Annotated in this window: 61 protein-coding genes and 2 other annotated features (1 of these 63 running past the window's edge); of the genes, 44 read left to right on the top strand and 17 right to left on the bottom strand. The window is 37.6% G+C overall.

Annotation, left to right across the window (positions count from 1 at the left end; all coding sequences use genetic code 11):
* From JF53_RS07530 to JF53_RS07580, 11 genes are all read left to right on the top strand, one after another.
* On the top strand, positions 1 to 531 hold a 531-nt coding region (locus tag JF53_RS07530; RefSeq protein WP_047982126.1), incomplete at its 5' end, for an IS3 family transposase.
* A 260-nt stretch (positions 532 to 791) separates the two neighbouring features.
* Complete coding sequence (locus JF53_RS07535) at positions 792 to 1430, top strand: class I SAM-dependent DNA methyltransferase (protein WP_047982536.1); 639 nt, start codon at positions 792 to 794, stop codon at positions 1428 to 1430.
* Between the two features lie 21 nt (positions 1431 to 1451).
* Positions 1452 to 1910 carry an S-ribosylhomocysteine lyase gene (locus JF53_RS07540; protein ID WP_047982535.1) on the top strand — a complete coding sequence of 153 codons (459 nt, stop codon included), beginning with the start codon at positions 1452 to 1454 and terminating at the stop codon, positions 1908 to 1910.
* Between the two features lie 88 nt (positions 1911 to 1998).
* Positions 1999 to 2934 carry a PLP-dependent cysteine synthase family protein gene (locus JF53_RS07545; RefSeq protein ID WP_047982534.1) on the top strand — a complete coding sequence of 312 codons (936 nt, stop codon included), beginning with the start codon at positions 1999 to 2001 and terminating at the stop codon, positions 2932 to 2934.
* A gap of 1 nt (position 2935) precedes the next feature.
* Positions 2936 to 4069 carry a bifunctional cystathionine gamma-lyase/homocysteine desulfhydrase gene (locus JF53_RS07550; protein ID WP_047982533.1) on the top strand — a complete coding sequence of 378 codons (1134 nt, stop codon included), beginning with the start codon at positions 2936 to 2938 and terminating at the stop codon, positions 4067 to 4069.
* A gap of 337 nt (positions 4070 to 4406) precedes the next feature.
* On the top strand, positions 4407 to 5774 hold the full coding sequence (locus tag JF53_RS07555) for a dipeptidase (RefSeq protein ID WP_047982532.1): 1368 nt from the start codon (positions 4407 to 4409) through the stop codon (positions 5772 to 5774).
* Between the two features lie 39 nt (positions 5775 to 5813).
* Positions 5814 to 6797 (top strand): phosphotransferase enzyme family protein, encoded by a 984-nt coding sequence (locus JF53_RS07560; RefSeq protein WP_047982531.1) that lies wholly within the window; start codon positions 5814 to 5816, stop codon positions 6795 to 6797.
* An 18-nt stretch (positions 6798 to 6815) separates the two neighbouring features.
* Positions 6816 to 7574 (top strand): (S)-benzoin forming benzil reductase, encoded by a 759-nt coding sequence (locus JF53_RS07565; RefSeq protein ID WP_047982530.1) that lies wholly within the window; start codon positions 6816 to 6818, stop codon positions 7572 to 7574.
* A gap of 243 nt (positions 7575 to 7817) precedes the next feature.
* Complete coding sequence (map, locus tag JF53_RS07570; protein WP_047982529.1) at positions 7818 to 8570, top strand: type I methionyl aminopeptidase; 753 nt, start codon at positions 7818 to 7820, stop codon at positions 8568 to 8570.
* 125 nt (positions 8571 to 8695) lie between these two features.
* Complete coding sequence (locus tag JF53_RS07575; RefSeq protein WP_047982528.1) at positions 8696 to 9424, top strand: AzlC family ABC transporter permease; 729 nt, start codon at positions 8696 to 8698, stop codon at positions 9422 to 9424.
* Positions 9421 to 9720, top strand: coding sequence for an AzlD domain-containing protein (locus tag JF53_RS07580; RefSeq protein ID WP_047982527.1), 300 nt, complete (start codon positions 9421 to 9423; stop codon positions 9718 to 9720). The genes JF53_RS07575 and JF53_RS07580 overlap by 4 nt, the downstream gene beginning before the upstream one ends.
* A gap of 92 nt (positions 9721 to 9812) precedes the next feature.
* On the opposite strand, the gene JF53_RS07585 is transcribed toward JF53_RS07580, so the two are convergent.
* The gene (locus JF53_RS07585; protein WP_047982526.1) at positions 9813 to 10682 is read right to left on the bottom strand and encodes a cation diffusion facilitator family transporter; all 870 of its coding nucleotides are present in this window, start codon (positions 10680 to 10682) and stop codon (positions 9813 to 9815) included.
* A gap of 303 nt (positions 10683 to 10985) precedes the next feature.
* Here JF53_RS07585 and JF53_RS07590 point away from each other — a divergent pair, with 303 nt between their 5' ends.
* The 3 genes from JF53_RS07590 to JF53_RS07600 all read left to right on the top strand — a co-directional run bounded on the left by JF53_RS07590 (position 10986) and on the right by JF53_RS07600 (position 14114).
* Positions 10986 to 11219, top strand: a complete 234-nt coding sequence (locus JF53_RS07590) for a hypothetical protein (protein ID WP_047982525.1) — start codon at positions 10986 to 10988, stop codon at positions 11217 to 11219.
* A gap of 85 nt (positions 11220 to 11304) precedes the next feature.
* A complete protein-coding gene (locus tag JF53_RS07595) occupies positions 11305 to 12765 on the top strand; it encodes a methyl-accepting chemotaxis protein (protein ID WP_047982524.1) in 1461 nt (486 codons plus the stop codon).
* A gap of 71 nt (positions 12766 to 12836) precedes the next feature.
* Positions 12837 to 14114 carry an MFS transporter gene (locus JF53_RS07600; RefSeq protein WP_047982523.1) on the top strand — a complete coding sequence of 426 codons (1278 nt, stop codon included), beginning with the start codon at positions 12837 to 12839 and terminating at the stop codon, positions 14112 to 14114.
* Between the two features lie 104 nt (positions 14115 to 14218).
* Here JF53_RS07600 and JF53_RS07605 read toward each other — a convergent pair whose 3' ends face one another.
* Entirely contained in the window at positions 14219 to 15130 is a 912-nt protein-coding gene (locus JF53_RS07605; protein ID WP_047982522.1) for a zinc dependent phospholipase C family protein, read from the bottom strand.
* Positions 15131 to 15361: 231 nt separating this feature from the next.
* Between JF53_RS07605 and fumC the strand changes: the two genes are divergently transcribed.
* Together fumC and JF53_RS07615 are read left to right on the top strand one after the other, a co-directional pair.
* Entirely contained in the window at positions 15362 to 16747 is a 1386-nt protein-coding gene (gene fumC, locus JF53_RS07610; protein WP_047982521.1) for a class II fumarate hydratase, read from the top strand.
* 145 nt (positions 16748 to 16892) lie between these two features.
* The gene (locus JF53_RS07615; RefSeq protein ID WP_047982520.1) at positions 16893 to 17093 is read left to right on the top strand and encodes an alpha/beta-type small acid-soluble spore protein; all 201 of its coding nucleotides are present in this window, start codon (positions 16893 to 16895) and stop codon (positions 17091 to 17093) included.
* A 237-nt stretch (positions 17094 to 17330) separates the two neighbouring features.
* Here JF53_RS07615 and JF53_RS07620 read toward each other — a convergent pair whose 3' ends face one another.
* Together JF53_RS07620 and JF53_RS07625 are read right to left on the bottom strand one after the other, a co-directional pair.
* Positions 17331 to 18428 carry an ABC transporter ATP-binding protein gene (locus JF53_RS07620; RefSeq protein ID WP_047982519.1) on the bottom strand — a complete coding sequence of 366 codons (1098 nt, stop codon included), beginning with the start codon at positions 18426 to 18428 and terminating at the stop codon, positions 17331 to 17333.
* 127 nt (positions 18429 to 18555) lie between these two features.
* On the bottom strand, positions 18556 to 19434 hold the full coding sequence (locus JF53_RS07625; protein WP_047982518.1) for a PucR family transcriptional regulator: 879 nt from the start codon (positions 19432 to 19434) through the stop codon (positions 18556 to 18558).
* A gap of 156 nt (positions 19435 to 19590) precedes the next feature.
* Here JF53_RS07625 and JF53_RS07630 point away from each other — a divergent pair, with 156 nt between their 5' ends.
* From JF53_RS07630 to nhaC, 3 genes are all read left to right on the top strand, one after another.
* Positions 19591 to 19941, top strand: coding sequence for a YlbF family regulator (locus JF53_RS07630; protein ID WP_047982517.1), 351 nt, complete (start codon positions 19591 to 19593; stop codon positions 19939 to 19941).
* 153 nt (positions 19942 to 20094) lie between these two features.
* Entirely contained in the window at positions 20095 to 20868 is a 774-nt protein-coding gene (locus JF53_RS07635; protein WP_047982516.1) for an enoyl-CoA hydratase-related protein, read from the top strand.
* 79 nt (positions 20869 to 20947) lie between these two features.
* Positions 20948 to 21141 (top strand) — a binding site (T-box leader).
* A 60-nt stretch (positions 21142 to 21201) separates the two neighbouring features.
* Positions 21202 to 21395, top strand: a binding site (T-box leader).
* A gap of 45 nt (positions 21396 to 21440) precedes the next feature.
* The gene (gene nhaC, locus JF53_RS07640) at positions 21441 to 22841 is read left to right on the top strand and encodes a Na+/H+ antiporter NhaC (protein ID WP_047982515.1); all 1401 of its coding nucleotides are present in this window, start codon (positions 21441 to 21443) and stop codon (positions 22839 to 22841) included.
* Between the two features lie 230 nt (positions 22842 to 23071).
* Here nhaC and JF53_RS07645 read toward each other — a convergent pair whose 3' ends face one another.
* The gene (locus JF53_RS07645; RefSeq protein ID WP_047982514.1) at positions 23072 to 23257 is read right to left on the bottom strand and encodes a YhzD family protein; all 186 of its coding nucleotides are present in this window, start codon (positions 23255 to 23257) and stop codon (positions 23072 to 23074) included.
* A gap of 137 nt (positions 23258 to 23394) precedes the next feature.
* Here JF53_RS07645 and JF53_RS07650 point away from each other — a divergent pair, with 137 nt between their 5' ends.
* From JF53_RS07650 to JF53_RS07670, 5 genes are all read left to right on the top strand, one after another.
* On the top strand, positions 23395 to 24621 hold the full coding sequence (locus tag JF53_RS07650; RefSeq protein ID WP_047982513.1) for a metallophosphoesterase family protein: 1227 nt from the start codon (positions 23395 to 23397) through the stop codon (positions 24619 to 24621).
* Positions 24622 to 24630: 9 nt separating this feature from the next.
* On the top strand, positions 24631 to 27606 hold the full coding sequence (locus JF53_RS07655) for an ATP-binding protein (RefSeq protein ID WP_047982512.1): 2976 nt from the start codon (positions 24631 to 24633) through the stop codon (positions 27604 to 27606).
* Positions 27607 to 27703: 97 nt separating this feature from the next.
* Positions 27704 to 28252: a GbsR/MarR family transcriptional regulator gene (locus JF53_RS07660; RefSeq protein ID WP_053072027.1), complete on the top strand. Its 549-nt coding sequence runs from the start codon at positions 27704 to 27706 to the stop codon at positions 28250 to 28252.
* Between the two features lie 93 nt (positions 28253 to 28345).
* Positions 28346 to 29290 carry a 3'-5' exoribonuclease YhaM gene (yhaM, locus tag JF53_RS07665; RefSeq protein WP_047982510.1) on the top strand — a complete coding sequence of 315 codons (945 nt, stop codon included), beginning with the start codon at positions 28346 to 28348 and terminating at the stop codon, positions 29288 to 29290.
* 72 nt (positions 29291 to 29362) lie between these two features.
* Positions 29363 to 29560: a sporulation YhaL family protein gene (locus tag JF53_RS07670; RefSeq protein WP_053072025.1), complete on the top strand. Its 198-nt coding sequence runs from the start codon at positions 29363 to 29365 to the stop codon at positions 29558 to 29560.
* A 46-nt stretch (positions 29561 to 29606) separates the two neighbouring features.
* Here JF53_RS07670 and JF53_RS07675 read toward each other — a convergent pair whose 3' ends face one another.
* From JF53_RS07675 to JF53_RS07685, 3 genes are all read right to left on the bottom strand, one after another.
* Positions 29607 to 30470: a peptidylprolyl isomerase gene (locus tag JF53_RS07675; protein WP_047982509.1), complete on the bottom strand. Its 864-nt coding sequence runs from the start codon at positions 30468 to 30470 to the stop codon at positions 29607 to 29609.
* 112 nt (positions 30471 to 30582) lie between these two features.
* Positions 30583 to 30768 carry a hypothetical protein gene (locus JF53_RS07680; RefSeq protein WP_047982508.1) on the bottom strand — a complete coding sequence of 62 codons (186 nt, stop codon included), beginning with the start codon at positions 30766 to 30768 and terminating at the stop codon, positions 30583 to 30585.
* Between the two features lie 164 nt (positions 30769 to 30932).
* Positions 30933 to 31472, bottom strand: a complete 540-nt coding sequence (locus tag JF53_RS07685; RefSeq protein WP_047982507.1) for a DUF3267 domain-containing protein — start codon at positions 31470 to 31472, stop codon at positions 30933 to 30935.
* A gap of 219 nt (positions 31473 to 31691) precedes the next feature.
* On the opposite strand from JF53_RS07685, the gene JF53_RS07690 reads away from it, so the two are divergent.
* Positions 31692 to 32030 carry a DUF1878 family protein gene (locus tag JF53_RS07690; RefSeq protein WP_047982506.1) on the top strand — a complete coding sequence of 113 codons (339 nt, stop codon included), beginning with the start codon at positions 31692 to 31694 and terminating at the stop codon, positions 32028 to 32030.
* A 70-nt stretch (positions 32031 to 32100) separates the two neighbouring features.
* Here the strand turns inward: JF53_RS07690 and JF53_RS07695 are convergent, their stop codons facing one another.
* Positions 32101 to 32583, bottom strand: coding sequence for a GbsR/MarR family transcriptional regulator (locus tag JF53_RS07695; RefSeq protein WP_047982505.1), 483 nt, complete (start codon positions 32581 to 32583; stop codon positions 32101 to 32103).
* Between the two features lie 304 nt (positions 32584 to 32887).
* Here JF53_RS07695 and JF53_RS07700 point away from each other — a divergent pair, with 304 nt between their 5' ends.
* The 3 genes from JF53_RS07700 to JF53_RS07710 all read left to right on the top strand — a co-directional run bounded on the left by JF53_RS07700 (position 32888) and on the right by JF53_RS07710 (position 35898).
* Positions 32888 to 34084, top strand: coding sequence for a quaternary amine ABC transporter ATP-binding protein (locus tag JF53_RS07700; protein WP_047982504.1), 1197 nt, complete (start codon positions 32888 to 32890; stop codon positions 34082 to 34084).
* Positions 34077 to 34931 (top strand): ABC transporter permease, encoded by an 855-nt coding sequence (locus JF53_RS07705; protein WP_047982503.1) that lies wholly within the window; start codon positions 34077 to 34079, stop codon positions 34929 to 34931. The genes JF53_RS07700 and JF53_RS07705 overlap by 8 nt, the downstream gene beginning before the upstream one ends.
* Before the next feature lie 73 nt (positions 34932 to 35004).
* Positions 35005 to 35898 (top strand): glycine betaine ABC transporter substrate-binding protein, encoded by an 894-nt coding sequence (locus JF53_RS07710; protein ID WP_047982502.1) that lies wholly within the window; start codon positions 35005 to 35007, stop codon positions 35896 to 35898.
* Between the two features lie 660 nt (positions 35899 to 36558).
* On the opposite strand, the gene JF53_RS07720 is transcribed toward JF53_RS07710, so the two are convergent.
* The 3 genes from JF53_RS07720 to JF53_RS07730 form a co-directional block, all read right to left on the bottom strand.
* Entirely contained in the window at positions 36559 to 36930 is a 372-nt protein-coding gene (locus JF53_RS07720; RefSeq protein WP_047982500.1) for a YtxH domain-containing protein, read from the bottom strand.
* 159 nt (positions 36931 to 37089) lie between these two features.
* Positions 37090 to 37608 carry a tryptophan transporter gene (locus JF53_RS07725; protein WP_047982499.1) on the bottom strand — a complete coding sequence of 173 codons (519 nt, stop codon included), beginning with the start codon at positions 37606 to 37608 and terminating at the stop codon, positions 37090 to 37092.
* A gap of 148 nt (positions 37609 to 37756) precedes the next feature.
* A complete protein-coding gene (locus JF53_RS07730) occupies positions 37757 to 38188 on the bottom strand; it encodes an HIT family protein (protein WP_047982498.1) in 432 nt (143 codons plus the stop codon).
* 574 nt (positions 38189 to 38762) lie between these two features.
* Here JF53_RS07730 and JF53_RS07735 point away from each other — a divergent pair.
* On the top strand, positions 38763 to 39506 hold the full coding sequence (locus tag JF53_RS07735; RefSeq protein WP_047982497.1) for an ABC transporter ATP-binding protein: 744 nt from the start codon (positions 38763 to 38765) through the stop codon (positions 39504 to 39506).
* Complete coding sequence (locus JF53_RS07740) at positions 39499 to 40713, top strand: ABC transporter permease (RefSeq protein ID WP_047982496.1); 1215 nt, start codon at positions 39499 to 39501, stop codon at positions 40711 to 40713. The genes JF53_RS07735 and JF53_RS07740 overlap by 8 nt, the downstream gene beginning before the upstream one ends.
* A gap of 120 nt (positions 40714 to 40833) precedes the next feature.
* On the opposite strand, the gene JF53_RS07745 is transcribed toward JF53_RS07740, so the two are convergent.
* Positions 40834 to 41382 carry a hypothetical protein gene (locus tag JF53_RS07745; RefSeq protein ID WP_047982495.1) on the bottom strand — a complete coding sequence of 183 codons (549 nt, stop codon included), beginning with the start codon at positions 41380 to 41382 and terminating at the stop codon, positions 40834 to 40836.
* A gap of 105 nt (positions 41383 to 41487) precedes the next feature.
* Complete coding sequence (locus tag JF53_RS07750) at positions 41488 to 42660, bottom strand: M20 metallopeptidase family protein (protein WP_047982494.1); 1173 nt, start codon at positions 42658 to 42660, stop codon at positions 41488 to 41490.
* 136 nt (positions 42661 to 42796) lie between these two features.
* Here JF53_RS07750 and JF53_RS07755 point away from each other — a divergent pair, with 136 nt between their 5' ends.
* The 7 genes from JF53_RS07755 to JF53_RS07785 all read left to right on the top strand — a co-directional run bounded on the left by JF53_RS07755 (position 42797) and on the right by JF53_RS07785 (position 48260).
* A complete protein-coding gene (locus tag JF53_RS07755) occupies positions 42797 to 43438 on the top strand; it encodes a phosphatase PAP2 family protein (protein ID WP_047982574.1) in 642 nt (213 codons plus the stop codon).
* A 93-nt stretch (positions 43439 to 43531) separates the two neighbouring features.
* Positions 43532 to 44770 carry an MFS transporter gene (locus JF53_RS07760; protein ID WP_047982493.1) on the top strand — a complete coding sequence of 413 codons (1239 nt, stop codon included), beginning with the start codon at positions 43532 to 43534 and terminating at the stop codon, positions 44768 to 44770.
* Positions 44771 to 44785: 15 nt separating this feature from the next.
* The gene (liaF, locus tag JF53_RS07765; RefSeq protein WP_047982492.1) at positions 44786 to 45538 is read left to right on the top strand and encodes a cell wall-active antibiotics response protein LiaF; all 753 of its coding nucleotides are present in this window, start codon (positions 44786 to 44788) and stop codon (positions 45536 to 45538) included.
* A 12-nt stretch (positions 45539 to 45550) separates the two neighbouring features.
* Positions 45551 to 46588 (top strand): sensor histidine kinase, encoded by a 1038-nt coding sequence (locus JF53_RS07770; RefSeq protein WP_047982491.1) that lies wholly within the window; start codon positions 45551 to 45553, stop codon positions 46586 to 46588.
* A gap of 45 nt (positions 46589 to 46633) precedes the next feature.
* A complete protein-coding gene (locus JF53_RS07775; RefSeq protein WP_047982490.1) occupies positions 46634 to 47272 on the top strand; it encodes a response regulator in 639 nt (212 codons plus the stop codon).
* A gap of 78 nt (positions 47273 to 47350) precedes the next feature.
* Complete coding sequence (locus tag JF53_RS07780) at positions 47351 to 47770, top strand: disulfide oxidoreductase (RefSeq protein ID WP_047982489.1); 420 nt, start codon at positions 47351 to 47353, stop codon at positions 47768 to 47770.
* A gap of 10 nt (positions 47771 to 47780) precedes the next feature.
* A complete protein-coding gene (locus JF53_RS07785) occupies positions 47781 to 48260 on the top strand; it encodes a thioredoxin family protein (RefSeq protein ID WP_047982488.1) in 480 nt (159 codons plus the stop codon).
* Positions 48261 to 48319: 59 nt separating this feature from the next.
* Here JF53_RS07785 and JF53_RS07790 read toward each other — a convergent pair whose 3' ends face one another.
* Positions 48320 to 48808, bottom strand: coding sequence for an antibiotic biosynthesis monooxygenase family protein (locus tag JF53_RS07790; protein ID WP_047982487.1), 489 nt, complete (start codon positions 48806 to 48808; stop codon positions 48320 to 48322).
* A 510-nt stretch (positions 48809 to 49318) separates the two neighbouring features.
* Here JF53_RS07790 and hemE point away from each other — a divergent pair.
* From hemE to hemY, 3 genes are read left to right on the top strand one after another with little or no spacing between them, the layout of a single operon-like run.
* Positions 49319 to 50347, top strand: a complete 1029-nt coding sequence (gene hemE, locus JF53_RS07795) for a uroporphyrinogen decarboxylase (protein WP_047982486.1) — start codon at positions 49319 to 49321, stop codon at positions 50345 to 50347.
* A gap of 38 nt (positions 50348 to 50385) precedes the next feature.
* Positions 50386 to 51321, top strand: a complete 936-nt coding sequence (gene hemH / locus JF53_RS07800) for a ferrochelatase (protein ID WP_047982485.1) — start codon at positions 50386 to 50388, stop codon at positions 51319 to 51321.
* The gene (hemY, locus tag JF53_RS07805; RefSeq protein ID WP_047982484.1) at positions 51322 to 52725 is read left to right on the top strand and encodes a protoporphyrinogen oxidase; all 1404 of its coding nucleotides are present in this window, start codon (positions 51322 to 51324) and stop codon (positions 52723 to 52725) included.
* A gap of 210 nt (positions 52726 to 52935) precedes the next feature.
* Here hemY and pepF read toward each other — a convergent pair whose 3' ends face one another.
* Both pepF and yhfH read right to left on the bottom strand, forming a co-directional pair.
* Positions 52936 to 54750, bottom strand: coding sequence for an oligoendopeptidase F (gene pepF, locus JF53_RS07810; RefSeq protein WP_047982483.1), 1815 nt, complete (start codon positions 54748 to 54750; stop codon positions 52936 to 52938).
* Positions 54751 to 54950: 200 nt separating this feature from the next.
* A complete protein-coding gene (gene yhfH / locus JF53_RS17065) occupies positions 54951 to 55082 on the bottom strand; it encodes a protein YhfH (RefSeq protein ID WP_064965379.1) in 132 nt (43 codons plus the stop codon).
* Positions 55083 to 55180: 98 nt separating this feature from the next.
* Between yhfH and JF53_RS07815 the strand changes: the two genes are divergently transcribed.
* From JF53_RS07815 to JF53_RS07825, 4 genes are all read left to right on the top strand, one after another.
* Positions 55181 to 55912, top strand: a complete 732-nt coding sequence (locus JF53_RS07815) for an MBL fold metallo-hydrolase (RefSeq protein ID WP_047982573.1) — start codon at positions 55181 to 55183, stop codon at positions 55910 to 55912.
* Positions 55913 to 55986: 74 nt separating this feature from the next.
* A complete protein-coding gene (locus tag JF53_RS07820; RefSeq protein WP_047982482.1) occupies positions 55987 to 56982 on the top strand; it encodes a lipoate--protein ligase in 996 nt (331 codons plus the stop codon).
* A 146-nt stretch (positions 56983 to 57128) separates the two neighbouring features.
* Positions 57129 to 57281 carry a hypothetical protein gene (locus JF53_RS17440; RefSeq protein ID WP_157052478.1) on the top strand — a complete coding sequence of 51 codons (153 nt, stop codon included), beginning with the start codon at positions 57129 to 57131 and terminating at the stop codon, positions 57279 to 57281.
* Positions 57282 to 57402: 121 nt separating this feature from the next.
* Positions 57403 to 57671, top strand: the 5' portion of a protein-coding gene (locus JF53_RS07825; RefSeq protein ID WP_053072023.1) for a competence protein ComK. Its footprint extends 253 nt past the window's final position; 269 of the gene's 522 nt are visible here — the first part of the coding sequence; the start codon lies at positions 57403 to 57405; the stop codon falls past the right edge of the window.

The raw sequence follows: 57671 nt of genomic DNA on the forward strand, positions 1-57671 counted from the left end.
ACCTATAAGCCACATAAACCGCAACATATAGCTGAAAATGTTTTAAATAGAAAATTCCAAGCCGACTATAACGCGATGGAAGTATTATTAACAGATGTCACTGAATTCAAGTACGGAGTTCATTCGAAAGCATATTTAAGTGCCATCTTGGATTATGGTGAAAATAAAATTGTAGCCTATAAATTATCACGACATAATAACAATGCCTTAGTACGTGATACGGTCACTCAGATTAAAGATACGATTATTCCAATGAAGACATTATTTCATAGTGATCGTGGCTTTCAATACACCTCCCATGGATTTAAAAACTTTGTGGAAGAACACAAAATTATCCAGAGCATGTCACGTGTTGGTAGATGTATTGATAACGGTCCAATGGAGAATTTTTGGGGGATCATCAAGGAAGAGATGTATCGATTAACCACTTATAACACATTTGAAGAATTAGAAAAAGATATTGAGGCTTATATTGAATTTTATAATACAAAGCGCGTGACGTTGAAGATGGGGCTAAGAATTCCAGCATAAGAAAAGCCATGCATGGAATTCATACATGGCACAAAAAATTTGTTTTTTTACCTGTCTACTTGACAGGGGGCAGTTCATAGAGTGGCTCACTATTTTTCCCTAAATAGTGAGCCACTGTTCGGATGTGTATCTAGCTCAAAACACTTATGCCCCAGTCCTTCTTTTTGATAAAGCATTCAACTTATGGTAGTCTATTACATATAATTCATATAAAACATAGTGGATTACTGTGAATTTATTTTATACTGGAGTTGAATTATATGGGGAGAGAGTTTCTCGAAATATTTGAGGAGTGGGCTGATGACTATGACAATAGTGTTATGGGGCATGATCCACAATATAAAGAAGTGTTTCAGAATTATGATATAATTTTGAAAGAAGTTACCGAAAGTGCTGCAGGAAACATACTAGAATTTGGTGTTGGCACCGGTAATTTGACAGCGAAATTACTTGCTGCAGGTCATATGGTTTTTGGTGTTGAACCTTCGGCCGCCATGCGTGAGATTGCTGTGGAAAAACTTCCAATGGTACAAATTGTGGATGGAGACTTTTTAAATTTTCCAAAGCCACCTTTTACAATTGATACGATAGTTAGCACCTATGCATTTCATCATTTAACTGACACGGAGAAACAAACTGCGGTAAAGGGCTTTGCTGAGACACTGTTACCAAATGGGAAGGTAGTTTTTGCTGATACGATGTTCCTAACTGCAGAACGAAAGCAGGCTAAAATAGCAGAAGCATACAAGCTTGGGTATCAAGACTTAGCAGAAGATTTGGAGCGGGAGTACTATCCAATTATCCCAATAATCGAGGAAATTTTTACCGATCACAATTTTGACATTTCGTTTAAACAAATGAATGATTTCGTTTGGTTAATCATAGCAACATATAAATAGAACAGTGAGGAGAGAATACGAATGAAGAAAATGAATGTAGAAAGCTTTAACCTAGACCATACGAAAGTAAAGGCACCTTATGTTCGGTTAGTAGGTGTAACAGAGGGAGCAAATGGCGATAAAGTGTATAAATATGATATTCGCTTTAAACAGCCTAATAAAGAGCATATGGAAATGCCAGGATTGCATTCGTTAGAGCATTTAATGGCCGAAAATATTCGTAATCATATGGATAATGTATTAGATATAGGTCCAATGGGCTGTCAAACTGGTTTCTATTTAGCGATTCTTAATAATGATTCATATGATGAAGTGCTGGATGTATTAGAAAAAACTCTTGAAGATGTCTTGCATGCTGAGGAAGTACCTGCATGTAATGAGGTTCAATGTGGCTGGGCAGCGAACCATAGTCTAGAAGGAGCACAGGAAATCGCTAAAGAAATGCTAGCCAAAAAAAATGAATGGCATGAGGTATTTTAACAAAGAAAAATTCAATGTTGTATAAGCTCTTGGCGCGAGCGAATTTCTAATCGGGCGCCTTGCGCTTTTCTTAACGAGGTGAAGTAAAATGGCGATTTATCATTCGCTTAATGAATTGATTGGCCAAACACCATTGCTTAAACTAACGAACTTCGCTATTCCAACTGGAGTTTCTATATATGCAAAGCTGGAATTTTTCAATCCCGGGGGGAGTGTTAAGGATCGTTTAGGTGTTGCGTTAATCGAGAATGCCTTGGAAACGGGTATGATTACTCCAGGGGGGACGATTATTGAGCCAACAGCTGGTAATACGGGAATTGGTCTTGCGTTAGCAGCCAGAGAAAGAAATATCAATGTTATTTTTTGTGTGCCAGAACATTTCAGTATCGAAAAACAGACCATTATGCAAGCACTTGGAGCGAAAATTGTCCACACCCCTCGTGAAGATGGGATGACAGGTGCTATCAAAAAAACGAATGAACTGTTAGCCAAAATACCAAATAGCTTCTCACCGCAGCAATTCGATAATGCCGCCAATCCAGCTACTTATTACAAGACACTCGCACCAGAAATCTGGGAGGATTTACAGGGGGAAGTGGACATTTTTGTAGCAGGAGCAGGTACTGGTGGAACATTCATGGGATGTGCTAGCTTTTTGAAGGAGAAAAATGAGGCGATAAAAACGGTCATTGTTGAACCAGAAGGATCTATTATTGCTGGTGGCAATCCTGGTTCTCATCGAACAGAAGGGATTGGCATGGAATTTTTCCCTCCTTTTATCGATACGTCTTATTTCGACCAAATTTATACGGTATCTGATGAGGATGCTTTTCGAATGGTGGAGTCCTTAGCTAAAAATGAAGGACTATTAGTTGGGAGTTCGTCAGGTGCAGCGATGGTTGCGGCGGTAAAAGAAGCACAGAAGGCAAAGGCAGGAACTAAGATTGTTACGATTTTTCCAGATAGTAGTGATCGCTATTTAAGTAAAAATATCTATCCACAGGTGATAAGTACGGAGGTATAATATGCGTTCAAAGACAAAGATGATTCATGGTGGAATTACACGAGACGAACAAACTGGTGCTGTATCAGTACCAATTTATCAAGTAAGCACCTATAAACAGGATGGTGTTGGAAATTTCCGTGGCTACGAATATTCACGTACAGGTAATCCAACACGCCATGCGTTAGAAACGGTAATAGCTGATTTAGAGAACGGGAGTCGCGGCTTTGCGTTTGGATCTGGGATGGCGGCGATCTCGACGGTAATGATGTTATTGGATGCAGGAGACCATGTGGTTTTAACAGATGATGTCTATGGTGGTTCTTATCGATTAATGACAAAGGTACTGAATCGATTTAACTTAGACCATACATTTGTTGATACGAGTAACATTGCAACAGTTGAGCATGCAATTAAACCAAATACGAAGGCATTATACGTTGAAACGCCAACAAATCCATTATTAAAAATTACCGATATAAAGAAGATGTCGGAAATCGCCCAAAAACATAACCTATTACTTATTGTAGATAATACGTTTGCTACACCATACTGGCAACAGCCGCTTGACTTAGGTGCAGACATTGTTTTGCACAGTGCAACGAAATATATCGGTGGGCATAGTGATGTTGTGGCAGGGTTAGTTGCTGTGAAATCAGACGAACTAGCAGACCGTATTCATTTTCTGCAAAACTCTGTAGGAGCAGTGTTAGGGCCACAGGATTCATGGTTATTAATGCGCGGGATTAAAACGTTAGCACTTAGAATGGAAGCGACAGAATCTAATACACAAAAAATAGTGGAATTTTTACAGGGACATGAAAAAGTGACAACTGTATTTTACCCAGGATTACCAGCGCATCCAGGACATGAAATTGCCAAAAGCCAGTCTGGTGGATTTGGTGGTATGATTTCCTTTGACGTTGGAAGTGGTGAACGTGCTGAAGAAGTATTAAAACGTGTTAATTATTTCACCCTTGCGGAAAGTTTAGGAGCTGTTGAAAGTCTTATTTCACTACCAGCTAAAATGACGCATGCTTCCATCCCTGCTGAACGAAGAGCAGAGTTAGGTATAACAGACGGATTAATCCGTATTTCAGTTGGAATTGAAGATAGTGAGGATTTAATAGAAGATTTAGCACAAGCATTGCGCTAGAAGAATGAAGAAGAGCCGGGAACATAAGTAAAATGGAAAGATGAAAGGAAGAACAATACACTGATTCAGCGTAGGGAAAATACGTATACTCCTGCGCGAGGAGGCTCAGAGCCCCTCGCGGAAAGCGACGTATACTCCCGGAGCGGGTATCGTGCGCCAACGTTCGGACTTATCTAACCATAAACACATATGTCCCTGGCTCTTTTGTCTTTAGGGGAAATTAAAGGAAAGTCGACAGCTTCCAACAAAAACAATCCACCTCCATTAAAATATTCATTTCGCTCCATTTAATTTATGTTAAAATAAACACCATAAACTAAAGAAGAGGTGTGCATGTATGAGTGAAAAAGCATTAGCCTATTTAACGGAAAACCGAGAACGTCTTTTACAGAAAATGTATGACTTTTTAGCAATTCCAAGTGTGAGCACAGATAGTGTACATAAAGAAGATGTAAGAAAAGCAGCAAACTTTTTACAAACCTATTTAACTGAAATTGGTTTTGAAAATAGCCAACAAATTGAAACACAAAAACATCCGATTGTCTATGCTGAATATACTCAAGCGGGTCCTAATGCACCGACAGTATTATTATATGGTCACTATGATGTACAACCAGTAGATCCGATTGAATTATGGGATAGCGATCCATTTAAACCTGAGGTTCGTGATGGAAGACTTTATGCACGTGGTTCAAGTGATGATAAAGGGCAGGTATTCATGCATTTAGCAGTATTTGAAGCCATTATGAAGACTGAAGGGAAACTACCTGTTAACGTAAAGGTTTGTCTAGAAGGTGAAGAAGAAATCGGAAGTGAAAATCTATATGGAATGCTTCAAGAGAAAAAAGAGCTCTTCCAAGCAGATTTTGCCGTTATTTCAGATTCTGGAATGGTTGCTAACAATCAGCCGACCATCCTTTATGGATTGAAGGGATTCACTGGAATAGAAATTTCTGTTACTGGTCCTGATCACGATTTGCATTCAGGAATGTATGGTGGGGCCGTACGTAACCCAATCATGGCATTATCACATATTTTAGCTTCGATGAAGAATGAAGATGAAGTGGTTTCAGTCAATGGATTCTATAATGGAGTAGAAGATTTGACCGAGGAAGAGCGTCGTTTAATTGCGCAGGTTCCTAGTGAGGATTTTATGAAAGCTACTGGAATTACGGAAACTGTTTCTGAAAAGGGGTATACACCAAAGGAACATACGATGGCAAGACCAACTTTTGAAATTAATGGAATATATGGTGGCTACCAAGGTGAAGGAACGAAGACCATCATTCCAACTTCTGCAACTGCAAAAATTACGTGTCGATTAGTACCAGGACAGGATCCGGAAAAGATTCAACAATTATTAATCGATCATATCAACAAAGTAGCACCAAAAGGAGTAACTGTCACCGTTAAAAAGGAGAAACTTTCCGCAAAGGCCTATAAAGTGGAACCCAATCATCCATTAATTCAAAAAGCTGCTGATAGTTACACGAAGGCATTTGGAAAAGAAACGGTTTACGTGCGAATGGGAGGATCTATCCCGGTGGTGGAATGGATTGAAGATATCTACAATATCCCAATTGTCTTATTAGGTTTTGGAACACCTGATGACCGTCTTCATTCCCCAAATGAGAGCTTTCCATTAGATAGTTATGACAAAGGGATGGAAACACTAGTCTATTATTGGTATGAAATAACGAATTAGCTTGGCGGGATGAGATTTTAAATATAGGGGGAGCCTTAGATGGAAAAGTCGGTAGCGGAGGTTTATCATTCTGGAATTCTGAATCGATTTCTACATGCATATGGATTAGATGAAGCGTATAAATTACTAGGTGACTTTGAAAACTATGTATATGAAGTATTGCGTAATGATACACCATATATTTTACGGGTCACACATAGCTCACATCGCACGGAAGAAGAAATCATGGGAGAGATTGACTGGGTTAACTATTTATATGCAAATGGAGCAAATGTTTCTGTTACTTTTCCATCTATTAATAACCAGTTAATTGAGAAGCAAATAGCGGAGGATGGTACCATTTTTTATGCGTGTCTCTTTTCGAAGGTAGTTGGAAAACAAGTTAAATCAACTGATACCATATATGAAAAACGTCTATTCCAAAGCTGGGGAAAAGAAATTGGCAAGTTACATCGTTTAACGAGTCAGTATAAACCGAAGCGGATGACGCGTAAACAATGGTATGAAGATGATTTATTTGCTATTGATCAATACATTCCAGCGGAGGAAACGCTCGTTATTACTCGTACAATGGAAATAATCGAACATGTAAAGAATTTGCCTAAAAAGCACTATGGACTCATCCACAATGATGTGCATAGTGGGAACTTTTTCTACGATGGAAAGGAAATCTATATTTTTGATTTTGATGATGCTTGCTATTTTTGGCATGTTTCAGATATAGCCATTCCACTTTACTATAGCTGTTATTCGCTATTTCCTGATGAATCCAATGAACAAGCAAAACAAGAGTTTGCGAACCGCTTTTTAACCGCATTCATGGAAGGTTATCGTACGGAAATAGAACCACCAGAGGGATGGGAGACGTTAATACCACTTTTTCTGAAGGTTAGAGACATCTTGCTGTATACAGCCCTTAATAAAAAAATAGCGCCACAGGATCGTAGTGACGTATTAAAGCGCAGAATGCAACAAATGAAGGACCGTATCGAACAACAGAAAGCAATAGTTGGGAATGAATAACATGTGGGGGTGTTCAGCATGAAAATTGCGCTTATTACTGGAGTATCAAAAGGGCTAGGAGAATCTATTGCGAAGGCATTTCTCGAATCTGGGATTAAGGTGCTTGGAATATCGCGAAACGAGAATAAGCGTCTCCGTAAAATCGCTGACAAAAACAATGTAAGTTATCAGCATTATTCCTGTGATCTCGCAAATATGTCAGGTTTAGAAGCTACTATTGAGCAACTAAAACAAGATATGGATAGCCACCGTCCTTCTTTATTGTACTTGATTAATAATGCGGCTATTGTTGAACCGATTAATCAGGTTCACCAGCTGGATAACGAGGCGCTCCTTTATCATTTTCAATTAAATACTGTTGCACCAATTATTTTAATGAATCAGATGCTACATTTTACGACTATCATTGATGCTAATTTTATCGGAGTAAATATTACATCTGGTGCAGCAGATCGTCCTATCTATGGCTGGGGTGCCTATTGCAGTTCGAAAGCAAGCATTAATATGTATACAAGAACAGCTGCTTTAGAGCAAGAGGAACAAAAGACCGGCCAAAAGATTATTGCATTTAACCCTGGTATAATGAACACCAATATGCAACAGTTAATTCGTTCAAGCTCCAAAGAAGCGTTTCGTGAAGTTGACAAGTTCAAAGCATATAAGGAGAAGAACCAATTGCGTGATACCGATACAGTTGGTGGTATTTTGATTGATATTTTGAATGACGAGGCGAGTATTGAGAACGGTAAAATTTATCAGGTAAATGAATATTTTTAGGATAGAATAGAAGGGGTATAAGGATGTAATCCCTTCTATTCTTTTGTTGTTAAAAGCTTGTTCCATACTCGGTGCTATGAACGGAATATACCAGGCACATCAAGCATAGGTTACCTAGCAGGTTGCCTATCAGGTAGGGTACAAATTACTGAAAGTATCAACGAATTATGGTACACTTAGGAAACGTAAAATATACTATAGTAGTTACAGCCTGAAGCTGATGAATAGAAAGGACGAAGAAATATGATTACTAGAAAGAGTACGCGTGAAATAGAACAAATGCAAAAGGCAGGAGACTTACTTGTTCAAGTTCACAAAGAAATTGCTAAGTTAATTAAACCAGGTATTACGACACTTGAAATTGATGCTTTTGTTGATAAGCTCTTGGAAGAACATGGTGCAATTCCTGAACAAAAAGGATACAATGGGTTCCCATATGCGACATGTGCTTCGATAAATGATGAGATTTGCCACGGCTTTCCTCGTGCAGAAGCATTAAAGGATGGCGATATCGTTACCATTGATATGGTTGTGAATTTAGATGGTGGATTGGCAGATTCAGCTTGGACATATGCAGTTGGGAATGTAGATGAAAAAGGTCTTCGATTAATGGATGTTACAAAAAAATCCTTATATAAAGGGATCGAGCAGGCACGAGCGGGTAACCGAATTGGAGATATCGGTCATGCGATTCAGGTATATGCGGAAGCAGAAGGATTTTCTGTGGTACGTGATTTCACAGGTCATGGAATTGGACCAACAATTCACGAGGACCCACTTATCCCACATTATGGCCTACCGAATAAAGGACTAAGACTGAAGCCAGGAATGGTAATAACCATTGAGCCGATGCTTAATGAAGGTGATTGGCCAAGTCAAGTTGATAGTAATAACTGGACTGCTAGAACCGTAGATGGTGGACGATCTGCACAATATGAACATACGATTGTGATTACAGAAGGCGATCCAATTATTTTGACTGAGCAAGACCGATAATAAAATATCATAGGACCTGTATCGAATGATACCGGTTCTTTTTTTATGGCTTTTGCCCGTACCGTACTTTTTCTATTACAAAAAATCAGTTATAATTATGAGAACTTTAAGTGGGGGAGAAATAGATGGAGACAGTAGAACAAAGCATAAAAAAAACTCCAACGTCTTTCGTTATGATTAAACGTGGGTTGGCAGTTGGTTTTCCTATCATGATTGGGTATATTCCTATCGCGATTACTTATGGTGTGTTAGCGAAGCAATCTGGAATGACGCTGATGGAAATAACATGGATGAGTATATTAGTGTTTGCGGGAGCAAGTCAATTTATGGGGGCAAATATGATTGCACTAGGGGCAGGAGCAGTAGAAATTATTATTGCAACCTTTGTTCTTAACTTTCGGCATTTTGTTATGAGTTTATCCTTCATGAATCGAATGCGTCCAGTTTCAATGAAGTGGAAGGTACCACTTGCATTTGGTTTGACTGATGAGACGTTTGCGGTGTCATCATTACATACGAAAGAAGCGAAAGAGGAGAAAGGCTATCTATTCTATTCGGCTATTACACTGACAGCATATTTATCTTGGGTAATCGGATCATTGTTTGGTGGGTTGTTAGGGGAAGTAATTCCAGAGACGTTGAGTCAAAGCATGGGAATTGCCCTTTATGCTATGTTTATTGGCTTATTGGTTCCTTCTGTCAAAAAGGAATTCCGTGTCGGGTTAATTGCAATAATTGCGATGCTGGTTAATGTGATTTGTTTGCAATTTATGAGTAGTGGTTGGGCTATTGTTTTTGGTACGGTTATTGGTGGCTTAAGTGGTGTCTATTTCTTGAAGGAGGCGAGTGAATGATTTTGTTCATAATAATTGGTATGTCACTCGTTACGATGATACCAAGAATTATTCCTGCTTTCGTTGTTGATAAATTGCAGTTTAAGGACTGGATAAATCGTTGGTTGAATGCGATTCCTTATGCAGCATTAGGAGCACTTATTTTTCCAGGAGTACTAACAGTAAATGCTGATAACCCCTACATTGGATTAGCTGGTGGAATTATTGCCATTTTGTTAGCTTATATCGGATTAAATGTAATTTTCGTCGTTATTGGTGCCATCATATCTGTTTTTTTAATGACTACTTTAATCTAGTTGGTGAAAGAACAATTCTATAAAGGTAGCTAGGAGATACGTAGAAGGTTTGGATTTAATCGTCCCAACTACACGTATACCCTAGCTTTTTCTTAATCTAAATATGGCTCAATATGAATATGGGTATGTAAAATCCCATGCTTGTTCGCTAATACCTGTTCTATTTTCACGGTGATATCGTGACTTTGCTGGACATTTAAGTACGGATCTACTTTAATCGTTACATCAAGAATCGGCTGATTACCGAGTGAACGCCCCTTAATGTCTACCACCTTTTTAACCTCTGAAAATCTAGATATCGTTTTATTAATCTCCTGTAATCGATCCTCATCGAAGGCATCGGTTAATGTCAGTGTGGAATCTTTAAAAATATCCCAAGCAGTTTTACAGATGATGAGTCCCACTAGGAATCCAGCTAATGGATCTAACCAAGATATCCCAAACTGGGCACCGATAATTCCAATAAAAGCACCGATACTAACGAGCGCATCGGAACGATTATCTTGTGCTGCGGCATGCAGGGCACTGCTGTTTATCCGTTTTGCTAAGCGAAGATTATAGCGATAAACAATATACATGATGATAGCTGCCCCGACGGCTGTCCAAGCAGTAAGTAGGTCCGGCTGCTCTAACTCGCTAATAAACAGCTTTTGTATTGTATTAAAAATGACCTGTAATCCAACAGCTACCATAATGAAAGCAGCTAAAAGGGAGGCAATCGTCTCTGCACGGTAATGCCCATATCGATGGTTTCGATCAGGTGGCTTTTGCGAAATTCGTAACCCAATTAGGATGGCTATCGATGCAATAACATCGGTAGAATTATTCAATCCATCGGCCCATAACGCTTCTGAACTACCTAGATACGCAATGATTAGCTTTGTGCTAGCCAATACTAGATAAGCAATAATACTTATCCATGCGCCTTTTTCACCACTTTTTAAATTATTGGTCTGATTCATTGAAATGCCTCCAAAAATACATGAATTGCTCCATGTATTCGAATAACCATTAACTGTTTCTTCTATACAAAAATTATCTAGATGTAGAAATTGCTTTATGTCAACCTTTACACTATAACAAAGGGAAATCGATGAGTCTAGAGAAACAAATAAGCGCTATGTAATATCAATTGCCATGATGTAAGTATCTTTCATTTGTCCAAAAAATATAACCGAGTTCTAGTTTGTACTTTTTGTAAAATCTGATTGCAATTATTCATAAAATTTAGGATAATGGAATAAAGGAGCAAAGGGGCGTATCCCATGAAAAAGGAAAAGGTAATTTATCGCTTTTGTCCGTATGAAGGAAAGGTCCTAAACGCTAGAAGAGAAATATCCTTTGAAATTCGTTTATCGTCACGATTATTATTAGATGAACTATGCTTTAATTGGAATAAACAAGTGCTGGAGAAAAAGTTAAACAATTCCATTGAAAAAGGGAATATAGAGGAGTTTAGAAGCGTTCGCGAACAATATTTACAGTATATTTGGGAATAAATGCTCACATCTTTCCATAGCCTTGCCTACGTTTGGTAAGGCTATTTTCGTGTAAGTAATTAAGAAAAGAAATTAGGGGGATTTTATGAAATTAGATAGTGATGTTCTAAAGAAACAAAATCGTCTATTGCTCTATATCTTACTATTCTCTTTACTACTTGGTTTAGGAGCGGAAGTTGTTGTGGGGGCACCAGTGGAAAATATGCTCGCACTGTCTATCGGTGGAATTGTTGGTATAGGGGTTATTGCATTTTTAAATGTAAAAGCCATGTATAGTCAGCTAGTGCCTTACATTGCTGTAGTATGTTTAACCGGTGTATCCCTTATTATTATGCTAAGCTCCGATTACGTAACAAATATGTTGTTTACCTTCTTTTTGTTAGCGGTTGCAGCGGTGTCGTTATCAAAAGCAGTATTAACTACTGGTGGTGCTTTAGGTATCGGGCTACTGATCTTTTTCATCCTTATAAAGGGACAAACAGTAGGATTTGATACGCGGTCAGCAGCTATTACAACGGTGTTTTTTATATTGATTTTCCTTGTATTATTCATTCAAATTAAGGTAACCAGAGGGTTCATCGCAACAATGCATCAAACGTTATCTGATATGGAATTAAAGACGAATGAAGAACAGATTCGTACGAAGAATGTCCAAGCAGGTGCTAAAAAGGTAAGAGAACAAATGACTATCATTGAACAAGATAGTAATCTGAACCGTAATCAAATAAAAGAAATGCTAGAAGGGTTTCAAGAAATTGCTAGAGCGAGTCAAGCTCAGGCAGAAACGGCAGCCGGAATATCAGAGTCAACCAATACAACCCATCAGTCTTTAGAAAAAATGCTTGAATCCTTCACGAGAAGCATTCAAGACGGGGAGGATTTAATTGGATTATCGACGAAAGGCAAGGGAACAATGGAAGCTTTGTCTGGTACACTCGAAAATTTTCAATTGTCCTTTCAAACATTAACGATGAATATGGAAAGTCTAGTTAACCGTATTTATGAAAACAATACCAACGCTGAAAAAATTCAAGCCATCGCGGAGCAGACAAATCTATTAGCGTTAAATGCCAGTATTGAAGCAGCACGGGCTGGAGAATATGGAAAAGGTTTCTCCGTTGTCGCGTCAGAAATACGTAAGTTAGCTGAGGTTTCCCAGCTAACAGCCAAACAGATTCGTGAAAATCTACAAATGATTGAAGCTGATGCACAAAGTACACAGAAAGAGGTCATTTATAATCAGGATCAATTACAAACAAGCGCAGGACATGCTTTATTAGCAACAGAAAACTTCACAACGATCATTGAGCAGCTGGAAGGTTTTATTAACTACCTACAGTATTTGAATAAACAAGCGAGTACGATAAAAGGTTCTTCGGAATCTATTGAGCAGTCAGTGGATAATTTGGCTAGCTTAATGGAGGAAACAACGGCAACAATTGAAGAATTGGAAGCAATTGTCGATGAGCAAGTAAATCGAATGGAGTATTTAGTTGTAGCGGTTGAAACGACTAATGAAGCGGCTGCTACCTTAGAACGATCTTAATAAACTTTACTTTTTCTTAACACTGGTTGTTTCGATAGTTTGCTATGCTATACACAAGAGGGGTGTGAGAAATGAAAGAGGACAGAAAAAAGCAAGTCAGCTGGATGTTATATGATTTTGGTAACTCTGCATTTGCAACCACAATGCTAGCGGCAGTTCTACCGATATTTTATGATACGATGGCGACCCAAGGTGGATTAGCCGATGGCTTGGCAACAAGCTATTGGGGCTATGCGAATTCGATTGCTGTACTAATTGTAGCGATTTTAGCGCCGATTCTTGGTGCCATTAGTGATTTTTCCGCTTCGAAAATGAAGTTTCTCCGTTTTTTCGCATTTATGGGGATGATTGCGAGTATACTATTAGCTTTTACCGGTGATGGGAATTATTTATTTGTAGCAATTATGTTTATTATCGGCTCCATCGGGTTTTCTGGTGCTAATATTTTCTACGATGCCTTTTTACCGGAAATAGCAGAGGAAAAAGACTTAGACCGTGTATCTGCAGGTGGTTTTGCATTAGGGTATGTTGGTGGAGGAATCCTGTTACTTATTAATGTACTCATGATATTAAATCCCGGCTGGTTTGGGATGGCCGACCAAATCGTTGCCATGAAGGTTTCGTTTTTGACGGTAGGAATTTGGTGGTTTGTCTTCTCGATTCCACTACTGAAAAACATTAAGGAAGAAAAACACGTATCTGTAAAACGAGATAAATCGTTTCTAACCATTGGCTTTACCAGAATCGGAAGTACCTTTAAGGAAATTAAACAATTCAAGCATCTATTACTATTTCTGTTTGCGTTTTGGTTATATAATGATGGAATTTCGACCATTATTCGTATGGCGACTATTTATGGTGCAGATATCGGAATTGGAACAAATGATTTAATTGTTGCGTTACTCATTACACAATTTGTAGGAATACCATTTACATTTTTCTTCGGGTGGCTAGCGAGCAAAATCGCACCAAAGAAAGCATTAATGATGACGCTGTTCATTTACCTAGGTATTGTCATCATTGGGTATTTCATGAATTCAGCTCTTCATTTTTACTTATTGGCTATTTGTGTAGGATTTGTACAGGGTGGTTCCCAAGCATTAAGTAGATCGATATTTGGTCGGATGGTACCTGAAAATAAAACAGGGGAATTCTTCGGCTTTTACGGAATATCATCTAAGTTTTCGGCTGTATTTGGACCATTTCTATTCGGTTTTGTAGGTCAGATTACTGGTGATAGTAGGTTTGGTATTTTATCATTAGTGTTCTTCTTTATTGCAGGTATTATCTTACTTAGCTTCGTAAACATTGAAAAAGGTGTACAAGCAGCAAAAAAACAGAATAACTAAAGTAATGAGAGCTGGGAGATAAGTATGGTTAAAATTGCTAATTTCCCAGCTTCTCTTGTACATGTATTTTGCTAAAACACTTTTTTTACAAAAGCGGTTTCGTTTTATACGATTGGCTCACTAAATTTGTTTTGTAAATCTAACTGAAGCGGTAAACCTGTGTCATAGGAAATATCCCCGATGATTTCTTCTAAATCTGAACGTGTTGATCCCCGATTTGACCAGAAATCCAACACATATTTCATAATTCCAATTGCTTCAATTCGTGCTTGTTCATATAAATCGATAAAGCTCTTTAGCGATGGTTCATTTGTAGCAGAATGTCTCCATGTTTTGTGCTCTACATTAAGATAATCAGTATGTACAGTAATAGGTTGATATGAATAGGAAGAAACCAACGATTTGAAAAGTTTATTTTTCCATCCATAAGGATCTGCTAATAGCTTTTGCGCAAGCTTCATGTCTTGAAATGCTTTTTTTATATAGCCCGAAGAGTTCTTAGCTATTTCTGGGTAGTGTCGAACAATCGCAGGATGCAAGAAATCGGCTATGGCTGTTCGTTGATGCTTTGTAAGGTGAATTTCTTTAGAGACGGGTGTTTTCCAGGTTTTTAAGTTTTTATAGCGTTCCATCATTAAAGTGTCAATGATCACCTCTAGCTTCTGATGCTTATTTCCGTCATACCCCGCGCGGTAATGCACATATGGATGTGTATTTCGGTCTAAAATATGATGAGTCATAAAAGCTAATACATAGGATTTAATTTCTTCCGATTTGTCTTTGGCAGAAATAATTAAATCCATTAGAAAATCACCACATTTTTTCGTGTGGAGTAAATTACCTATCTGGTGAACCGGCTCATCCTTTATCCATGGCCAAAAATTATAATAAAAGAAAGGATCGGGACCTTGTGCACCTAAATTCAAAATATAACTATGCTTTGGGATTGATTCTGGATGGCCAATGGCATCAACCACATCCTCGCAAAACAGCATATGTGTCCATATGTTAGGCATGGAAAGTCCTCCTGTCAATGAAATGTAAAATGTCTAGTTACTAGTATAATGGTAAAACGTATCAGGATGGATTACAATTTTGTGAATTTAGCGGAGAGATATAAAAAATAGGAGATGGCAGTAATTAAGGATTCGCATTTATTAAAAATTTGGTACAATAGAGAGGGATTATGTAAGTGAATTTAAACTGCTGAATAAGCAGGATTCGTAACAATAGGGGAGGAAATACATATGGAATATCGATTAGAACATGATACATTGGGCGAAGTGAAGGTACCAGCGGATAAATTTTGGGGTGCACAAACACAGCGAAGTAAGGAAAACTTTCCAATTGGTAATGAGACAATGCCAATCGAAATTATAAAAGCGTTTGCAATTTTGAAGAAAAGTGCAGCGAAAGTAAATCATGATTTAGGATTATTGGAAGCTAAAAAAGCGGATGCAATCGAATATGCAGCATTACAACTAATAGATGGGAAATTGAATCAGCATTTTCCATTAGTTGTGTGGCAAACTGGTAGTGGTACTCAATCGAACATGAATGTGAATGAGGTATTAGCTTTTGTAGGAAATGAATGGCTAAAAGCAGAGGGTAGTGATCTTACACTTCATCCAAATGATGATGTCAATAAATCACAAAGTTCTAATGATACGTATCCAACTGCGATGCATATTGCAGCAGTTTTAAAACTAGAGGATGAAGTACTTCCCGCTTTACAAACTTTAAAGCAAACGTTTAAAACTAAAATGGAAGCATTCAGTTCAATTGTTAAAATTGGGAGAACACATCTTCAAGACGCAACACCATTAACACTAGGACAAGAAATTAGTGGCTGGCATCGCATGCTAGAAAAATCTGAAAGCATGATTATTGAGAGCCTAAAATATTTACGTGAGCTTGCGCTAGGTGGTACTGCAGTAGGTACAGGACTAAATGCACATCCGGAATTCTCTGAACGAGTTAGTAAAGAAATTAGCAACTATACGAAGAAAGAATTTATTACGGCACCAAATAAATTTCACGCATTAACAAGTCATGATGAATCTGTCTTTGCTCATGGTGCATTAAAGGGATTGGCTGCAGACTTGATGAAAATTGCCAATGATGTTCGTTGGTTAGCAAGTGGACCTCGCTGTGGAATTGGGGAAATTACGATTCCAGAAAATGAGCCAGGAAGCTCGATCATGCCAGGAAAAGTGAACCCAACACAAAGTGAAGCTGTTACGATGGTTGCGGCACAAGTCATGGGAAATGATGCAACGATTGGTTTTGCAGCTAGTCAAGGGAACTTCGAATTAAATGTATTTAAGCCAGTTATCGCCTATAATTTCTTACAGTCATGTCAGCTACTAGCAGACAGCATGCTTTCATTTGATGAACGATGTGCACAAGGAATTGAGCCAAATCTAGATCAAATTGAAAAGAATCTAAATGATTCACTAATGCTAGTGACAGCTTTAAATCCTCATATCGGCTATGAGAATGCAGCGAAGATTGCTAAAAAAGCATATGCAGATAATGCTACATTAAAAGAGACGGCGGTTGCATTAGGTCTGTTAACCGAACAAGAATTTGATCAATATGTTAATCCGAAAGAAATGACACATCCTAAATAAGAACGAAAAAGAATCCTGCTTATGAAAAGTAGGATTCTTTTTTTTGCATGCAAAAAAACATGGGAGCGAGCCACAAATTACCAATGGTTATTTGTGATAAGATTTTCTGTTCTGTTAACAATATAGGTACAGGAGGTGATAAAACATGGCAAGCAACAATTCAAACCAATTACTTGTACCTGGTGTTGAACAAGCTCTTCAACAAATGAAATATGAAATCGCTTCTGAGTTTGGTGTAAACCTTGGTGCTGACACTACTTCTCGTGCTAACGGTTCTGTTGGTGGAGAAATCACTAAGCGTCTAGTTCAAACAGCTCAACAACAACTTAACGGAAAAATTCAATAATGATGGCATCTGGGGTGTATAGCCCTTTACGAGGGAAAGTCAAATCGACTTTCCCTTTTTAATTGTTACCATCCTGTTGAATAATTGTATTATTTACTAAATGCTAGAAATAATTCCCTATACGTTACAAAAATATAACAAAAAAAGAGGACCAATGGTACTGTGACTGTCCCGGTACGTTAGATTTTTCACTAACTTACCAGGGGTCACTACCAAATCCCTCTTTATGGATTGGATTTATTTAATTCTTTCTTCTGTATCTGCATCAAAGAAGTGTGCTTTATTCATGTCTAATGCTAAGTCAATAGTTTCGCCACCGTGAATATCCGAACGGGAATCAACACGAGCGATAAAATCTTGATTACTTACTTTAGAGTATAAGAATGTTTCTGCACCCATTAATTCGGCCACTTCAATTAAAGCAGAAATTTTTGTCTGAGGTGAGGATTCAATAAACACTAGTTCATCATGAATATCCTCAGGACGAATTCCTAAAATTACATCTTTATTGATATAACCTTTTTCTTTTAACAACTTCAATTTACCTTCTGGAATATTAATCTTCACGTCACCCATAACGAAGTCAGTTTCCGTTAATTTACCTGTTAAGAAATTCATGGAAGGAGATCCGATGAATCCACCAACGAACACATTATTTGGATTGTCATAAACATCCTTTGGTGCCCCCACTTGTTGGATAACACCGTCCTTCATAACGACAAGACGAGTAGCCATTGTCATTGCCTCGGTTTGGTCATGTGTTACATAAATTGTTGTAGTTTGTAACCGTTTATGAAGCTTTTGAATTTCAGCACGCATTTGTACACGTAATTTCGCATCCAGGTTAGATAATGGTTCATCCATTAAGAATACTTTCGCATCACGAACGATTGCACGACCTAATGCAACACGCTGACGTTGTCCACCAGAAAGTGCTTTTGGTTTCCGGTCTAAATAAGCTTCTAATCCAAGAATCTTAGCAGCGTTTTGGACGCGCTTATCAATTTCATCTTTTTTGAACTTCCGTAGTTTTAAACCAAATGCCATATTATCGTATACATTCATATGCGGATATAAGGCATAGTTTTGGAATACCATCGCAATGTCACGATCTTTCGGTGCAACATCATTCATTTTTTTATCATCAATGAATAATTCACCTTCTGTAATTTCTTCTAATCCAGCAATCATTCGAAGTGTTGTCGATTTACCACAACCAGATGGTCCTACGAATACAATAAACTCTTTATCCTGAATGTGCAGATTGAAGTCGTTTACCGCAATTACATCTTTATCGTACTTCTTTTGAATATGATTTAATTGTAATTCAGCCATGATAAAAATCCCCCTCTAATTTTGTAAGCGTTTTTATAACTAGTTTCAGTATAATAAATGAGTAGGATGAAGGAAATAGCAAACATGCACAAAGATAATAGAAGTCTTTGTGCATGTTTACTAGAAACTATTTAGCTAATAAAGCTAGGTAAACAGTCAGTGCTTGATAAAAATCTCGCACATCAATCCCTGTCCGCTCATAAAATTTATCAATTCGGTATTGCAGACTATTCCGATGCATGTACAGTTTTTTGGCTGCAACTGAAATATTTAAATTGCTTTCAAGAAAAACCTCCATCATATTGCTGAAATCTGAATCATGAAGAAATTCCTGTAAAACCAAACTACTAATATCTTGTTTAAAAGCAGGATCCGCTTGATCGATTAGAAGGTATGGAATTGCTTCTAAATATGTAATCACATTGCTTTCTGAATGCGCAAACGCAATTTGAGCACTTGAGGTGAGGTGGTGATAATGCTGCTTCATATTTGTTTGACTAGATAGGTATGGACCAATGAAAAAACGAATTTTCACATACAGATCACTCATTAAGATATCAATGATTTCGCTATACGAAATTGGTTCTTCTAGGTCACTTGGTTGTTGTTCAATGATAATACCAGTCTGTTCGTTTTCCCATAATATCGTAATATCCTTTGCGAACAGTTGATTAATCGCATCTTTAAACGCAATAGGATCTAATTGCTCTCTCGCAATTTCAAAATAAATAAAGCGAAAGGTAAAGTCAGAGCCCGACTGGATCGTTTCTTGTTGTACCCATGATTTCCACTTTTTTTCATCGGCAGACATGATTGGAAATAATGGCTGCAGCTGCTCTAAAAATGTATTGAGTAACAGTAAATCTTTTGCCTCAAGCTCGTCTTGGTGTATGCCAATAATCTCATTCGTATTCGTGATAAACCATTTATACTGATCATCTAAAGTAGTGGGAATCGTATCAAAATGTTGTAAGGATGGAAAAAATTCTTTTAGTTTAGCTATCAATCGGAAAACCTCTTTTTTATAGTCTTTTTTTCCATTATATCAATTGGAGTGTGGTTTAAAAAAAGAATTTAAATTATTTCGTAAAAAAGCTATCGGTATACAGCAAGCTATTGGTTTGTTATAGTGGGTGTAATCGTAATCAAGGAGGAATTTGTTTTGCCAAATATGTATGATAGTGCCTATGATTTAGAAAAGGCAATTCGTGAAAGTGAAGAATTTAAAGGATTAAAATCAGCATTTGAAGCGGTTATGAATGATGCATCAGCTAAAAAAATGTTCGAAGATTTCCGTGATACCCAAATGGAATTACAACAGAAACAAATGCAAGGTCAAGAAATTACGGAAGAAGAAATCGAAAAAGCTCGTGGTGTCGTAGAGCTAGTTCAACAGCATGAGGCAATATCAACGCTTATGCAGGAAGAACAACGCTTAAATCAAGTGATTAATGAAATTAGCCAAATTATTACAAAGCCTTTAGAGGAGCTTTATGGTTCACAACAAGGTTAATAATCGTTGATAGTAAAAACGTAGGGATACGCATTAGAATCCTTGCGTTTTTTTAATGGTTCATACCGTGTTGCAGGTTAAGGAAGGAATTAACCTGTTCAATAGCGAATAACTTGGATAGGAAGAATACTAAACAATTAGGGGGAGTAGCTATTGCGTTATGTACGGTATGAAAATAACCATTCCATTTCATCCATTATCTTAAACCGACCTGATCGATATAATGCACTAAATAAAGAGATGCTAGAAGAACTATTGGAAGTCGTTGAAGCAATTGAAAAAAATACCGATAATATCGTTCTGATTTTTGGTGAAGGAAATGCATTTTGTGCAGGTGGTGATATCGCCATGATGAAGGATTTTGACAATCAAGAGTTCTTTGATTCTGTGATGGAAACCATTGCTGCTATTGTGCGCAAGCTCTATATGATGCCTAAACTTGTTGTTTCCGCAATTCAAGGATCAGCTGCAGGATTAGGGCTAAGCTTAGCGCTAACTGCAGATTATGTTGTTGCACACCACGAAGCAAAATTAGGCATGTTATTTAATGGGGTGGGACTCGCGCCAGATGGCGGAGGGCACTTTTGGGCGGAGCAACGTCTTGGCACACAGCGAGCGAAACAATTTATCTGGGGGAATCCAAGGCAAGTTACAGGTCTGGAAGCTAATACATTGGGACTGGTAGATGTTGTAACAGAAGAGGAAGTTCGAACAGCAGCAGAAAAACTTTGCCAAATGCTTTTGGCTTCTCCAACAATCGCTATGCTGAAAACAAAAATGACTTATCATAAGCGACATTTAGACACATTAAATTACTACCTTGAAATCGAACAGCGGAATCAATGGGAGCTTCGAAATACGGAGGACCATCAAGAAGGTGTCCATGCATTCTTAGAAAAAAGGAAACCAGTTTTTAAAGGGAAGTAAATTAATAGGACGTAAAAAGGAAAAAATTTATATTGACAATTTTTTTTGAAAGGATTATGATAAGTTTTAATTTCATGATGGAAATGCGTGGAACTATCATAGTAGCTAGTACAATACTTGAAATGTAGAGACCTGGTGGTTGGTGTGAATCGGGCAAGATGTACAGTGAATTACAGATAGGGAGCTGATTAATCCGGTTTCGGCCGTTATCTAATACAAGCGAGCAGAGTAGTCTGCTAACTAGGGTGGTACCGCGGAGCTTCCGTCCCTTTTTTAGGGATGGAAGCTCTTTTTTTATTTCTATCATTTTTTTCACAAATACAATTTCATCATATAAAAGCAATGAACTATTATAGTAGTTTTACAATACTTGTTATGAGAGACCTGTTGGGTGGTGTGAAACAGGCAAGATGTAAAGCGAAGTACAAATGGGGAGCTGATTAATCCGGTTTCGGCCGTTATCTAATACAAGCGAGCAGACAGTAGTCTGTTAACTAGGGTGGTACCGCGGAGCTTCCGTCCCTTTTGGGGATGGAAGCTCTTTTTTTTATCCATTTTAAGGAGGATGTATGATGAAGAAGGAATTAACAGTAGTGCAAGCATTATTACCAATTATTACAATTATTGTTACAGCATCATTTGCTGTTTTCCTATGGGGAGCAAGTATGCACTTCCCATTGATCTTTGGAATAATAGTAGCGGTCGTCATTAGCGTTTTATGTGGATGGAAATGGGAAGAGATCCAAAGCCTGATGGTAAAAGGTGTTAGTCGAGCTTTGTCGGCTGTTTTTATATTAATGATTATTGGTACAATAATCGGATCATGGATTGCTAGTGGTGTTATTCCAACAGTGATTTTCTATGGATTATCATTTATTCAACCAGATGTATTTTTACCAATGGTTGTACTCGTAACGGGAATTATTTCCCTAACATTGGGGAGCTCTTTTACATCGATTGCGACTATCGGATTAGCGTTTATGGTGATAGGAGAAGGACTTGGTTTCTCTGCTGGAATTGTTGCAGGTGCAGTTATATCTGGCGCATTTTTTGGTGACAAATTATCTCCAGTTTCTGATACAACTAATATTGCACCAGTAGTAGCAGAGACAGATCTTTTTAGCCATGTAAAACATATGCTTTGGGACACGATTCCTGCATTTATAGTATCTATTATAATTTTTTGGTTTATGAGTAGCCCAGAGCAAGGAAGTGCTGCTGATCCATCGACGATTAATGAAATAAAAAATGGATTAGATGACTTATTCGTCATTCATCCATTATTACTTTTAATGCCAATGCTAACGATAATTTTAATCCTGAAAAAAACACCAGCCATTCCAGCATTAATCAGTGTGAGTTTATTAGGTGCGCTGATTGCAATCGTAGTACAGGGGTCTTCCATTTCGTCTATTATTCATACGATGACAAATGGCTTCTCGGGGGAATCTGGTGTTCCAGCAATAGATTCATTACTAAATCGCGGAGGATTATCATCCATGTTTGAAACAATAGCATTGGTAATTCTTGCAACTGCACTTGGAGGAATATTGGAATCAACGGGTGCTTTTCATGTTCTGACTAGAAAGATGTTGGAAAAAGTAAGAACAACTAGTTCATTAATTACATCCACCATTCTATCAACCTTTGTAGTAGCATTTACAACGGGAGAGCAATATTTATCAATCATTTTACCAGCAAGAACCTTTGTAGAGAAGTATAAGTCAATGAACATTGATACAAAAAACCTCTCTCGAGCGGTTGAAGCAGTCGGTACTGTAGGGATTAATCTAGTACCATGGAGTGTTCCAGCTGTATTTATTTCAGGTATGTTTGGAATTAGTCCAGCAGCGTTTATTCCATATGCATTCTTTGTTTTTCTTGTACCGATTATTAATGTGCTATTTGGAGTTACTGGATGGACGATTAGAAGAAAAGAATATGAGAATGAAAAAGAAGAAATTATTACATGAAGGAAGTCGCTATATTTTCTAAAAGCTAATGGTGTGTTCGTGATTTCTTAAATTAACCGGATTAGAATCACAAATGCATAAATACAGGAAGAGCCAGGGACATAAGTGAAATGTAAAATTACGAGCTATGCACTAATTCAGCGGAGTATATTCCCGAGGGAATTACGCGAACATTCGGATTTTATCTTGTTAAAAGTACTTATGTCACACGCTCTTCCTGTACACATTTATTACCGATGGAATAGAATTAATTTAGCATCCGGTGAAACACAGCGATGAGTGTGTTCGAGATAGCCTGCTTTTGTTAAACGTTCTTCGCCTAACATTTTTGCTTCTTGATCATTAGTTGCTTCAAACGTGTCATCCATTAATTTTTCACCAGACTTATCAAAAACAGTCAAAACATATGTCTTCATAATAATACCTCCTGACGCTTTCTTCATATGGTATATATTCGCTCTTTTCTTAAAAAATCCTTCTAAACAAAAAATATTTCTACGAACGTGCATTCGCTTCTTGTTTTTGGTAAAATAAAGCTAGTAGAGGAGGTATGATGGTGGAGAAGAAAATATCGTTTATCCATGCAGCAGATTTACATTTGGACAGCCCCTTTAATGGACTTTCCAATTTGAATGAAACGGTCTTCCAAGAAGTCCGTCAAAGTACATTTGTGGCACTTGATAATTTAGTAGCGGCAGCAATTGATAAAAAAGTAGATTTTGTCCTGCTCGTTGGTGATTTATTCGATAATGAAAGACAAAGTTTAAAGGCACAAATTAAACTACGAAATGCATTTCAAGCGTTAGAGCGCCATCATATAGATGTCTACGTATCCTATGGTAACCATGATTTTATAAAGGGGAATAGTTACCCTATCGTATATCCAGAGAATGTCCATGTTTTCCCAGATGAACAAGTGCGATCATTCACCTATCAAAAAAACAGCCAAGCATTAGCGGCAATTTATGGATTTAGTTATGAAAACCGTGCTGTTACGAATAAAAAGACAGCTGAATATCACATAGTGGATTCTACAATTCCATTTCATATTGCCATGCTACACGGTAGTATTGAAAGCAATACGGAGCATGACACGTACGCCCCTTTTCAACTTGGTGAGCTAACAAGGAAGCACTTTGACTACTGGGCATTAGGACATATTCATAAAAGACAGGTTTTGGCGGAGAATCCGTATGTGATTTATCCAGGAAATATTCAAGGGAGAAATCGAAAGGAAACGGGAGAGAAGGGCTGTTATTTGGTGGAAATATCAGCGAGTAACCAACAAGTTGAGTTCATTCCACTCCAAGCAATCCAATATAATCACGTAACTATCGATGTAACAAATTGTGACTCCATACATAGTCTTGAACCATTAATTAAAAACAAATTAACAGAGCTAGATACAGTTGTACCACAATTGATTGATTTAGCCCTACAAAGTAATGATAGAAATTTAATCAACTGGAAAAATGATAATCTAGTAGAGGATATCATTGAAATTGTGAATGAAAGTTTACTATTTCAGCAAAATTGGCTGTATATTTACCGAGTAACGATACTTGATAATACTGCCATTGAACCAAATCGTCTAAAAGGTGAACACTTTATCGGCGAATTATCAAACCGATTGGAAGAAGTGTCAATTAACGACTATCTAAGCGAATTATTTCAGCATAAAGAAGCTAGAAAATATATGGATGCACTTGCTGAAGATGAAGAAGAGCAAGTTAAAGAAGAAGCATTTCAACTATTGATTCATCAGCTGTTAAAGGAATGAGGTGAAAAGATGAGGCTAGTAGATGCAACCATATATGGTTTTGGAAAATGGGTAGATTATTCAATTGATTTTGGTGAAGATACATTTCTCACAATCTACGGTGAAAACGAATCTGGTAAATCAACCATACAACGATTCATCCTTTTCATGCTTTTTGGACTACCACCGAAGCAGCGTAAATTCTATCAACCAAAGACAAGTAGTAAAATGGGTGGGCGATTAACGGTAATTGATCAGGAGATTGGGAAGTATACAATAGAACGTTTAAATGATGTTCGAAATGGTGCGGCAAAATGTTATACACCGGATGGAAGTGAATATGATGAAGAATGGCTACAAGAGCGACTGCACGGCATGAATGCGACAACGTTCCAGGCTATCTTTTCCTTTTCTGCACTTGATTTAAGCGAAATTCAGCTCATGAAAGAGGAAGATATGGGGGAAGTATTGCTTGGAATTGGATTAACTGGCTCTACACATATTCATGCTATTGAAAAGCGTTTAGAGCAAAGACTTAGTGACTACTTTAAGCCATATGGAAAAAAACCAGAAATCAACCAGCAATTACAAAAGCTTGATACATTATTTAACGAGCTAACTGTGATGAAGAACGAGGAAGCAAGCTACAGGAACAAAAAAAACGCCATACTAGAATTAGAAACGGATATGGAGTCTATAAAAGAAACACTGCTACAAGAAAAGCTAGACCAACTTCAGTTAGAAAAAATGATTCAGGCAATCCCACAAATGGAGGAATACATCGGTTATCAACAACGATTAGCCGATTTCCCAGAGGAAATTCCTTTTCCAGAAGAAGGTATCGAGCGATTAGCAGTGTTGAAAGATAAGCTATTACCGCTGAAAAGTGAACAAAAGATTCTAGTCAAAAATAAAGAAACGCTCCTATGTGAAAAAGCGGAACTTGAGGAAGCGAATAATGCATTCCCATTAGAGAAAGTCCAGCAAATTCAATCGTTCCACACGACTTACAAGGGAAATAAGCAGGAGCTTCAACGATTTCAAGAGCAAATAAGTAAGCTGGATAATGAATTAAGCATACAGCTGTTAGAGTTAAATATTGGTCTTACGTTAGCAGAGCTTGAAACATTGGATCTCCCGTTTCATCTAGAGAAGCAATGGACGGACTTAAAGAATGAAGTGGAGCAGATCGAGCGGGAAAAGCAATCAAATGCGGAGAGTATTCAGCTTGCCAAAACAAAGCAACAATACTTACAGGAACAAATAAATGAATTAAAAAGCAAGCTACTTCCACTGGAACATAGAACGGAATTGGAGGCAGTTATTGCAAAACAGCAGGAAACAGTGCTACTGGAAAAAATGCAACACGACGCAGCAAAAAGGCAGAAGGCTTGGCAACATACGAAACAAAAAACGAATACGAGAACTAGACTTGTTTTAACAGCATGTCTAGTTGCCGCCATTGTTTTTACCGTACTATTATTTATAGCAGAGAATACGATGTTTGTTATCGGAGTAGTAGTCAGTCTCTGTATGGGAATAATCCAATGGATCTGGGGAAAGAAATCGATTAACGATATCGAATCCGTGCTCTTATCACTTCCTGATGACGGTAATACAAGTAGGATTTCAACTGAAGAATTACTTCGTGCGGAACAACAAATCCGAACAGATCAAGAATACAAAAACGAGATAGCGCTACTGGTTGAGCAATTAAAAGATACTGCGATTCAATCCACACAGTTTGATGAACAAAAAATAGTAGTGGAACAACGAGAAGCAAAGCTATTTGCAAAACTAGACGAACAAATTCACAGATATCCGTTTTTAGCAGCGCTAGATGTGGCGTATTGGCCGGAATTGTATCACGCCTTAAAACGCTTCGTTCGGAGTGCCCAACAAAAAAAAGAACTAACAGCCGAGCAGGATAAATTAAATAAGAAGTTAGCTGATTTTCATGATGTACTGGTTACGTTTTTTGAGCGCCATTATGAAACGGATAGAATACCCAAAACACTTATAGGCAAATTAGAGTTACTGGATGCAGAAATGGAAGCATATCAAGTAAGAAAAACACAGCTTTCCAACACAACAAAAGGATTAACAGCAATTCAGGAAAAACTTCAGGAATTACTGTTATCTATTGAAACGATTGAAAGTGAACAAAAGCATTTATTTAATATTGCCAAAGTAGAGGATGAAGAAGCCTTTTACAAACAAGCGAAGGAATTAAAAGAACAAGAGGAGTTAACGGTATATAGTGAGAAGCTTGCTGAGCAGCTTACATTGCTATTTTCCGGTGAAGAGTGGAAAGAACTTATTCAAACTAAACCAAGCCGAAGTACTGTTGAATTGCAGCAAGAAACGGTTAAAAACAGAATAGACAAGCTAGAAGCAGATTTAGAGGAGAAGCGTAAGCAATTGGCTACAATTACAGTGGAATTTAATCGTTTAGAAAGCTCGGAAGCTTATTCACAAACCTTGCACAAATTTCATGCAGAAAAAGAAAGGCTACAGAAGCTTGCTAGAGAGTGGGCAGTGTATAAGACGGCAAAAGAGTTATTATCGGAATCCAAGGACAATTACCGTGATAAATATTTAACAAAAGTAATGGATAAGACGAGCGAGTTCTTTTTTGAAATAACCGAAGGAAAGTATTTACAAGTCTATCCGCCGTCTGAGGACAGATTATTTACGGTCGAACATGTTTCCCATATTCACTACACAGTCAATGAATTATCGCAAGGCACAATGAATCAGTTATATGTAGCGTTACGTTTTGCAATCAGTGATGTCATGAGTGAAAACATGCCTTTTCCATTCTTAGTAGATGATGCATTTGTGCATTTTGACGGTCCTCGTATGAAACAGGTAAAACGACTGTTAGACCGTATAACCAAGAAACATCAACTTATCTTATTTACCTGTAAAAATGAGGTTGCGGGCGAATTCGACAGTTATAATCTACTCAAGTTGACAAATGCAGTTCCATTAATGGAAAAATAATGTTAAACTGATTTTTAGAAAACATATGATTCGATTAGGAACGATGTAGAGTTTGAAATGCAAGTAGATACTTCTTGCTAAGATGGAGGGACATCCATTGTCTGAAGATAACCACAGTAAAGAATGGGAAAAGTATGAAGAAACGATTGATAAGTTTATCCAAATAATTGCCAAAAACATGAACCTCTATGGTATTACATCATCGGTTGGAAGATTGTATGGTGTACTCTATTTCTCAGATGAGCCAATGACATTGGATGATATGCGTGATGCATTAGAAATGAGTAAAACAAGCATGTCCACTGGTGTACGAGCCCTATCTGACATGAAGATGGTCGAATCAACCTTCAAAAAAGGAATTCGAAAGGATCTTTATCAATCAGAAGAGGATTGGTATAAATCATTTACCTCGTTATTTGGCAATCGCTGGCGAAAGCATACGGAGTCCAATATTGAAGAGGCAGAGGAAACAATTGAAGAATTAAAGCGACTATATGAGTCAACAGATGATGCCGATTTAAAGCAACGCATTACTAATGATATGGATCGCTTAGAATATGCAAAGAATTACTACAAATGGTTAATGAAATTTATTCAGGTCATCGAGTCAGGAAAAATTTTCGATTATATACCGAAGAACGAATAAAAAAACAGATGGGATTGACACAAAAGGAAATGCACTCGGACGAGCTTGCTTTCAGTCGTCAATCTCATTTCTGTTAATGGGGAGGATTACCATATGAAAAGGGGAATTGGGCATCATCAAATTGGAGATTCCTTTGATGGATTTGTATTAATAAAAGAATCTGTAAAAGGGACAGCCAGCAACGGAAAACCATTTTTAACGTTAATGTTACGAGATGCTACCGGAGAGATAGAAGCTAAGCTTTGGGATGTAACTCCAGAAGATGAAGGACATTTTATCCAAGAGCAGATTATTCGGATCACAGGGGAAATTAACCAGTTTCGTGGAAAAGCACAAATGCGGATAAATTCGATTCGCCCAGCACAAACAACAGATGGTGTTCAGGTGTCTGACTTTATTGAAACTGCTCCAGTTAGTCGTGACGAACTAATGGAAAAACTAACAGAAGCGATTTTCGAAATGAAAAGTCCAGCATTACAACGGATTGTGCGAGCTATTATTAAAAAATATCAAGAACCACTATTAATCTATCCAGCAGCAGCGAAAAACCACCATGAATATGCTTCAGGACTGGCTCATCATATTGTTAGTATGTTGAAGATTGCTAGAGAATTAAGTGAGCTATATCCACAAGTAAATAAAGACTTATTATATGCAGGGATTATCGTACATGATATCGGGAAACTAAAAGAATTATCTGGCGTCGTGTCTACCTCCTATACATTAGAAGGAAAATTACTTGGGCATATTCCCATTATGGTCGAAGAAATTGGAAATACCGCAAAAGAATTAAAAATCGATGGTGAAGAAGTATTGATTCTTCAGCATATGGTGCTTTCACATCATGGTAAGGCAGAGTGGGGGAGTCCGACACCTCCCCTTGTACGGGAAGCAGAATTATTGCATTTAATTGATTTGATTGATGCTAAAATGAACATGCTAAACCGAGCACTTGAAAAAGTAAAACCAGGAGAATTTACCGAGCGATTGTTTGCAATGGATAATCGTTCCTTCTATAAACCAACCTTTGAAGCGTAATGAAAACATGACATTATCTCTTTCTCTTTTGCATATACATGAGGTAGATGCAATGGACAAGGGGGTTAGCAAGTGATTTTAGGAATGCCATGGTGGGTTCTGGTGATGTTGGTTTTTATTGTATTTAGTGGCTATATGGCATATCGAGCAATGCGAGCCGAAAAACAGCTTGAACTGCATTATATCGAACGTGATGGTCAGGTGTATATGAAGCGTATTGCTGAGGAGCGAGAGCAACGTGATAAACACAAGGAACAAATAACGAATTAGAAAAAGGCTAGTACAGTTTTCCTGTACTAGCCTTTTGATATCTATCTTAGCCTTTTGCTTCTTCTGTTTTAAATAGATCCTTGTAGTCATCAATCTTTACATCGATTTTAGCATCTTCTAGAAGTTTGTTCATTTTTTCTTGCACTGCTGTATTATCTACTTGTTCCATCGATAACTGACGACGAATATCTTCTTTCTTATCATCGAATGTTGGAACTTCAGTTACTTTGATAATGTGGTAACCAAATTCTGATTTTACTGGCTCACTAATCTCTCCAGCGTCTAATGCAAATGCTGCATCTTCAAATTCTTTTACCATTTTACCTGTTGCAAAGTATCCTAAGTCGCCACCGCTATCCTTAGAGCCATCTGTTGAATATTCCTTCGCTAGCTCTGCAAAATCAGCACCATCGTCTAACTTCTGTTTAACTTCATTAGCTGTAGCTTCATCTTCCACTAAAATGTGGCTGGCACGAATTTCTATTTCATTATTTTCTTTCATTTCGTTAAATTTCTTCTCTAATTCCTCATCAGAAATCGAAATGTCTTCAAATACAAGTTTTTCTTGTAAAAGGGTTTGGTATGTTTGTTCACGGAATGTTTCTTCATCAGGATAGCCTTGTTGTGCTAACCATGCAGTGAAATTCTCACCCTGTTCGTCTTTTGCGTCCTGAACAGCTTGATCAAGTTCTTCATCCGTTACTTCGTAGTTATCTTCTAATACTTTTATGACAACCATATTGTATAGCATGCTTTCGCCAATATAGTTTTTCATTTCAGAATAGAATTCTTCCTTTGTAATGTCTCCTGCTTTCGTTTCTACAACGACCTCAGAGTCTCCTTCAGCATTACAAGCTGTAAGGAAAAGGGTACCAGCTGCAAGAATAGCTGCGATTGTACGTTTCTTCATAAAATTACACTCCTAATCTTTTTGAAAACTTAATGGATTGACTATTGATTAATATACCATAGTTTGTACAAAAAATAATAGCTAAACATGGAATTACATAGTTTTTACACAATTACACGAGCGCATTTAGGACTTTCACATATGAGGATACAAGTAGGATAAGTATCATAATATTGGTTACACGAAAAACATTCGCCTGTTTTGCAGCATTCATTTCTAACTTCTTACATAACTTATCAGTCAATGAGTTAAAAATAAACAATATAATAAGTGCATAAAACAGGAAAATAATCATCATTCTTATAACCTCCTTTTATAGCATAAAATATATTAGAAAACATCACGTAGCATGATGAAAATTCACAGAACTAAATATATTACTTACTGTAACAAATATTTTACTGTCTGAATAGTAAAGATGTTAAAAATAATTAAAGAAACCTGTAGTGATTTACAGGTTTCTTAGTTTGCTTTTAATAGAATATCGAAGCCTTCATCGCCGTTTTCAATAAATGCATTTTTGGGTGCTTTTATTAGATGACGAATGTATAAGAAGTCAATAACCGAAAGGCCAATTTGGATCGATGTTGCAAGTAATAAATAAACATAGAAGCTTGGAACCGAGATAGATGCAATGATTCCAGGTATAGTTAGACAAAGTGTTGGCATTAGTGATGAAAGTATTGAAGAATACTTACTCACATGTGCATCAGTATAAAATGTGAAAATCGGCATCATTTTTTTGCGCTGACAAATTAATTTTATTCGTTTATTTAGGACAATTAATGGTAAAATATGCATGAACGAATGAAGCGTTGGTAATAGAATAATAGCAATAATAAATAAGATAATGCCTGATTCATGTAAATGGTTTCCATCATGAATCATGGATAATGGTACATAAAGGATAATAAACGCCATAAGACCAATTAAAAATGAAATAAATTGAATCCATTTCATACCGTATTGTTTATCTAAGTTGACTGATTTCCAGCAATTCATTTTATTGGTCCTCCTCTTCATTCACCTGATAAATAAGGTATTGCTAGTCTGTTAGCAAACCTAAGAATTACTTCCGTTTAACTAAAAGCCTTTTTGATAATAGTATCTTACAGAAGAAATTGCAATACCTTTTTTGAAAAAAAATGATTAAAAAATACTAACAATAAATCGTATTTTCTGACTAATAGAAGTGAATTGCATGAGGGAGGGGTATGGAAAGTGTGTGATGATAACAAATTAGCAGCATTTCATGTGCAGCTGCTGTTAAAAACGATTGATAGTAAACAATACCCTTTTACCAAACTTATAATTGAACAGAATATCACCAACGAGGAATACGATTCGATGTTTCAGATGCTTGAGGCTGCGAACCAAGAATACATGGAGCAAAAGGAGGAAGGACTCCTTAATTACTCTTCGTTATTACTTCGTTTTGTGGGAATGCTGAATAAGAAATTAGAAGCTACTGAAACCATTCATGCCTTGCGGGCAGAAGGATATTTTCCGGAACTGATGGAGGAATTTATTAAGCTCATCCAGAAAGAGCAGCTATTATAAGAAGCATGTACTACATAAATAACGCTCCAAGGCGAGAAGAAAGACATTTCATCTTACCTTGGAGCGTTATTTATTGCTTTATTTCAGATGCTTCTTTAAAGAAGTTATCTAATTGCTGGTGGAATTTGATAATAGACGCGAGCTTGTCGTGTAGCTGTTGGTTATCGATTGGGCTGTCCTGCGTGCGCAGTTTCGCCTGAATATCGACTAGTGCCTCTTTTTGATCCTCGGTAGCATCAATCCATTTTTTCATATAGAAACTCATAAATTGTTTAAATAACTGGGAGTTTGCTTGATATAAATCTTTTCGTACGCCTTTCTTCCAAACACGTTTTACAAGATTTAATTCCACTAAACTACGGACACTGGTACTCATGGATGTCTTACTTTTCCCTAATGCATCACTCATCTCATCTAATGTTAACGGATTTTCTTCCATATATAAGTACGTAAATAAACGCGCTTCTAATGGCGTTAAATCAAATAATTCAACTGTTTTTGCAAATTCAAGAAGAATTCCGTTCTTGACTAATTCGTTGCTGTTTTCCAACATGCAAACCTCCTAAAACTAGCTTATAACAAGGGTACAACAGTCTTTCTTATTTTTAAAATGGCTAGTTGGGGTGTATTTGGGAGGTATTTGGAGCATTTATAAGGAAAGCTAGTCTAAAGTACGTACAGTATTAACTGTATAAAAAATATAATCAAAAATAAAGGTATACACTGTTTGTCCAGTTCATATAAAAGGGTGTATAGTATTATAGTAAGGAAAAAGCGGCTGGTATTTTGACATTCTATTATTCTATGAATTTGCAGCGAGCGTATAACAGAATGATTTTTAAAAAGAGGTGAAAGATGTGCCGATTATTGAGGCAAAAAACCTATCAAAGGTATTTGGTAAGAATCCAAAACAAGCATTAGAGCTATTGGATCAAGGGTTATCCAAAGATGAAATATTAAAGAAAACAGGTAGCACAGTTGGTGTTAATCGAGCATCATTTTCTGTTGAACCAGGTGAAATATTTGTCATCATGGGGTTATCAGGAAGTGGGAAATCAACATTAGTCAGATTAATAAATCGTTTAATTGAACCAACGGAAGGAAGCATCTTAATCGATGGTCAGGATCTTGCGAAGATGGATAAAAAAGAGCTTCGCGCAGTACGACGTGAAAAGCTAGGAATGGTCTTCCAGCGATTTGCGTTATTTCCGAATCGCACTGTCTTACAAAATGCAGAATATGGTCTAGAGATTCAGAAGGTGCCAAAAGCAGAGCGAAGTAAAAAAGCAAAAGAAGCACTTGAAATGGTTGGATTAGGCGGTTATTTAGAGCAAAAGCCTGACCAGTTATCTGGTGGAATGCAACAACGTGTAGGGTTAGCGAGAGCATTAGCAAACGATCCAGAGGTGCTTTTAATGGACGAGGCATTCTCGGCACTTGATCCATTAATTCGTAAGGACATGCAAGATGAATTAATCGAACTACAATCAACAATGAAAAAGACGATCATTTTTATTACACATGATTTAGATGAAGCTTTACGGATTGGTGATCGTATTGCTTTGATGAAGGATGGTTCAATCGTTCAAATCGGAACACCGGAAGAAATCTTAGTGAATCCAGCTAACGATTATGTGGAACGATTTGTTGAGGACGTAGACCGATCGAAGGTATTAACTGCGCAACATATTATGAAGCGCCCAGAATCGATTAACATTGAGAAGCATGGTCCACGTGTTGCGTTAGAACGAATGAAGGAATCTGGTATCTCAAGTATTTTAGTTGTCGATAGCAAACGGAATTTAAAAGGTTATGTGACAGCTGATGACGCATCTGAAGCTAGAAAAAAAGAGATATCCGATATTAATGAAATATTACGTACAGATATTAAACAAGTAGAAAAAGATACAACAATGCAGGATATCTTTACTGTTGTGAATGGTTCACCAGTACCAGTCGCTGTCGTCGAAAACGAAAAGCTTGTAGGAATTATCGTGCGTGGTGCGGTTATTGCAGCGTTGGCGGGAGATAGTGAGGTGAACTTGAATGTTTAATACAATAAAAGAATGGTTTTCAGAAGGTATACCAATTAAGGATTGGGCAGAAAGTTTTACAGATTGGACAAAGGATACATTCTCCATACTATTTGAACCGATAAAAGAGCATTTAGGTAATTTTATGGAATGGTTCTCTGAAGATATTTTAATGGAAGTACCTGCAGCTATATTTATTATTGTCATTGCCATTTTAGCTTTCATTTTATCTGGTAAGAAGCTTGGCCTAACAGCATTTTCAATTGTTGGTCTATGGATTATTTATAATCAAGGGCTTTGGGAAGATTTGATGAGCACTGTTACACTGGTGCTTATCGCTAGTATTCTTTCTGTCGTAATTGGGGTTCCAATTGGGATCTTAATGTCTAAGAGTAAAACAGCAGAAGCAATTTTCAAACCAATACTTGATTTCATGCAAACAATGCCTGCATTTGTTTATTTAATTCCTGCAGTAGCATTCTTTGGAATCGGTTTGGTACCAGGAGTGTTTGCATCGTTAATATTTGCAACACCACCAACAGTTAGATTTACCAATTTAGGTATTCGTCAAGTTTCTAAGGAGCTAACGGAAGCATCTGAAGCCTTTGGTAGTACAGGTGCGCAGAAATTATTCAAGGTAGAGCTTCCGATGGCGAAAACTACGATTATGGCTGGTATTAACCAAACGGTCATGCTTGCATTATCTATGGTTGTTATCGCATCGATGATTGGTGCGCCAGGACTTGGAAAACAAGTGTTGACGGCATTGCAACGTTCTGATGTCGGTACAGGATTTGTAGCTGGTATCGGAATCGTAATCTTAGCCATAATTATTGATAGATTTACACAAAGCATGAACAAGAAATAATGCACAAAACTATTGGTCTGCTTTTCAGTTGAAAAGTTCCATATAAAATTTACAAAAAGGGGAGATTTATTCAATGTTTAAACGTAATTGGAAACGTCTAGGAGTTATAGCTGGACTTTCATTATCATTAATTGCCGCAGGGTGTTCTTCGGATGATTCTAATGGTGATTCAGAAGGTGCAACTGTTGGAGATGGACAGGAAATCGAACTTGCATATGTAAACTGGGATACAGAGATTGCCTCTACTAACGTAATTGGTAAGGTATTAGAGGACTTAGGCTATGATGTAACGTTAACTGGTCTTGATAACTCGATTATGTGGGAAGCTGTTGCCAATGGTGAAGCAGATGCAATGGTAGCTGCATGGTTACCTGCAACACATGCTAGTCAATTTGAAGACTATGGCGATCAAATGACAGATCTTGGGCCAAACCTTGAAGGTGCTAAAATCGGTCTAGTTGTACCTAGTTATATGGACGCTAACTCTATCGCGGACTTGACGGATGAAGCTGATATGAAAATTACTGGTATCGAACCAGGATCAGGTGTTGTAGGTGCTGCGGAACAATCATTAGAAGATTATGATAACCTAGCTGATTGGGAAGTTGTTACGTCTTCAAGTGGTGCAATGACAACTGCTCTAGGTGAAGCGTATGAAAATGAAGAAGATATTATTGTAACTGGTTGGTCTCCACATTGGAAATTCTCTAAATACGAGCTAAAATATCTTGAGGATCCAAAAGGAACATTTGGGGAAGCAGAAACAATCAATACAATGGCTCGTGAAGGTCTAGAAGAAGATATGCCAGAGGCGTATCAAGTACTAGATAACTTCAACTGGTCTTCAGAGGATATCGAAGCTGTTATGCTAGAAATCTCAGAAGGTACAGATCCAGAAGAAGCAGCAGCGAACTGGGTTGAAGCAAATCCAGACAAAGTAGCAGAGTGGACAGAAGGATTAGAATAACGATAATGAAACAGCCTGCAAACATTGATGTTTGCAGGCTGTTTTTTGAGTTAAAGTGTCTCAAGGACACTCTGGGGGGAGAACTAGATGAAATGTCCTTGATAGAGCTTCTAATAGACATATTGGGCGGTCAACCAGGTGAAAATGTCTTTGATAGAGCTTCTAATGGACATTCCGGACTGAAACTCAGCTGGAAATGTCCTTGATAGAGCTTCTAATGGACATTCCGGACTGAAATCCAGCTGGAAATGTCTTTGATAAAGTTTCTAATGGACATTTCGGGCGGGCAACCAGGTAAAAATGTCTTTGATAAAGCCTCTAAAGGACATTTTGGGCAGAAACCCAGGTAAAAATGTCCTTGATAGAGCCTCTAATGGACATTCCGAACTGAAGCCCAGGTAAAAATGTCCTTGATAGAGCCTCTAATGGACATTCCGGACTGAAGCCCAGGTAAAAATGTCTTTGATAAAGCCTCTAAAGGACATTCCGAACTGAACCCCAGCTGGAGATGTCTTTAATAAAGTGAGAATTCCGCAGCATCAGCAGACATGTAAACATATCAAAATACCAGCGCAAATCAAAATCAACAACTGAATCTAATCTCGTAAAGCGATCAAAAAAACCAGCACAGTCCCACTTGTGCTGGTCATAAATTCAGGATTATGCTTTTTTCTTATTGGCATTAACTTTTTCTTCTAAATCCTTTAAGCTCGTTTCAATCTGTTCCAAATATTGATGGATATTTTCTTGGTGTGGTTCTACAGATTGCTTCCATTCTGTGACAGAACTCTTCATCTCTTGAGTCAAATCCTTAATGAGATTGACCCCTTCTTTAGATGTTGCTGCGATTTGATTTTTTAAACGTAGACCATCAATTTTAAGGTTTTCAAGCAACTCTTTCCACTCTAAGCTTTGACTTTTAACCTTACTACGTAACTCTTTTCCGGATGCTGGTGTGCTTAACAGTGTTGCAGTTGCACCAACTAAACCTCCAACCATAATACCAAGAATTAATGATTTACCTCTTGCCATACTATCCCGCTCCTTTCCCGCTTATTATATTTTTTCCGGGTTCTCTCTTTTTATGTTAGATAATGCGTGTATTTATCGAAAAGCTGCTCAAGATACGAGCGATATGTATTTTCTAAAAAAATCCTCTGACATTTCTAACGCCAGAGGATTCTAATTTTGTTATGACACGGTAATTGGTCTGGAACGCTTCAGGATTTGTTGAACAATTGGATAGATGATAATCATCAATATTGTATTTAATCCTGCTGCAGGTAAGACCGCAGTTACGAATCCTAGTAAGAATACACCTTCCATTAAACCAATGACGTAAAGTGCTAAACCAAGGAATATAGATCCACTAATTAATGTCCCAATTGCTGTTAAAACTGGTGCACTAAATTTTATGTTCACTCTGTCTTTAATTAGGATAAATAGCGCGAAAAATACGAATGCGGTTATTGGTTTTTCTATTATGTTTGCAATTTGTCCGCCAGGTGCTTGGGTCGCTAATGCTGATAATACTCCTGTAGAAATTGCTAAAACAACCACATAATTAAATTTTGGAAATAACATGATTCCCAAGAACATCATCGCTAACATCATATCCGGTGTTACACCATAAATAGATGGCATAACAAAGTGCAATGCAGCACCAATCCCCACTAATAGTGACAAAATGACTAAAACTCTTGTATTCATTTTTACCTCTCCTCAGGCTCAAGCTAAGCTCAGCTCATATATTTTTGATTCCTCTACTGTACTCTTATTGTCAGTAGCAGAAACCTACTTAAATTATAACAAACTTCCATCTAAATTAAAAGTACTATTTTGCTTAAAATCACTGGATTTAGTTGATGTTTTGGTTGATTTCTCCGGCAATTTGTTGTAAATCCTCTGGGCTGTACTCCCCGCTATGAACAGTCCAGTTGGCAGAGAAACCGTCTGCTTCCTTGCTATAACGAGGAATTAAGTGAATATGTAAGTGAAATACAGACTGATCTGCTGCAGGCTCATTATTATTAAGTAAATTTAATCCTACTGGTTGATAGGTAGTTTTAATCGCATTGGCGATTTTCGGGACTCTAGCGAATAACGCACTCGCAACATCACTTGGTGTTTCATAAATGTTCTTCGTATGGGTTTTTGGAATAACTAATGTATGTCCTTTTGTAACCTGACTAATGTCTAAGAAGGCATATACCGAATCATCCTCATATACTTTTGCAGACGGAATTTCTCCAGAAATAATTTTACAAAAAATACAATCCTCATGTGCCATATCTACATGTCATCTCCTAACTGTTTTCTTTTATTGTAAATAGTGAGGTCGTCCTATGTAAAGTTTTAACCTTAAGAATGGCACATTGTCATCGTTGGCGACTGGGCTATCGTTAAATAAGAAACAGGCATCGCCCTAAAAGGGCGAGCCTGTTCTATGAAGAGCCAGGGCATAATACTAATGTGGGGACTTGTAATTACCGTTTTTCGCATTATATGCTACTCATCTGGTTTTACAAAAACCTTTTTGTTAGTATCCCTTGGCGTTGAGATGTGTTCTAACAAAAGGGTTTTATTTTCATTAGATTATCTTTCACCAACACCCCATTTGTTTGTAGGTTAACACATGTTTAATTAGTGAAGCATTACCTTTTCCAACACTAACACCTCATTTGTGTTAAAACAAATTGGTTTACAGTGAATCAACCCCGACTCTTCTTTACTATTTTGAGCGAATCCAGTAATTCTATACTTCACTTTCTAAAAAAAATGTCGAAAAACGTATGAGATTTTCTTTTGGATTTTAATGCTAAAAATGATACACTTTTTAACAAGAACTAGTAGGGGGCAAGCTTGTGGAACCGTTATTACAGATTGACAAATTGGTTGGGGGCTATACCCATAAAAATGTACTTCATGGCATTTCATTCGCCGTGAATGCTAATGAAATTGTGGGATTAATTGGACTGAATGGTGCAGGAAAAAGCACCACCATAAAACATATTATCGGCTTAATGCAACCGAAAAAGGGATCTATTTCAATTAATGGGAAATCATTTCGTGACGATCCATTAGCATATCGTAACCAATTAGCCTATATTCCAGAAATGCCAATTCTTTACGATGAATTAACCTTATATGAGCATTTGAAGTTAACGGCGATGGCGTACAATATTCCAGAGGATGTTTTTGAAAAAAGGTTGCAAATTTTATTAAAAGAATTTCGAATGGAGAAGAAGCTAAAATGGTTTCCGGTCCATTTTTCAAAAGGTATGCGACAAAAGGTCATGATTATGTGTGCGTTCTTGATAGAGCCACCTCTCTATATTGTGGACGAGCCATTTGTTGGACTAGATCCACTTGGTATTCAGTCGTATCTTAATTTAATGGAGCAGATGAAACAGAATGGTTCCGGGATATTAATGTCTACGCATATATTGGCAACAGCAGAGCGCTATTGTGATCGCTTTGTAATCCTCCACGAAGGAGAAGTGAAAGCACTTGGTACATTAGAGGAGCTTCGAGAGCAATTTGCGATGCCGACGGCTACTCTAGATGACTTATATGTTCAGCTAACAAAGGAAGATAGCCATGTTTAATTCGCATGAGTTTTTCATGAAGCGATTTAGGGAGCATTTAAAGGAGACAAGTCGTTATCTTCGCTATATTTTTAATGGGCATATTGCCTTTGCGATGTTATTTCTCATATCCGCACTAGCCTATTATTATCAACACTGGTTAACGGTCTTACCAGAAAATTTTCCAACTGCAATCATAATGGGAATTGTATTAGGAATAGTTGTAAGTCATAGTCCAGTGCGCACACTGTTAAAGGAACCGGATTTAGTATTTCTCCTTGCTGCCGAACAGAAGATGGGTGCTTATTTCCGTAATGCTCTGATTTATAGCTATGTTATTCAGCTCTATATCGTTGCATTAGTGTTGGCGGTATTTGGTCCACTCTATTTTGCAACATTTCCTGATCGATTAGGTAGTACGTATTTATTAACGTTTATAGTAGTGCTGGTGTTTAAGTTATGGAATTTGGTAGCGAACTGGTGGATGTTGAAGGTGCATGACCGAACCATTCGGTATACTGATCAACTGGCACGATTATTGTTAAACATTGCTGTATTTTATTTCCTAATTAGTGGTGAAATCCTAATAGCGGTTATTACCACGATTCTATTTGTGATCATCTTCATGTATGACTTAAGTCTTTCACGAAAGCAAGCTGGACTGTCCTGGGAGCTATTATTGGAGAAGGATCTAAATAGGATGCAATCCTTTTACCGATTTGCTAATTTATTCACGGATGTTCCGCATTTGAAAAGCCGAATAAAACCACGTCATTGGCTAGTGTCATTCGTTGAAAAAAGAATTCCGTTTGAACATAAGTACACCTATGACTACTTGTACCGAATAACATTCCTGCGTGGTGGGGATTATTTATCGATGTATATTAGGTTAATCATTATCGGAGGATTATTCATTTACTTTATTCCAAACGTATGGATGAAGCTTGCCTTTGCGATCTTATTCTTATATATGAGTTGCTTCCAAATGATGACACTTTATCAGCATCACCGTGTTATTATGTGGTTAGATTTATATCCTGTTGAAAAGGAATCACGGAAAAGAGCACTTATGAAGTGGCTATACCAATTGGCGATTGTCCAGACGATTTTATTTTCAATCGTATTTCTAATCATTCAATCGTATCTAGGTTTTGTGAGCACATTAGCTGCGGGCTTGTTATTTTCCTATGTGTTTATAAATGGGTATGTAAAGCAGAAGTTAGTATAGAGAGCTTGGGACATGAGTAAAATGAGATGATAAAAAGAAGGCACTAACTCAGCAAAGTAGCGAGTTAAGTGCCTTCTTTTTATTTAACTATAAACGCTTTTGTTCTAGACTAATCTTACATTACTTAAAAATTACTGGTATTCCACTGCTTTGAATCGCATCAAATATAGGTCCGTGGAAATTGCTTACATAAGCATTTTCAATGAGGGTAAATTGACTCCCATCATGAAAGTGAAAATCAAAGTATGCTTTTTCTCCTGGTATTGCCTCAAAAAAATCAACACGTTCGATTTCAGTCCATGCATATGTATTAGTTACTTCAAATGGCGAGGTTCTGTAGGATATCCCATTATCAGACAACTCAGTATGTGGTTTCGTAGCTAGGAGAAAAATGATACAACTCAGGAATACACATAATATCCCAATACCAATCGTCATTTTTCTAATTTTAAATAGGAAAGGAATCAACGCTGCCAACACTAATACTGCACATCCGATCGCATAAATCAAATAGCCTGTACTTGGAACAAAGACAATCCAAGTTCCGGTTGTCAAATACATACTATTTGCTATAAAGGAAGGAATGATGAGTAATAATATCGGTGATAAGAATAGAATCCCAATTGCTGTAGCCATAAAAAAATGTCTTGCTTCATAATTAGTGGACATTTAAAATCACCTGCATGTTATAAGTTTATTAGTACATACGATATACGATACGCCGACAAAAAAGATTTCTTTTTTGCTAGTTATGAAAGCATTAGTCTATTTCCGCTAAGATTGTTGCTGAAAGGCAAAGCAAGTGCTAATCATCGCCTTAGCTGCAACTGGCATGGCACGCTCATCAAAATCGAATCGTGGATGATGATGTGGGTAAGGATTTTCTTCCTTTCGTGCACCTGTGAAGAAAAATGCGCCGGGCTTTTCTAATAAATAATAAGAAAAGTCTTCCCCACCCATTACTGGAACGACTTCCTCTATTGTATTCACCTCAGGAAGTTCTTTCGTTACATCTAAAATAAGTTGCGCCTCGTTAGGGTGATTGATTACCGGTGGATACCCTTTTTCATACTTGAAAGTATAGGTGCAATTGTTGGCAATGGTTACCCCTTTAATAATCTTTTCCATTTCTTGAATAACCTGTTCTTGTATGTCACGGTTAAGATAGCGAACGGTACCAATTAATTTTGCTTTATCCGCTATAACATTAAAAGCATTACCAGCTTCGAAAATACCAATCGATAATACAGCAGTTTCAAGAGGGTCAATTCGTCTGCTAACTATTTGTTGCAGTTGGGTGATTAACTGTGCACCGATCACAATCGAATCTTTTGTTTCATGAGGATAAGCACCGTGTCCACCTTGTCCTTGTAGGTTAATTTCAAAGCGATCAGACCCAGCCATTAGAACACTCTTCGTTGTTTGGATAGTTCCAAATGGAGTTGTTGCCCAAAGATGTGTGCCAAAAACAGCATCTACTTGGTCAAGAGCACCTGCTTCAATCATTGGTTTAGCACCGCCTGGAGCGTATTCTTCCGCATGCTGATGGATAAAAACCAATGTTCCTGATAATTCTTCTTGGAACTCCTTCATTACTTTGGCTAGCGTTAACAATGTCGCGGTATGGCCATCATGGCCACAGGCATGCATCACACCATCTACTTTTGATTTGTACGGAACATCCTTTTCATCCTGGATAGGTAGGGCATCGAAGTCCGCTCTTAGTGCAATAGTTTTACCAGCCTTGCCTCCTTTTAATGTTGCAACAATTCCATTACCACCTATATTTTTTTGATATGGTATGCCCAATTTTTCATAAAAATCTGCTATGTAACGAGCGGTTTTATATTCCTGGAAGGAAAGCTCAGGATATTGATGCAAGTAGCGACGTATTTCAACCATCTCGGGGAATGAAGTATCAATTGCTTGATGAATAGCTTGGAGCATTTTCAATTCCTCCTATAATTTTTTTATTATTATAACATCTTTTTAATGTCCTGAAGAAATTAGTTTCCATAATATAGTTGGATAAGCTATGATAAAGTCATTAGTGATAGAAATCTAGGAGGTAATGGACGCGTTTATGAAACGTACTACAATGGGTATTTTAATCTTTTTAATGATGATGATAATTGTTATTGGCATATGGATAGTGAAGATTATTCATGGGGAGCTTCCCTATATTGATAAGTGGACACGAGCACTAGTGGATACTTTCCCAGATACATCCATTTATTCGTTTTTCCGTGTGGTGACGAACTTGGGATCAGAATGGTTTATGTACCCCTTCACAGCAGTTCTTGTTGTGTTTCTTGTTATCCTATTTCGGGATTGGTTACCAGCGCTGACATTGGGGGTGGGGATATATGCAACACACCAATTTAATAAGCTCATTAAACTATTGGTAGATCGAGAAAGACCGTCTATTCTAGTAGAAGCAAATGCGGAGGGGGAGAGTTTTCCATCTGGTCATTCGATGATACCGCTGGTCTGTTGGGGGCTTTTAGCATACTTTCTTGCCAAAAAGATACAATCAACCAAGGTGATGCTCGCTATTCAAATCATTTTTGCGTTACTGGTTATTTTAATAGGAATAAGCAGGTATGTCATTAATGTTCATTATTTAACGGACATTGTTGCTGGATTTGTATTTGGCTTTATTTGTTTGCTTGTCTTCATCTTTTTATATGAATTTATTCAAAGCAAACGAAAGACTCGGTCTTAAGGCGGAGGTAAAAGCATCCTGCAGATGGTTTTCCCGTTTTATTGAATTGGTTACGATATAGGTAACAAAAGACAATAGATGGGAGTAATCCAAATGGAAGCTGCTGTAAGCCAAAAAGATGTGAAGGTTGCAATATTTCATAATCGTAATTTTGTACTACTGTTAGTAAGTGCGCTGTTCTCTGCACCGGGCTATTATGTATACCTAATTGGTTCGGAATGGTTGATGTTGAATATAACCGATAATCGGTTTTATTTCGGGCTGCTGTTCTTTGTAGCAGCAATTCCTAGGTTAGTTCTGTTGGCTGTTGGTGGAATAATAGCAGATCGAGTGAATAGACGTACCATCTTGTTCTGGTCGGATTTTTCTCGAGCGCTACTCATTAGTGTATTAGTAGTGTTAATTTGGACAGATGCCGTTCAAGTGTGGCACTTATTGCTGTTGGCTGGTTTATTTGGCATATCGGATGCATTCAGTTATCCTGCCATGAACGCTATGGTGCCAACAATATTAAAAGAAGATCAATTACAGCGTGGTAATTCTTTTATGCAAATGGCTAATCAAATTAGTCCAATTCTTGGACCGGCTCTTGGTGGAACGTTGATTGCTTTACTTGGGTTTAAAGGTGTTTTTTCCGTAGCGATGGTAATGCTTCTTCTAGCATCCGTGGCAGTACTTTTTATCAGGCTACAGAAAGAAGAAGACGTGGTAGATGAAAAGCCGACACCTTGGGATGAATTAAAAGAGGGATTCAACTATGTACGTAAAAACGAGCTCATAATCTCAGTTGTTGTCGTGGCGTTGTTCATTAATTTCTTTTTCTCAGGACCTTTTGCGATTGGAATGCCGATTATTGTGAAAGATATTTTCAATGGTAGTGCTGTTAGCTTAGCGACGATTCAAACATCAATGGGAGTAGGAGCATTAGCCGGGGCAATTCTATTAGCTGCCATTAAACTAAAAAAGCCTGGGGTAGTCTTAATCATTAGTTTAATAGGGTTAGGTTTATTATATACAGCAACTGGCTTTTCAGCCAATGTCATCTTAACGGCAGGACTAGTCGCGATAATGGCTGTACTGATGCAGTTAATTAATATTCCGTTAATAACAATCCTGCAGCAATCGACAGATAAACGTATGCTAGGTAGAATGATGAGCTTGTTTATGACTGTTTCAACAGGCTTAATTCCGATTTCCTTTATCGCAACTTCTTCGCTAATTGCAATTGGAATCAGTATACAATTAATCATGATTATTAGTGGAATTATGATTGCCCTTATTGCAGTATACAACTTGAAGAATAAGAAAATACTTGGGATCAAATTTTCATAAGGGAGAGAAGTTACTATGAATGGATTTTTTCGCTGGCTGTTTGCAACAGTAATCATTACATTTGGTGTAATACTTGTTTTAGAAAATATTGGATTGATGGAATTAAATATGAAAAGTGCTTGGAGTTATATCTATCCATCATTCTTTGCTGTATTTGGATTAAAATCGATGCTAAGCAGAATGAGGAACCGTGGTGGAAGCTGGGCATGGGGATCGTTTTTCTTCATCTTTGGTTCACTGCTTTTATTAGATCGATTTGACATTATTACATTTTCGTTTAACGATGTTTTTAAGCTTTGGCCATTACTGATTGTTTATGTTGGATTTATGTTCATTGGTAAATCTGGTCGCCCAAAGGTTTATATCGAAACAGGTGATGGGGATACCGAAAAGGATGGTCATAATAGTTCCTTCTTTTCTGTAGGAAGTCATGAATATAATAAATTAAACTGGAAGGTGCAGCCAACAACGATGAAATCATTAGCCGGGGATTTCTACTATGATTTCTCAAAAGCATATATTCCAGAAAAAGAGATTCCTTTTTACATTAGTACACTTGCTGGTGATGTGCATATTCTGATTCCAGAGAATCTTGAATTTCAGATTAATGCATCTGTAAAGGCGGGGGAAATTGATATTGTTGGTCAATCGGTTGATGGTATAAATCGTTCCCTTAGCTTCATCACACCAAATTATGATTCAGCCACAAGGAAATTAGATATAACGCTAAAGGTAAAGGCTGGGTCGATACGGGTTGATTATGTTTAGGGAGGGATCGTCTTGAAAAATCGTTTTTCTAGTATTCGGTATAGCTATATCATTTCCCATTTAAACGGCTTATTCTTAACGACGGTGACTATTTTAGCGATTTTATTATCGATATTCGTTTTAATTAGTCCGGATTGGTTAACCTCAAATAGTATTTACCTATTTATTATCTTATATGGATTGATTGGATTTTTTATCTCGGTTTATGTTGGATTTCGCTCTAGTGGTGATATGAAGCAACGGATGGATTACCTATCTGTTCAAATTACTCAATTTGCGAATGGAAACTATCAGTCTCGTATTTATTTTAATGAAGGTGATGAACTAACGCGGATTGGTAATGAGTTGAACGAGTTGGGTGCAAAGCTGCAGAATCAAGTGAAATCCTTGCAACGATTAGCCGACGAAAAAGCTGAGCTTGCTAAGTCTGCGCATAAATCCGCTGTTATTGAAGAACGGCAACGAATTGCAAGAGACCTACATGATGCGGTCAGCCAGCAATTATTTGCGTTAACGATGCTTTCTGAAGCGGCTATTAAGCAGTTTGACCAGAATCCAGAATTAGCAAAAGAGCAGATGGTGGAAGTAGCGAATGGGGCCCTCCAGGCGCAAACTGAGATGCGGGCATTATTACTACATTTGCGCCCTGTTCATCTATCAGGTGATCCACTTCCAAAAGGAATAGAGAAGCTGGTCGAGGAACTAAAGCAAAAATCGCAGCTAGATTTTCAATTACATATTAGTGAGGAATTGAAGCTTTCAGAGGCGACTGAAGAGCATGTATTCCGGATTATTCAGGAGTCATTGTCCAATATTCTTCGTCATGCAAATGCAACGAGCGTCAAAATTGAAATTGCCAAGCGGTCGAATGAACTCTTTCTACATATCGCCGACAATGGAAAAGGGTTTGATTTACGACATGATAATGCGAAAAAAACATCCTACGGGCTTAAAACAATGAAGGAAAGAAGTGATGAATTAGGAGGAACCTTCTCCATTCGATCCAATATTGATGAAGGTACATATATTGATATAAGGATTCCTTGCTAGCATAGGGGCTTGTAAATATGATTTAACATGGGGAGTGGATACGGAATGATTCGAGTTATTGTCGTGGATGATCATGAAATCGTACGGAAAGGTATTATTGCTTATTTACAAACAGATCCTGACATAGATGTTATTGGGCAAGCAAGTAGTGGCTATGACGGGGCTAATTTAATTTTACAAGAGAAGCCTGATGTCGTATTGATGGATTTAATGATGGATAATGGTAATGGCATTGAAGCTACAAAACAAGTCATGCAGGAAATGCCAGCTTGCAAGATTATTATTCTAACGAGCTATTACGATGATCAGCAAGTATTTCCAGCGTTAGAAGCAGGTGCATTCAGCTATTTATTGAAAACCTCTTCAGCTGATGAAATAGTAGCAGCGATTAAGAAGGCCGCGAGTGGGGAAAATGTGATTGAACCGAAAGTGGCAACTAAATTAATGACGAGTTTTAGACGTGAACAGCGGAAACCACATGATGAATTAACAGAGCGGGAAATGGAAGTTCTCCTCTGTATCGGCAATGGCATGACCAACCAAGAGATTAGTGAACAGCTATACATTGGCATTAAGACAGTGAAGACGCATGTCAGTAATATCCTGGCAAAATTAGATGTTCATGACCGTACACAAGCAGCAGTTTATGTGCATAAAAATCAATTATCGACTCATGAGGGCTAGGCCCTCTTTTTTTGTTATTTTTAAAAATTCCTAGTATAATACTAGGGAAAAAGAAATTAAATATAAGGAGATTCCGGAATGGATCATTCGAAGAAATATGAGAATTGGCTACTTGGAATTTGGACAGTAGCAATTGTTGCTACGGCGGGAAGCTTGTTTTTTTCGGAAGTTATGGGGTATGAACCATGTAAGTTATGCTGGTTTCAACGGATTCTAATGTATCCGCTTGTTATCATTTATGGTACGGCTATATTCAAAAAGAATTTAGCAATCGCATTACCAGGCTTATTCATGAGTGGAATTGGCATGTGTGTTTCTACATATCATTATCTTATACAGAAATTACCTGCTTTAACAGACGCAGGAGGCGCATGTGGACTTGTGCCATGTAATTTTCAATACATCAATTATTTTGGGTTTATTACAATTCCGTTTTTAGCAGGGGTTGCTTTTATCTTAATCTTCGTTACCCATTTAGTATTATTAAAAAGAAAGTAGGGGAGCTACTATGCAAAAGAAAATATTAATTATTATCGGTGTCGTTGTTGTATTATTCGTTGCGTTATATTTTGTATTAGACTACAAAAATAATAAAGCTTTAGAAGGAAGTAATAATCCATATGGAACGAATGATTTGGATCAAGCAACAATCGATCAGTTAGATGATCCAAATTACGGAAATCAAATATTGCCGGATGAATTAGACGAAGCGGTGGAAAGTGGTGAGCCGTTGACAGTTTATTTTTACAGCCCAACTTGTGTACACTGTCAAAATACAACACCTATTCTTGCACCACTAGCAGAAGAAATGAATGTCGATATGAAAAAGTTAAATCTGCTTGAATTTAGTGATAAAGTAACACGGTACGGAATTACCTCTACACCAACATTGGTTTATTATGAAGATGGGAAAGAGGTTTATCGTTTAGTTGGTTCACAAACAGAAGATGTCTATACAGCATTTTTTGAAGAATATGTATTGAAATAAAGAACACTAATAGGAGCTAGGACATAAGGTGAATATACTTATGTTTTAGCTCCATCTTTTTACTCTTTTTCGACCATTTGATAGGTCGTTACAAATGGTCGATCGGCGAAATAGGCAGGTGGTGTTGTTTTAGCATGAGCCTTTTGAAAGCCCTCCGATTGTTTCCACTGTTCATAGCTCTCCATCGAATCCCATTGTGTAAACACGACATAGGTATTCCCGTTTAGTGGCTTCAGTAGGCGAAACGCTTGAAAGCCGGCTTGCTTTTCTACCTCTTGTCGTCTCTTTTTAAAGCTGTCCTCCAATATTGCTTTTCCTTCCTCTGTAACGGGTATGTTATTCATAACGACATAACCACTTTCAAAAATGTTGCCAGCGTGTACAACAATTTCGTAGGATCTTCCAGCCTGGAATATCGCTTGCTTTTTTCCTTCGTAATACGCTAAGTCATTTGAAGCGCCATTCATTAAATGCAGCTTTATGGCAGGATATTTCGCAGCAAGCTTTGAAAGAAAATCAATTGTACCGTTTGTCATAAAAGCGTTCATAATCATTTCCTCTTTTCTCACTAGATTTAAAATTATTATTAAAAAGGAATTCTTATTAGTTTAAGTTTACTACCAGGTATCGTATAATGATATTTGTCGGCAAGTTACGATTTCATCATAGGTTTCGGGAACACATTCTATTTTTATATCCATTGTACCGTATATTAATTGGATTTATAACCAAATCTTCTATTATATGAAGTAATATGGGTACGATTTGACTAGTAATTCGACAAAATACGGTTAATATTTCCCAGGCAATAATATAGAACTTTTGTGTTGAATTACTTGATTCATGCGGATTAGCAATGGTTGCACATGCGCAAAATTAGACAAATTCATGACAAAAGTCGTGTCTTGCTATACAGAGAAGTTTGAAATCGGTATAGTAGAAGAGGATGATTTTTATTTACGTTAATGGCTTATGCCAACTAAAATAACGACAAGGAATAAAAGGATGTTATGCTTAGGAGATTTAACCTCTTTGGAACGTCCTAAAAGGGTGAGAAGATGAAGCTTAATGACACGATTATTCGCGCTTACAAAGGTGAAGCAACAGCGTATACTCCCGCATGGTTTATGAGACAAGCAGGTAGATCACAGGAGGAATACAGAAAACTTAAGGAGAAGTATTCACTATTTGAAATTACCCATCAGCCTGAACTTTGTGCCTATGTTACAAGGCTACCGGTTGAGAATTATGATGTGGATGCTGCAATTCTTTATAAAGACATTATGACACCGTTACCTGCAATTGGTGTTGATGTAGATATTAAGAGCGGGATTGGGCCGGTGATTGATAATCCAATTAAAAACATCCAGGATGTTGAAAGGTTAGGAACAATCACACCTGAAGAAGATGTACCTTATGTGTTAGAGACGATTAAATTATTAACGGAAGAACAATTACAAGTTCCCTTAATTGGGTTTAGTGGTGCGCCATTTACCCTTGCTAGTTATTTAATTGAAGGTGGACCTTCGAAGAACTATGGTTTAACAAAAGCATTTATGTATAGTAATTCACAAGCGTGGTTTGCTTTAATGGATAAGCTTGCAGATATGACGATTACATATGTAAAAGCACAAATTAAAGCTGGTGTTAAAGCTGTGCAAATTTTTGACTCATGGGTTGGTGCGCTGAATACAGCAGATTATCGTACGTATATCAAACCTGTTATGCATCGAATTTTCTCGGAGCTACAGCAGGATGATGTACCATTAATCATGTTCGGTGTTGGAGCAAGTCATCTATTGTTAGAATGGAATGACTTACCGGTAGATGTTATAGGCCTTGATTGGCGAACGTCGATTGAAGAGGCTCGTAGCTTAGGTGTTACGAAAGTGCTTCAAGGCAATCTTGACCCTGCTATTTTACTTGCGGATTGGGATACTATTGAAAGTCGTACAAAAGCAATACTTGATCAATCGATGAAGGATGGCCGACATGTCTTCAACCTTGGTCATGGTGTAACACCAGACATTCAACCAGAAACATTGAAGAAACTTACTGACTTTATTCATTCGTATTCGAAACGATAAACGTTTGGAATCAAATATACTAAAGAGGTGTAGAAAACATGGAAAGAAAGAAAATTGGATTACTTGTGATGGCTTATGGAACACCATACAAAGAAGAGGATATCGAACCGTATTATACACATATTCGTCATGGAAGAAAGCCGGCTGAAGAGCAACTTCAAGATTTAAAGGATCGTTATAAAGCAATTGGTGGTACGTCTCCACTAGCTAGAATTACAGAAGAACAGACGAAAGCATTAGAAGCAAAACTTAATGCTAGCCAGGATGAATATGAATATAAGGCATATATCGGATTAAAGCATATTACGCCATTTATTGAAGATGCAGTTGCCGAAATGGGCAAGGATGGCATCAAAGAAGCAGTGTCACTTGTTTTAGCTCCACATTATTCTACCTTTAGTGTGAAATCATATAATACACGTGCACAAGATGAAGCAGCAAAATTTGGAATTAAAATTAAAGCAGTTGAAAGCTGGTATGATGCACCAGGATTTATTCAATATTGGGCAGAGCAAATTAACAATGAGTATGCAAAAATGACTGCTGATGAACGTGAAAAAGCAGTATTAATCGTATCTGCACATAGTCTGCCAGAGAAAATTCTACAAAACGGCGATCCATATCCAGATCAATTAAAAGAGACAGCAAAACTTATTTCGGAAAAAGCTGGCATTAAAAATTATGAACTTGGCTGGCAAAGTGAAGGAAATACGCCAGATCCATGGTTAGGACCTGATGTTCAGGATTTAACACGTACACTTTACAATGAAAAAGGGTACCGTTCATTTGTGTATGCTCCAGTTGGATTTATTGCTGACCACTTAGAGGTTCTTTATGATAATGATTACGAATGTAAAGTTGTATGTGAAGAACTAGGTGCGAGCTACTATCGTCCAGAAATGCCAAATGTGCATCCATTATTTATTGAAACGTTAGCAACAGTTGTTCAAAATCGAGTAAAGCGTGATGCGTAAATGGAAAAGAAATCAATTGTAATTATAGGCGGCGGGATAACTGGGTTATCCGCTGCCTATTACTTACAAAAAGAACTGAATACGAAGCAGTTACCGTACCAAGTGAAATTAGTAGAAGCGAGTGATCGTTTAGGTGGTAAAATCAATACCATTAAACGGGAGGGCTTTACAATTGAACGTGGTCCAGATTCCATTATTGCTAGGAAAAAGCCTGGGGTCAAACTAGTTGAAGAACTTGGTTTAACAGATCAGATGATTCGTAATGGAACAGGACAGTCTTATATTCTAGTACAAGGTAAACTCCATAAAATGCCGAAAGGAGCATTTATGGGGATTCCGAAGCAAATTGGTTCATTTCTTCGTTCCGATTTAGTGTCGCCTGCTGGAAAAGCTCGTGCACTACTTGATCTTTTCAAAGCGAAGGGGGAGGCCATGCCAGATCAGGCACTCGGTTCATTCCTGCGCAACAGATTTGGAAATGAGCTTGTGGAAAATGAAATAGAACCATTATTATCTGGAATTTATTCCGGTGATATTGATGACATGAGTTTAATGGCAACCTTCCCTAATTTTTATCAATTAGAGCAGAAGTATGGCAGTTTAATTAAAGGCTTAAAGCAAACGCTTCCTAAGCCTGCCCAAACAATCAGTAAGGCTCCAGCTCCAGGCGCGTTCTTCTCTTTTGAAGGTGGTTTGGAAACATTAGTTAACAGATTAGTAGAGAAACTTGATTCCAATACTATCATGCTTAACACAGCGGTGGAGCGTGTGGAGAAAATCGAATCAGAATATCACGTCAAGTTAACTAGTGGTGAGGCAATACGGGCTTCTGCGATTATTGTAACGACACCACATCCTACATTGCCAAATCTGTTTAATAATTATGATTTTATGGATGTGTTTTCGGATGTTCCATCTACCTCAGTTGCTAATGTTGCTATGGCGTTTGATGAATCGGCAATTAAGCAGGATATTGATGGTACTGGGTTTGTTGTCTCAAGAAATAGTGATTTTCGAATTACGGCTTGTACGTGGACCCATAAAAAGTGGCCATCCACAACGCCGCGCGGAAAAGCTTTAATTCGTTGCTATGTGGGTAGACCTAGTGATCAAGCTATCGTTGATTTGTCAGATGAGGAACTAATCGAGATTGTTCTAAAGGATTTAAACAAGACTATGAATATTACTGCTAAACCTGATTTCGCGGTTATATCTCGTTGGAAAAAGGCAATGCCACAATATACTGTTGGTCATTTAGAACGAATTGCATCTGTTCGAAAAGAAGCAAGCGAGCAATTACCAGGTGTATTTATAGCAGGAAGCTCTTTTGAAGGAGTAGGAATTCCAGACTGTATTGAGCAAGGTGAAAAAGCCGTAACAGATGTACTAACATTTTTACAATAACAAATAAGATGAGCCTGGGATATAAGTAAAATGAAAAGATAACATTACGAAAGTGCACTAATTCAGCGGAGTATATTCCCGAAGCGGGGAGTACGTGCAAATCGGATTTTATCTTATCAAAAGTACTTATGTCCCAGGCTCATTATCTTTAGAGGTCTTGCTACTTTTAACAAGTTTATGGCGAATATAGATTTAAGTAGTTATGTGTTATTATTCGTAGCTCTTTTCCAATTCATCAACTAACGAGCCGACGAATGCAACTGCTTCTCGAATAGCATCTGGCTTCGACATATCGACACCAGCTTGCTTGATTAACTCAAGTGGCTTCACTGTTCCACCAGCACGTAGCACATTTAACCAGCTCTCAACAGCGGGTTCTCCTTCTGTTTGGATACGTTTAGCAACAGCTGTAGATACGGTCAGTCCTGCAGAATACGTATATGGATATAGCCCCATATAGTAGTGTGGCTGACGCATCCAAGTTAATCCTGCCCCTTCATCGAATACGACAACATCGCCCCAGAAGTTTTCTAATGCTTCACGTTTTTGTTGTGATAAGACACTTGCTGTTAGCGGTGTGCCTGCTTCTGCTAATTCATAAACACGACGCTGGTACTCTCCTTCTAGTAAATGCGTGACAAAGTTATGATAATACGTACCTAGTAGTTGCGTAATGACCCAACGCTTCATTCGCTTGTCATCGGTCTTACTCATTAAATGATTTGCTAGAAGCAATTCATTAATGGTAGAAGGTGCTTCCACAAAATAGGTTGAAGGTCGAGTATTAAATAAGGATTGATTTTTTCCAGCTAGATAAAAATGACCAGCATGGCCAAGCTCATGAGCTAGTACAAACGCTCCTCGCATCGTATCAGTCCACGTAATTAAGATATATGGGTGAACACCATATGGGCTTGAACAGAATGCGCCGGTTGACTTACCAACGTTATCCGCTAAATCAACCCATCGATCATTAAGACCTTTTTCCATGATAGCTGCATACTCGGGCCCCATAACTTGTAGTGCTTCTAATATGACTGATTTTGCTTCTTCATAAGTTGTTTTTGGATTAAATTCAGGATCAAGAGGTGCTTTTAAATCACTGAATCTAAGCTCATCCAGTCCTAGTTTTTCCTTTTTAAGCTTCGCATATCGACGCATATGAGGAGCGAGTTCCTCTTGGATGACATTTAACTGGTTTAAATACATTTCTTTTGTTACCTGCTGTGGTGCAAGTAGCATATCGGTAACAGATTCATACTTACGTAGTTTCGCCATGGTAATCTGTTTCGTCACTTCTGTTGCATACGTAGCGGAAAAAGTATTCTTATACTGATTTAGTGTTTTAATAAAAGAATCATATGCATCACGACGAAGCTTTGTATTGGCCTCGATTTCGTAGCGATCCTCATATAAAGCAGCAGACATCGGATGCTCGTTACCAGCTTCATCAGTAATTGAATCAAAGACCATATCGGCTGATTTGCTTCGTATGTAGGTCATGTATGGTGCACCATGGACCTCACTTAAGGCTGCTAATGTCTCTTCGATTTCTGGTGAAAGTGTATGAGCTTTTTCTTCCAAAATATCATCTAGCATTTTTTTATAGGATTGTAGCGCTTTTTCTTCGTTTAGGAACTGTTCAATTTTTTCTGTTGGGATTGTTAGTAGTTCCGATTGAACAAAGGATAATTTTGCGCTAATACTAGCCATTGCAGAAGAGATTTTCGCAGCGTCACGTTGATTATCGGGATCACTGCCATCTGCACTAGATTTTAAGCTTGCATATGTACCCACTCGAACAAGTCGTTGTTGATAGCTTTCTAAGGTAGTAAGACAGTTTAGTAATGTTGCTGCATCATTTCCAAGCTTACCTTTATATTGGGTAATCTCAGTCACATCATTTTGTACAGCGTTAAGCTCACTTTCCCAAGCGTCAAAGGTTGGGAATAAATCGCTTAAGTCCCATTTTTGTTCTTCCGGTACTTCAGAGCGTAGTAGTCTTTTTGTCTTGGTAGTTGTCATTAAAATTCCCCTTTCCTAACGAGATATTTCGGTACTCTAAGTAATTATAATATATTTTCTGTGAGAAGGATATGATTTTTCAGATTTTTATCAAAAAAATACAGCTAAACCAATTAGCTGCACAAAAGTTGTGTCCTGTTAATGGAAAGCATACAATGGTGATGAATACATGATGGTAGTATTCCTTTATCCCGTATGAATTATCTAGCTGGGTGATCACATTCTTCACAAATATTGATGTAGCAATCAGACTGTTCGTTTATTTCTTGACCACATTGCTGACAGGTCTTTTTGGGAAGAGTACGGAAAAACTCGAGCACATTGGTAATCATAGGGATCCTCCTTTAATGGGATAATTATATTGTATTATAACAGTATGAAATTATGTAATTCTGTGTTACAACAAAAAAAAGAAATTGAGGTGCGTAAATTGAAAGTGTCTGTAATTGGTTATTGGGGTGGCTATCCTGCACCAGGAAGTGCAACATCTGCTTATTTACTTGAAAAAGATGATTTTACATTACTGATTGATGTTGGCAGTGGGGCTTTGTCAAGGCTGCAACAATATAAAGATATCATGGCGATTGATGCTGTCATTCTATCGCATTATCATTATGATCATGTTGCCGATATTGGCGTATTACAATATGCTTGGTTAGTACAGTCTTATTTGATGGAGCATCAGGATATTTTGCCGATTTATGGTCATACAGAGGACAAGGAAGGCTTCGAAAAGCTAACCCATGAATTTACAGAAGGCATTGCTTATAATCCAGAAGAAACATTGACAATTGGGCCATTTACGATTAGCTTTTTGAAAACGAAGCATCCAGTTCCATGTTATGGAATGCGAATTACGGATGGGGATAGTGTTATTGTGTATACAGCAGATTCAAGCTATCAGGACGACTGGATCCAATTCAGCCAAGACGCTGATTTACTCATCACGGATTGTAATTTTTATGCAGACCAAGATGGCACTGGTGCAGGTCATATGACGAGCCGTGAAGTAGGCATGATTGCTGAAAAAGCCAATGTGAACACGCTAATCTTAAGTCACTTACCACAGTATGGAGACCATCAAGATTTAGTTAACCAGGCAAGTGAAGTTTTTGATGGACGGGTTCTTCTAGCAGAGGAAGGTCTTACCTGGGAAAAATAAGGCAATTTCCTTTGCTTGTATGTCCCTTTTCGATAGAATTGTAGTAGAAAAATTAAATAGGAGGAGGTTTCATCATGAAATTTATCGATAACCAAGGTATAACAGATCCGATGGTTAACCTTGCAATTGAAGAATACATTTTACAGAACTTTGGGGAGAAGGATACATACTTACTGTTCTATATTAATAAGCCTTCGATCATCATTGGTAGAAATCAAAACACGATTGAAGAAATAAATACGGATTATGTGGAAGATAATGGGATTAAAGTTGTTCGCCGTCTTTCAGGTGGAGGAGCGGTGTATCATGATGAGCAAAATCTTAATTTCAGCTTTATTACGAAAGATGATGGAGAGAGCTTCCATAACTTTGCTAAATTTTTAAAGCCAGTTATTGAGGTGTTGAATGACCTCGGTGTTCCCGCGGAATTACAAGGTAGAAATGATGTTGTTGTAGAGGGGCGTAAAATTTCTGGAAACGCGATGTTCTCTACTAGAGGTCGTATGTTTAGCCATGGTACTCTAATGCTTGATTCAGAAATCGATAATGTCGTTAAAGCATTAAAAGTGAAGAAAGAAAAGATTGAGTCGAAGGGAATAAAATCGATTCGTAGTAGAGTAGCTAATATTTCGGAGTTTCTAGATGAGAAAATTTCCATGGAAGAATTTAAAGAGCGTATCCTAAAACATATCTTTAACGTAGAGGATGTACAGGATGTTCCGCAATATGTTCTAACAGAAGAAGATTGGAAGAATATTAACAAAATCTCCGAGGACCGCTATCAAAAATGGGAATGGAATTATGGTAAATCACCAGCATTCAACGTGCAAGCTTCACATAAATTCCCATCTGGTCTACTAGATGTGCGATTTGACGTGAAGAAAGGAATCATTGAAAACTGCAAGATTTATGGTGATTTCTTCGGTTTAGGGGAAATTCAAGACCTTGAGAATAACTTGATTGGTGTGCGGCATGAAAAACAAGCAATTGAAGCGGCATTAGCGGATATTGATGTGGCACATTACCTTGGGAAAATCACGAAAGACGACTTTGTTAATTTGCTTTATTAACGAGGGAGCAGCTCACTGCAATTGGTGGGCTGCTTTTATTATTGTTGAATTATTTACCACTGTGGAACTGTCTCCAGTAAATTTATTCGTATGAAAAGTCAAGAAACACCCCATACTAATGAATAGTACAAAAAGGAGATGGTTGTATGGCAAAGAAAGAAGTGCGTCCGGAATTAGATACATATACAATACTAAACCCAGATTTTTATGTGCCGTTAGACAGTATCAGTTTAGAACTGAAGGAAGAAAAAGAAGTTTTGCATGGAAATGGCTCTCAAATTCTAGAAACTGGGGAGTAATGGTGGATAAAACGACATTTTATTAGAAAAAAATCAGCTTTTACTATTTCAATTTAGCAGAACATTTGGTAGATTAGTAGATAAGCCTCTCCCTTTCATTCTGTATGAAAGGATGATTTTGATGCATGATGATTTTTATTCTCCATTACATGAAATTACCCCACTAACCTTAGCTGTAATTGCACAACGAGATCAGGAAGGAACGATCAATACATTTGTCCTAGAAGAAGAAGCCGAGTATGTAGTCGATTATTCTCCTAGTAAGCTGATTGATTTCGCTTGCAAGTTTTTTGGAGCAAGCCTGAAAGGCAGACAAGAAGGGACACGAGATATTTGTGGGATTACCCATAAAGCACCAATCTCAATTGATCCTTCTAGTGGCATGTATTT

The organism is Ornithinibacillus contaminans, assembly GCF_001038425.2.
GTDB lineage: Bacteria > Bacillota > Bacilli > Bacillales > Amphibacillaceae > Ornithinibacillus > Ornithinibacillus contaminans.

Excerpts from the sequence above, each read along its gene's own strand:
- JF53_RS07780 (WP_047982489.1), top strand. The coding sequence starts at position 47,351 with ATGGATCATTCGAAGAAATATGAGAATTGGCTACTTGGAATTTGGACA.
- JF53_RS07535 (WP_047982536.1), top strand. The coding sequence starts at position 792 with ATGGGGAGAGAGTTTCTCGAAATATTTGAGGAGTGGGCTGATGACTAT.
- yhfH (WP_064965379.1), bottom strand. The coding sequence starts at position 55,082 with ATGATTACCAATGTGCTCGAGTTTTTCCGTACTCTTCCCAAAAAGACC.
- JF53_RS07650 (WP_047982513.1), top strand. The coding sequence starts at position 23,395 with ATGGTGGAGAAGAAAATATCGTTTATCCATGCAGCAGATTTACATTTG.
- JF53_RS07585 (WP_047982526.1), bottom strand. The coding sequence starts at position 10,682 with ATGAATCAGACCAATAATTTAAAAAGTGGTGAAAAAGGCGCATGGATA.
- JF53_RS07680 (WP_047982508.1), bottom strand. The coding sequence starts at position 30,768 with ATGATGATTATTTTCCTGTTTTATGCACTTATTATATTGTTTATTTTT.
- yhaM (WP_047982510.1), top strand. The coding sequence starts at position 28,346 with ATGAAAAGGGGAATTGGGCATCATCAAATTGGAGATTCCTTTGATGGA.
- hemY (WP_047982484.1), top strand. The coding sequence starts at position 51,322 with ATGGAAAAGAAATCAATTGTAATTATAGGCGGCGGGATAACTGGGTTA.
- JF53_RS17440 (WP_157052478.1), top strand. The coding sequence starts at position 57,129 with ATGGCAAAGAAAGAAGTGCGTCCGGAATTAGATACATATACAATACTA.
- JF53_RS07580 (WP_047982527.1), top strand. The coding sequence starts at position 9,421 with ATGATTTTGTTCATAATAATTGGTATGTCACTCGTTACGATGATACCA.
- JF53_RS07575 (WP_047982528.1), top strand. The coding sequence starts at position 8,696 with ATGGAGACAGTAGAACAAAGCATAAAAAAAACTCCAACGTCTTTCGTT.
- nhaC (WP_047982515.1), top strand. The coding sequence starts at position 21,441 with ATGAAGAAGGAATTAACAGTAGTGCAAGCATTATTACCAATTATTACA.
- JF53_RS07695 (WP_047982505.1), bottom strand. The coding sequence starts at position 32,583 with ATGTTGGAAAACAGCAACGAATTAGTCAAGAACGGAATTCTTCTTGAA.
- hemE (WP_047982486.1), top strand. The coding sequence starts at position 49,319 with ATGAAGCTTAATGACACGATTATTCGCGCTTACAAAGGTGAAGCAACA.
- JF53_RS07730 (WP_047982498.1), bottom strand. The coding sequence starts at position 38,188 with ATGGCACATGAGGATTGTATTTTTTGTAAAATTATTTCTGGAGAAATT.
- JF53_RS07790 (WP_047982487.1), bottom strand. The coding sequence starts at position 48,808 with ATGAACGCTTTTATGACAAACGGTACAATTGATTTTCTTTCAAAGCTT.
- JF53_RS07600 (WP_047982523.1), top strand. The coding sequence starts at position 12,837 with ATGAAAGAGGACAGAAAAAAGCAAGTCAGCTGGATGTTATATGATTTT.
- JF53_RS07675 (WP_047982509.1), bottom strand. The coding sequence starts at position 30,470 with ATGAAGAAACGTACAATCGCAGCTATTCTTGCAGCTGGTACCCTTTTC.
- JF53_RS07820 (WP_047982482.1), top strand. The coding sequence starts at position 55,987 with ATGAAATTTATCGATAACCAAGGTATAACAGATCCGATGGTTAACCTT.
- JF53_RS07555 (WP_047982532.1), top strand. The coding sequence starts at position 4,407 with ATGAGTGAAAAAGCATTAGCCTATTTAACGGAAAACCGAGAACGTCTT.
- JF53_RS07545 (WP_047982534.1), top strand. The coding sequence starts at position 1,999 with ATGGCGATTTATCATTCGCTTAATGAATTGATTGGCCAAACACCATTG.
- fumC (WP_047982521.1), top strand. The coding sequence starts at position 15,362 with ATGGAATATCGATTAGAACATGATACATTGGGCGAAGTGAAGGTACCA.
- JF53_RS07590 (WP_047982525.1), top strand. The coding sequence starts at position 10,986 with ATGAAAAAGGAAAAGGTAATTTATCGCTTTTGTCCGTATGAAGGAAAG.
- JF53_RS07685 (WP_047982507.1), bottom strand. The coding sequence starts at position 31,472 with ATGAATTGCTGGAAATCAGTCAACTTAGATAAACAATACGGTATGAAA.
- JF53_RS07710 (WP_047982502.1), top strand. The coding sequence starts at position 35,005 with ATGTTTAAACGTAATTGGAAACGTCTAGGAGTTATAGCTGGACTTTCA.
- JF53_RS07705 (WP_047982503.1), top strand. The coding sequence starts at position 34,077 with ATGTTTAATACAATAAAAGAATGGTTTTCAGAAGGTATACCAATTAAG.
- map (WP_047982529.1), top strand. The coding sequence starts at position 7,818 with ATGATTACTAGAAAGAGTACGCGTGAAATAGAACAAATGCAAAAGGCA.
- JF53_RS07565 (WP_047982530.1), top strand. The coding sequence starts at position 6,816 with ATGAAAATTGCGCTTATTACTGGAGTATCAAAAGGGCTAGGAGAATCT.
- JF53_RS07750 (WP_047982494.1), bottom strand. The coding sequence starts at position 42,660 with ATGCTCCAAGCTATTCATCAAGCAATTGATACTTCATTCCCCGAGATG.
- JF53_RS07615 (WP_047982520.1), top strand. The coding sequence starts at position 16,893 with ATGGCAAGCAACAATTCAAACCAATTACTTGTACCTGGTGTTGAACAA.
- JF53_RS07550 (WP_047982533.1), top strand. The coding sequence starts at position 2,936 with ATGCGTTCAAAGACAAAGATGATTCATGGTGGAATTACACGAGACGAA.
- JF53_RS07620 (WP_047982519.1), bottom strand. The coding sequence starts at position 18,428 with ATGGCTGAATTACAATTAAATCATATTCAAAAGAAGTACGATAAAGAT.
- JF53_RS07755 (WP_047982574.1), top strand. The coding sequence starts at position 42,797 with ATGAAACGTACTACAATGGGTATTTTAATCTTTTTAATGATGATGATA.
- pepF (WP_047982483.1), bottom strand. The coding sequence starts at position 54,750 with ATGACAACTACCAAGACAAAAAGACTACTACGCTCTGAAGTACCGGAA.
- JF53_RS07540 (WP_047982535.1), top strand. The coding sequence starts at position 1,452 with ATGAAGAAAATGAATGTAGAAAGCTTTAACCTAGACCATACGAAAGTA.
- JF53_RS07560 (WP_047982531.1), top strand. The coding sequence starts at position 5,814 with ATGGAAAAGTCGGTAGCGGAGGTTTATCATTCTGGAATTCTGAATCGA.
- liaF (WP_047982492.1), top strand. The coding sequence starts at position 44,786 with ATGAATGGATTTTTTCGCTGGCTGTTTGCAACAGTAATCATTACATTT.
- JF53_RS07605 (WP_047982522.1), bottom strand. The coding sequence starts at position 15,130 with ATGCCTAACATATGGACACATATGCTGTTTTGCGAGGATGTGGTTGAT.
- JF53_RS07645 (WP_047982514.1), bottom strand. The coding sequence starts at position 23,257 with ATGAAGACATATGTTTTGACTGTTTTTGATAAGTCTGGTGAAAAATTA.
- JF53_RS07595 (WP_047982524.1), top strand. The coding sequence starts at position 11,305 with ATGAAATTAGATAGTGATGTTCTAAAGAAACAAAATCGTCTATTGCTC.
- JF53_RS07785 (WP_047982488.1), top strand. The coding sequence starts at position 47,781 with ATGCAAAAGAAAATATTAATTATTATCGGTGTCGTTGTTGTATTATTC.
- JF53_RS07760 (WP_047982493.1), top strand. The coding sequence starts at position 43,532 with ATGGAAGCTGCTGTAAGCCAAAAAGATGTGAAGGTTGCAATATTTCAT.
- hemH (WP_047982485.1), top strand. The coding sequence starts at position 50,386 with ATGGAAAGAAAGAAAATTGGATTACTTGTGATGGCTTATGGAACACCA.
- JF53_RS07720 (WP_047982500.1), bottom strand. The coding sequence starts at position 36,930 with ATGGCAAGAGGTAAATCATTAATTCTTGGTATTATGGTTGGAGGTTTA.
- JF53_RS07775 (WP_047982490.1), top strand. The coding sequence starts at position 46,634 with ATGATTCGAGTTATTGTCGTGGATGATCATGAAATCGTACGGAAAGGT.
- JF53_RS07725 (WP_047982499.1), bottom strand. The coding sequence starts at position 37,608 with ATGAATACAAGAGTTTTAGTCATTTTGTCACTATTAGTGGGGATTGGT.
- JF53_RS07740 (WP_047982496.1), top strand. The coding sequence starts at position 39,499 with ATGTTTAATTCGCATGAGTTTTTCATGAAGCGATTTAGGGAGCATTTA.
- JF53_RS07745 (WP_047982495.1), bottom strand. The coding sequence starts at position 41,382 with ATGTCCACTAATTATGAAGCAAGACATTTTTTTATGGCTACAGCAATT.
- JF53_RS07655 (WP_047982512.1), top strand. The coding sequence starts at position 24,631 with ATGAGGCTAGTAGATGCAACCATATATGGTTTTGGAAAATGGGTAGAT.